This window comes from Sphingomonas sp. SFZ2018-12, assembly GCF_022496715.1.
GTDB lineage: Bacteria > Pseudomonadota > Alphaproteobacteria > Sphingomonadales > Sphingomonadaceae > Sphingomonas.
This window is the reverse complement of record NZ_WTFM01000001.1, coordinates 1-56,170: the sequence shown is the minus strand read 5'-3', so window position 1 is coordinate 56,170 and position 56,170 is coordinate 1. Positions and strand designations below refer to the sequence as shown.

Annotated in this window: 59 protein-coding genes (1 of these 59 cut by a window edge); 28 read left to right on the top strand and 31 right to left on the bottom strand. The window is 64.0% G+C overall.

Features of this window, described 5'->3' with window-relative positions:
• From sctT to GO308_RS00250, 10 genes are all read left to right on the top strand, one after another.
• Nucleotides 1-651: the 3' portion of a type III secretion system export apparatus subunit SctT gene (gene sctT / locus GO308_RS00295; RefSeq protein ID WP_066477018.1), read on the top strand. It extends 135 nt beyond the left edge of the window; only the last 651 of its 786 coding nucleotides appear in the window; its start codon lies beyond the left edge, outside the window; the stop codon is at nucleotides 649-651.
• Nucleotides 648-1,001, top strand: coding sequence for a helix-turn-helix transcriptional regulator (locus GO308_RS00290; protein WP_066477016.1), 354 nt, complete (start codon nucleotides 648-650; stop codon nucleotides 999-1,001). The genes sctT and GO308_RS00290 overlap by 4 nt, the downstream gene beginning before the upstream one ends.
• A gap of 175 nt (nucleotides 1,002-1,176) precedes the next feature.
• On the top strand, nucleotides 1,177-1,776 hold the full coding sequence (locus GO308_RS00285) for a hypothetical protein (protein WP_066477015.1): 600 nt from the start codon (nucleotides 1,177-1,179) through the stop codon (nucleotides 1,774-1,776).
• Nucleotides 1,777-1,851: 75 nt separating this feature from the next.
• Nucleotides 1,852-2,151, top strand: coding sequence for a hypothetical protein (locus GO308_RS00280; RefSeq protein ID WP_240883478.1), 300 nt, complete (start codon nucleotides 1,852-1,854; stop codon nucleotides 2,149-2,151).
• 68 nt (nucleotides 2,152-2,219) lie between these two features.
• On the top strand, nucleotides 2,220-2,915 hold the full coding sequence (locus GO308_RS00275; protein ID WP_240883477.1) for a DUF6683 family protein: 696 nt from the start codon (nucleotides 2,220-2,222) through the stop codon (nucleotides 2,913-2,915).
• A 120-nt stretch (nucleotides 2,916-3,035) separates the two neighbouring features.
• A complete protein-coding gene (locus tag GO308_RS00270) occupies nucleotides 3,036-3,452 on the top strand; it encodes a hypothetical protein (RefSeq protein ID WP_240883476.1) in 417 nt (138 codons plus the stop codon).
• 45 nt (nucleotides 3,453-3,497) lie between these two features.
• Complete coding sequence (locus GO308_RS00265) at nucleotides 3,498-4,364, top strand: DUF1521 domain-containing protein (protein ID WP_066477007.1); 867 nt, start codon at nucleotides 3,498-3,500, stop codon at nucleotides 4,362-4,364.
• 137 nt (nucleotides 4,365-4,501) lie between these two features.
• Entirely contained in the window at nucleotides 4,502-4,942 is a 441-nt protein-coding gene (locus GO308_RS00260) for a hypothetical protein (protein WP_240883475.1), read from the top strand.
• Between the two features lie 84 nt (nucleotides 4,943-5,026).
• Nucleotides 5,027-6,466 carry a hypothetical protein gene (locus GO308_RS00255; RefSeq protein ID WP_240883474.1) on the top strand — a complete coding sequence of 480 codons (1,440 nt, stop codon included), beginning with the start codon at nucleotides 5,027-5,029 and terminating at the stop codon, nucleotides 6,464-6,466.
• 4 nt (nucleotides 6,467-6,470) lie between these two features.
• Nucleotides 6,471-6,917: a hypothetical protein gene (locus tag GO308_RS00250; protein WP_240883473.1), complete on the top strand. Its 447-nt coding sequence runs from the start codon at nucleotides 6,471-6,473 to the stop codon at nucleotides 6,915-6,917.
• Between the two features lie 83 nt (nucleotides 6,918-7,000).
• Here the strand turns inward: GO308_RS00250 and GO308_RS00245 are convergent, their stop codons facing one another.
• The 5 genes from GO308_RS00245 to GO308_RS00225 all read right to left on the bottom strand — a co-directional run bounded on the left by GO308_RS00245 (nucleotide 7,001) and on the right by GO308_RS00225 (nucleotide 12,540).
• Nucleotides 7,001-8,614 carry a hypothetical protein gene (locus tag GO308_RS00245; RefSeq protein ID WP_240883472.1) on the bottom strand — a complete coding sequence of 538 codons (1,614 nt, stop codon included), beginning with the start codon at nucleotides 8,612-8,614 and terminating at the stop codon, nucleotides 7,001-7,003.
• Nucleotides 8,615-9,171: 557 nt separating this feature from the next.
• The gene (locus GO308_RS00240; protein WP_240883471.1) at nucleotides 9,172-9,345 is read right to left on the bottom strand and encodes a hypothetical protein; all 174 of its coding nucleotides are present in this window, start codon (nucleotides 9,343-9,345) and stop codon (nucleotides 9,172-9,174) included.
• A gap of 173 nt (nucleotides 9,346-9,518) precedes the next feature.
• Complete coding sequence (locus GO308_RS00235; RefSeq protein ID WP_240883470.1) at nucleotides 9,519-10,232, bottom strand: CPBP family intramembrane glutamic endopeptidase; 714 nt, start codon at nucleotides 10,230-10,232, stop codon at nucleotides 9,519-9,521.
• Nucleotides 10,233-10,314: 82 nt separating this feature from the next.
• Nucleotides 10,315-11,466, bottom strand: a complete 1,152-nt coding sequence (locus tag GO308_RS00230; protein ID WP_240883469.1) for an AraC family transcriptional regulator — start codon at nucleotides 11,464-11,466, stop codon at nucleotides 10,315-10,317.
• 621 nt (nucleotides 11,467-12,087) lie between these two features.
• On the bottom strand, nucleotides 12,088-12,540 hold the full coding sequence (locus GO308_RS00225) for a VOC family protein (RefSeq protein WP_240883468.1): 453 nt from the start codon (nucleotides 12,538-12,540) through the stop codon (nucleotides 12,088-12,090).
• Between the two features lie 125 nt (nucleotides 12,541-12,665).
• Here GO308_RS00225 and GO308_RS00220 point away from each other — a divergent pair, with 125 nt between their 5' ends.
• The 6 genes from GO308_RS00220 (at nucleotide 12,666) to GO308_RS00195 (ending at nucleotide 17,661) form a co-directional block, all read left to right on the top strand.
• Nucleotides 12,666-13,400 carry a YafY family protein gene (locus GO308_RS00220; RefSeq protein ID WP_240883467.1) on the top strand — a complete coding sequence of 245 codons (735 nt, stop codon included), beginning with the start codon at nucleotides 12,666-12,668 and terminating at the stop codon, nucleotides 13,398-13,400.
• Nucleotides 13,401-13,649: 249 nt separating this feature from the next.
• Entirely contained in the window at nucleotides 13,650-13,961 is a 312-nt protein-coding gene (locus GO308_RS00215; protein WP_066548919.1) for a PadR family transcriptional regulator, read from the top strand.
• Nucleotides 13,958-15,094, top strand: a complete 1,137-nt coding sequence (locus GO308_RS00210; protein WP_240883466.1) for a hypothetical protein — start codon at nucleotides 13,958-13,960, stop codon at nucleotides 15,092-15,094. The genes GO308_RS00215 and GO308_RS00210 overlap by 4 nt, the downstream gene beginning before the upstream one ends.
• The gene (locus tag GO308_RS00205) at nucleotides 15,085-15,984 is read left to right on the top strand and encodes an alpha/beta hydrolase-fold protein (RefSeq protein WP_066476982.1); all 900 of its coding nucleotides are present in this window, start codon (nucleotides 15,085-15,087) and stop codon (nucleotides 15,982-15,984) included. The genes GO308_RS00210 and GO308_RS00205 overlap by 10 nt, the downstream gene beginning before the upstream one ends.
• An 83-nt stretch (nucleotides 15,985-16,067) precedes the next feature.
• Entirely contained in the window at nucleotides 16,068-17,078 is a 1,011-nt protein-coding gene (locus GO308_RS00200) for an alpha/beta hydrolase (RefSeq protein ID WP_240883465.1), read from the top strand.
• Nucleotides 17,079-17,229: 151 nt separating this feature from the next.
• Nucleotides 17,230-17,661 (top strand): VOC family protein, encoded by a 432-nt coding sequence (locus GO308_RS00195; RefSeq protein WP_240883464.1) that lies wholly within the window; start codon nucleotides 17,230-17,232, stop codon nucleotides 17,659-17,661.
• 134 nt (nucleotides 17,662-17,795) lie between these two features.
• On the opposite strand, the gene GO308_RS00190 is transcribed toward GO308_RS00195, so the two are convergent.
• On the bottom strand, nucleotides 17,796-18,125 hold the full coding sequence (locus GO308_RS00190) for a hypothetical protein (protein WP_240885225.1): 330 nt from the start codon (nucleotides 18,123-18,125) through the stop codon (nucleotides 17,796-17,798).
• Between GO308_RS00190 and GO308_RS00185 the strand changes: the two genes are divergently transcribed.
• The 3 genes from GO308_RS00185 to GO308_RS00175 all read left to right on the top strand — a co-directional run bounded on the left by GO308_RS00185 (nucleotide 18,060) and on the right by GO308_RS00175 (nucleotide 19,658).
• Nucleotides 18,060-18,191 carry a helix-turn-helix domain-containing protein gene (locus tag GO308_RS00185; protein ID WP_231729698.1) on the top strand — a complete coding sequence of 44 codons (132 nt, stop codon included), beginning with the start codon at nucleotides 18,060-18,062 and terminating at the stop codon, nucleotides 18,189-18,191. The two genes, GO308_RS00190 and GO308_RS00185, sit on opposite strands and share 66 nt — an antisense overlap.
• Before the next feature lie 77 nt (nucleotides 18,192-18,268).
• Entirely contained in the window at nucleotides 18,269-18,829 is a 561-nt protein-coding gene (locus tag GO308_RS00180) for a GNAT family N-acetyltransferase (protein ID WP_231727473.1), read from the top strand.
• Nucleotides 18,830-18,941: 112 nt separating this feature from the next.
• On the top strand, nucleotides 18,942-19,658 hold the full coding sequence (locus tag GO308_RS00175; RefSeq protein WP_240883463.1) for an MOSC N-terminal beta barrel domain-containing protein: 717 nt from the start codon (nucleotides 18,942-18,944) through the stop codon (nucleotides 19,656-19,658).
• 150 nt (nucleotides 19,659-19,808) lie between these two features.
• On the opposite strand, the gene GO308_RS00170 is transcribed toward GO308_RS00175, so the two are convergent.
• Together GO308_RS00170 and GO308_RS00165 are read right to left on the bottom strand one after the other, a co-directional pair.
• Nucleotides 19,809-20,627, bottom strand: a complete 819-nt coding sequence (locus GO308_RS00170) for a sterol desaturase family protein (protein WP_240883462.1) — start codon at nucleotides 20,625-20,627, stop codon at nucleotides 19,809-19,811.
• Nucleotides 20,628-20,703: 76 nt separating this feature from the next.
• Nucleotides 20,704-21,750, bottom strand: coding sequence for a helix-turn-helix domain-containing protein (locus GO308_RS00165; RefSeq protein WP_240883461.1), 1,047 nt, complete (start codon nucleotides 21,748-21,750; stop codon nucleotides 20,704-20,706).
• Between the two features lie 209 nt (nucleotides 21,751-21,959).
• Between GO308_RS00165 and GO308_RS00160 the strand changes: the two genes are divergently transcribed.
• Nucleotides 21,960-22,271: a UrcA family protein gene (locus GO308_RS00160; RefSeq protein WP_240883460.1), complete on the top strand. Its 312-nt coding sequence runs from the start codon at nucleotides 21,960-21,962 to the stop codon at nucleotides 22,269-22,271.
• 639 nt (nucleotides 22,272-22,910) lie between these two features.
• On the opposite strand, the gene GO308_RS00155 is transcribed toward GO308_RS00160, so the two are convergent.
• From GO308_RS00155 to GO308_RS00135, 5 genes are all read right to left on the bottom strand, one after another.
• Nucleotides 22,911-23,507 carry an HAD-IA family hydrolase gene (locus GO308_RS00155; RefSeq protein ID WP_231727474.1) on the bottom strand — a complete coding sequence of 199 codons (597 nt, stop codon included), beginning with the start codon at nucleotides 23,505-23,507 and terminating at the stop codon, nucleotides 22,911-22,913.
• Nucleotides 23,508-23,610: 103 nt separating this feature from the next.
• Nucleotides 23,611-24,354: a class I SAM-dependent methyltransferase gene (locus tag GO308_RS00150; RefSeq protein ID WP_240883459.1), complete on the bottom strand. Its 744-nt coding sequence runs from the start codon at nucleotides 24,352-24,354 to the stop codon at nucleotides 23,611-23,613.
• Nucleotides 24,355-24,493: 139 nt separating this feature from the next.
• The gene (locus tag GO308_RS00145; protein WP_197417029.1) at nucleotides 24,494-24,979 is read right to left on the bottom strand and encodes an acyl-CoA thioester hydrolase/BAAT C-terminal domain-containing protein; all 486 of its coding nucleotides are present in this window, start codon (nucleotides 24,977-24,979) and stop codon (nucleotides 24,494-24,496) included.
• 81 nt (nucleotides 24,980-25,060) lie between these two features.
• Nucleotides 25,061-26,431 (bottom strand): HAMP domain-containing sensor histidine kinase, encoded by a 1,371-nt coding sequence (locus GO308_RS00140; RefSeq protein ID WP_240883458.1) that lies wholly within the window; start codon nucleotides 26,429-26,431, stop codon nucleotides 25,061-25,063.
• Nucleotides 26,428-27,153 carry a response regulator gene (locus tag GO308_RS00135; RefSeq protein WP_066476950.1) on the bottom strand — a complete coding sequence of 242 codons (726 nt, stop codon included), beginning with the start codon at nucleotides 27,151-27,153 and terminating at the stop codon, nucleotides 26,428-26,430. The genes GO308_RS00140 and GO308_RS00135 overlap by 4 nt, the downstream gene beginning before the upstream one ends.
• A gap of 159 nt (nucleotides 27,154-27,312) precedes the next feature.
• On the opposite strand from GO308_RS00135, the gene GO308_RS00130 reads away from it, so the two are divergent.
• The 4 genes from GO308_RS00130 (at nucleotide 27,313) to GO308_RS00115 (ending at nucleotide 33,663) form a co-directional block, all read left to right on the top strand.
• Entirely contained in the window at nucleotides 27,313-29,940 is a 2,628-nt protein-coding gene (locus GO308_RS00130; protein ID WP_240883457.1) for a TonB-dependent receptor, read from the top strand.
• Between the two features lie 57 nt (nucleotides 29,941-29,997).
• Entirely contained in the window at nucleotides 29,998-30,519 is a 522-nt protein-coding gene (locus GO308_RS00125) for an aspartyl protease family protein (protein WP_082731286.1), read from the top strand.
• Between the two features lie 906 nt (nucleotides 30,520-31,425).
• Nucleotides 31,426-32,736, top strand: coding sequence for a site-specific integrase (locus GO308_RS00120; protein ID WP_240883456.1), 1,311 nt, complete (start codon nucleotides 31,426-31,428; stop codon nucleotides 32,734-32,736).
• 105 nt (nucleotides 32,737-32,841) lie between these two features.
• Entirely contained in the window at nucleotides 32,842-33,663 is an 822-nt protein-coding gene (locus GO308_RS00115; protein ID WP_240883455.1) for a hypothetical protein, read from the top strand.
• Between the two features lie 25 nt (nucleotides 33,664-33,688).
• On the opposite strand, the gene GO308_RS00110 is transcribed toward GO308_RS00115, so the two are convergent.
• The 17 genes from GO308_RS00110 to GO308_RS00030 form a co-directional block, all read right to left on the bottom strand.
• A complete protein-coding gene (locus GO308_RS00110; RefSeq protein WP_240883454.1) occupies nucleotides 33,689-33,892 on the bottom strand; it encodes an AlpA family phage regulatory protein in 204 nt (67 codons plus the stop codon).
• Between the two features lie 2 nt (nucleotides 33,893-33,894).
• Nucleotides 33,895-34,119, bottom strand: a complete 225-nt coding sequence (locus GO308_RS00105) for a DUF2274 domain-containing protein (protein WP_240883453.1) — start codon at nucleotides 34,117-34,119, stop codon at nucleotides 33,895-33,897.
• Nucleotide 34,120: 1 nt separating this feature from the next.
• On the bottom strand, nucleotides 34,121-35,341 hold the full coding sequence (locus GO308_RS00100; RefSeq protein WP_240883452.1) for a TrbI/VirB10 family protein: 1,221 nt from the start codon (nucleotides 35,339-35,341) through the stop codon (nucleotides 34,121-34,123).
• Nucleotides 35,338-36,300 carry a P-type conjugative transfer protein TrbG gene (gene trbG, locus GO308_RS00095; protein ID WP_240883451.1) on the bottom strand — a complete coding sequence of 321 codons (963 nt, stop codon included), beginning with the start codon at nucleotides 36,298-36,300 and terminating at the stop codon, nucleotides 35,338-35,340. The genes GO308_RS00100 and trbG overlap by 4 nt, the downstream gene beginning before the upstream one ends.
• On the bottom strand, nucleotides 36,297-37,109 hold the full coding sequence (gene trbF, locus GO308_RS00090) for a conjugal transfer protein TrbF (RefSeq protein ID WP_240883450.1): 813 nt from the start codon (nucleotides 37,107-37,109) through the stop codon (nucleotides 36,297-36,299). The genes trbG and trbF overlap by 4 nt, the downstream gene beginning before the upstream one ends.
• Nucleotides 37,110-37,114: 5 nt before the next feature.
• Nucleotides 37,115-38,410 (bottom strand): P-type conjugative transfer protein TrbL, encoded by a 1,296-nt coding sequence (gene trbL / locus GO308_RS00085; protein ID WP_240883449.1) that lies wholly within the window; start codon nucleotides 38,408-38,410, stop codon nucleotides 37,115-37,117.
• A 126-nt stretch (nucleotides 38,411-38,536) separates the two neighbouring features.
• The gene (trbJ, locus tag GO308_RS00080) at nucleotides 38,537-39,283 is read right to left on the bottom strand and encodes a P-type conjugative transfer protein TrbJ (protein ID WP_240883448.1); all 747 of its coding nucleotides are present in this window, start codon (nucleotides 39,281-39,283) and stop codon (nucleotides 38,537-38,539) included.
• Nucleotides 39,283-41,742 carry a conjugal transfer protein TrbE gene (gene trbE / locus GO308_RS00075; protein ID WP_240883447.1) on the bottom strand — a complete coding sequence of 820 codons (2,460 nt, stop codon included), beginning with the start codon at nucleotides 41,740-41,742 and terminating at the stop codon, nucleotides 39,283-39,285. Before trbE ends, trbJ begins: the two co-directional genes overlap by 1 nt.
• Entirely contained in the window at nucleotides 41,736-42,008 is a 273-nt protein-coding gene (locus GO308_RS00070; RefSeq protein ID WP_240883446.1) for a VirB3 family type IV secretion system protein, read from the bottom strand. The genes trbE and GO308_RS00070 overlap by 7 nt, the downstream gene beginning before the upstream one ends.
• Nucleotides 42,005-42,349 (bottom strand): TrbC/VirB2 family protein, encoded by a 345-nt coding sequence (locus tag GO308_RS00065; RefSeq protein ID WP_240883445.1) that lies wholly within the window; start codon nucleotides 42,347-42,349, stop codon nucleotides 42,005-42,007. The genes GO308_RS00070 and GO308_RS00065 overlap by 4 nt, the downstream gene beginning before the upstream one ends.
• Nucleotides 42,346-43,335, bottom strand: coding sequence for a P-type conjugative transfer ATPase TrbB (gene trbB, locus GO308_RS00060; protein WP_240883444.1), 990 nt, complete (start codon nucleotides 43,333-43,335; stop codon nucleotides 42,346-42,348). The genes GO308_RS00065 and trbB overlap by 4 nt, the downstream gene beginning before the upstream one ends.
• Nucleotides 43,332-43,736 (bottom strand): CopG family transcriptional regulator, encoded by a 405-nt coding sequence (locus tag GO308_RS00055; RefSeq protein ID WP_240883443.1) that lies wholly within the window; start codon nucleotides 43,734-43,736, stop codon nucleotides 43,332-43,334. Before GO308_RS00055 ends, trbB begins: the two co-directional genes overlap by 4 nt.
• Before the next feature lie 3 nt (nucleotides 43,737-43,739).
• Nucleotides 43,740-45,770, bottom strand: coding sequence for a conjugal transfer protein TraG (locus tag GO308_RS00050; RefSeq protein ID WP_240883442.1), 2,031 nt, complete (start codon nucleotides 45,768-45,770; stop codon nucleotides 43,740-43,742).
• Nucleotides 45,771-46,080: 310 nt separating this feature from the next.
• On the bottom strand, nucleotides 46,081-46,734 hold the full coding sequence (locus tag GO308_RS00045; protein ID WP_240883441.1) for a hypothetical protein: 654 nt from the start codon (nucleotides 46,732-46,734) through the stop codon (nucleotides 46,081-46,083).
• Nucleotides 46,727-49,009 (bottom strand): Mov34/MPN/PAD-1 family protein, encoded by a 2,283-nt coding sequence (locus GO308_RS00040; protein ID WP_240883440.1) that lies wholly within the window; start codon nucleotides 49,007-49,009, stop codon nucleotides 46,727-46,729. The genes GO308_RS00045 and GO308_RS00040 overlap by 8 nt, the downstream gene beginning before the upstream one ends.
• 4 nt (nucleotides 49,010-49,013) lie before the next feature.
• Nucleotides 49,014-50,183, bottom strand: a complete 1,170-nt coding sequence (locus tag GO308_RS00035) for a hypothetical protein (protein ID WP_240883439.1) — start codon at nucleotides 50,181-50,183, stop codon at nucleotides 49,014-49,016.
• A 71-nt stretch (nucleotides 50,184-50,254) separates the two neighbouring features.
• On the bottom strand, nucleotides 50,255-50,443 hold the full coding sequence (locus tag GO308_RS00030; RefSeq protein WP_008600975.1) for a hypothetical protein: 189 nt from the start codon (nucleotides 50,441-50,443) through the stop codon (nucleotides 50,255-50,257).
• Nucleotides 50,444-50,573: 130 nt separating this feature from the next.
• On the opposite strand from GO308_RS00030, the gene GO308_RS00025 reads away from it, so the two are divergent.
• The 4 genes from GO308_RS00025 (at nucleotide 50,574) to GO308_RS00010 (ending at nucleotide 53,821) form a co-directional block, all read left to right on the top strand.
• Nucleotides 50,574-51,494 (top strand): WYL domain-containing protein, encoded by a 921-nt coding sequence (locus GO308_RS00025; RefSeq protein ID WP_240883438.1) that lies wholly within the window; start codon nucleotides 50,574-50,576, stop codon nucleotides 51,492-51,494.
• A gap of 2 nt (nucleotides 51,495-51,496) precedes the next feature.
• Nucleotides 51,497-52,198 (top strand): nucleotidyltransferase domain-containing protein, encoded by a 702-nt coding sequence (locus tag GO308_RS00020; protein WP_276616339.1) that lies wholly within the window; start codon nucleotides 51,497-51,499, stop codon nucleotides 52,196-52,198.
• Nucleotides 52,199-52,344: 146 nt separating this feature from the next.
• Complete coding sequence (locus GO308_RS00015) at nucleotides 52,345-52,965, top strand: AbiEi antitoxin N-terminal domain-containing protein (protein ID WP_240883436.1); 621 nt, start codon at nucleotides 52,345-52,347, stop codon at nucleotides 52,963-52,965.
• Nucleotides 52,958-53,821 carry a nucleotidyl transferase AbiEii/AbiGii toxin family protein gene (locus GO308_RS00010; RefSeq protein ID WP_240883435.1) on the top strand — a complete coding sequence of 288 codons (864 nt, stop codon included), beginning with the start codon at nucleotides 52,958-52,960 and terminating at the stop codon, nucleotides 53,819-53,821. The genes GO308_RS00015 and GO308_RS00010 overlap by 8 nt, the downstream gene beginning before the upstream one ends.
• A 10-nt stretch (nucleotides 53,822-53,831) precedes the next feature.
• Here the strand turns inward: GO308_RS00010 and rlxS are convergent, their stop codons facing one another.
• Nucleotides 53,832-55,814, bottom strand: coding sequence for a relaxase/mobilization nuclease RlxS (gene rlxS / locus GO308_RS00005; RefSeq protein ID WP_240883434.1), 1,983 nt, complete (start codon nucleotides 55,812-55,814; stop codon nucleotides 53,832-53,834).
• Between the last annotated feature and the right edge of the window lie 356 nt (nucleotides 55,815-56,170).

Genomic DNA, 56,170 nt, shown 5'->3' with positions numbered 1-56,170 from the left:
CTGACGCTGGGCGGCGTCGCCTACTGGATGACGACGGGTATCGACCCGGCCGCGCTGGGCATTTTTGCCTGGGCGCGGCTACTGCTCAAGGAAGCGGTGGCGGGGGTCGTCATCGGCTTTTTCTTCGGCACGCTGCTCTGGGCGATGGAGGCGGCGGGCGAAATCATCGATGCCAAGGTCGGCGCGACGATCGGCCAGGTGCTCGAGCCCCTGGGCGGCAATCAGGTTTCGCTCAACGGCGCGTTGCTCGCCCGGCTCGCCAACGTGCTCTTCGCCTCCGTCGGCGGGCTGATGCTCCTGGTCGCGACGATCCTGGAGAGCTTCGCGATCTGGCCGATGACCGCCGACTGGCAGTCGCTGGACATGCGGGGGCTTGTCCTGTTCGAGGGCGAGTTCGGCCGGCTGATGACCCTGGCGGTGGTGCTGGCGGCACCGGTGATCGTGTTCCTCTACGTCGTCGACGCTTCGCTGGGCCTGCTCAACCGCTTTGCCCAGCAGCTCAACGTCTTCCAGCTGTCGATGTCGATCAAGGCGTGGGCGGCGACCGCGCTCGTCCTGATGCTGGTTCCGCTGTTCGCGCAGCTGCTGGTGGGCGAGATCGCGTCGCGCAACGACGTCGTCCGCGCACTGATCGGAGCATTGGCGCGATGAGCCCCGGCGAAGCACAGGACGAGGAGGCACGGCTGCGCGAGCTGATGCGGCTGCTGCGCAAGGCGGACGCGCAGGCCGAAACCGAGGCGCAGCTGGTCGGCGAATATCGCATCCCGCGCTCGCGCATTCCCGACCGGCACGTGACCGGCATCCAGACGCTGACCAAGACCGAGGTGGCGGTGCTGCGCTTTCTGGGCTGGGGAAGGGCCAATGCCGACATCGCCACGCTGCTGGCGATCAGCGAGAATACGGTGCGCGTCCACCTGAACAACATGTGCCGCAAGCTCGAGCTTGATGGCGTGCGCGAGCTCAATGCGCTGGCCGGCCTGCTCTTTCACCCGCTCAACTAAACGGCAGCCAGCTAAGCGATTCGACTAGCCGCGCTAGTCGGATCGGTGAGTGAGGTGCAGGCGAAACTGGAGGACAAGAGTGTCGACGACGGCGGCCAGCGATCCCCGCCACGCCGCCGTCCCGCCCCGGCTCCGGCGGCATGGGAGCGCGACGCATCTTTTGAGGAGAAGGCATATGTTCGGCATCGGCGGTTTCAATCCCGTTTCCCTGCTCGCCACCGCGGCCATGGGCCCGATGGGCGGTATCATCGCGCAGCTGGCGACGCAGGTCGTCTCGCAGATCGGCCAGCAGTTCATCCAGCAGCTCGGCCAGCAGATGGGCCTGCCCCAGTCGGCCATCGAAATGGCGCAGGGCGCGTTCTCCAGCTCGTTCGGCGATGTGCAGGGCACCGCGCGCAACCTCGACGAAGCGATCGAGGCGCTGGGCAACGAGGCCGGCGATACGGCGGCCCAGATCGGCCAGGCGCAGCGCGACACCTTTGACCAGATCCTCGATCTGGCGCGCGAATCGGCCGAAAGCGAGGATGCTCGCTCGGCACGCGCCGGCGGCAAGGCGCCGGGCTGGCTGATGGCGATGGCGCGCTCGCTGGGCAGCACCCTCAACAAGCTCGGCGACGAGATGGAACAGGTGTCCAACCAGATCAAGGACGGCAAGGCGAGCCTGTCCACCGAATTCACCGTGCTCGGCCAGCAGTTCAGCATGGTTTCCAACGCGTCGGGCACCACGCTGAAGGCGGTCGGCGAAGGCATGGCGAACATGGCCCGCAAGGGGTAATTCGTCCTGATTTCAAAACGCTTGGGGGGCTCGTGCATTGCGCGGGCCCCCTTCCCGACTTACCAAGGGAGCGAGGTGAAGCGTATGCCCCAGATCAAGTATCTCGCCGTCGTCGCGGCAGCTTTCGCCGGTATCGGAACCGCCGCCGCCCAGGACATGCCGACATGGGACCCCTCGGTCGAGGGGCTTGGTCGGGTGATGCAGCATGGCGTCACCGAGGCCAATCGCCAGCGTCGGTCCGACAACAAGCAGTCCGCGCCACTAGCGTCGCGGGACGCACGTTCGATCTGTGCGAACAAGCAGAGCTACCAGGCGAATCTTTCGCCCGCCAAGGCGCAACAGCTCGCGGCGCTCTGCGCCAGGGCAGGCTATTGAAGCACGCGCAGGCGATCGCGCGTGATGCGGGATCCGGGCTTCCGGCGCTCATTGGGAGCCGGGCGGCGATGATCGCGAGGCGGGTTGCCGGCGGCGCCGCGTGGACCGTTGCGGTCACACTGGCGCTCCCCGCCGTCGCACAGGACCTGTCGCCCGCGATCGACCCCTGGCAGGTCGGTCATGGCATATTGGTCAGCAACATTCCGTTGACCGCCGAAGCCGCGCAGCCGGCATCGCCCGTTCAAACGCGTTACCGACCAAGCGCCGCGGTCAGCGCCCGGGTCGCCCAGACGCTGGCCACCGAGTCCGAGAAGCTCGCCCGGGGCTCCGGGGCCGAGATGCGCGCCATGGTCACGTCGGGCAAGCCGATGCGCGAATTCGCCCGGCTGGCGCCCGGGCTGGGGCTGGCGCGCAACGACGCGGCGGATGCCCTTGCCTTCTATCTCGTCGCGCAATGGGGCGTCGCGACCGACTATCGCGGGCGCGTGACCCGCGCGCAGATGACCGCAGTCCGCGATCAGGTTCGCGCGGCGTTTCCGACGATCAGCGGCAAGTTGCCGACCGACGCCAAGCGCCAGGAATTCGCCGAAACGCTGATCAACCAGGGCGTCATCACCGCCGGCATTCATGAAGCGGCGGTCGCCGCCGGCATGGAGTCGCGCGTGGCCGAATTGAGCCGGATGGCGCGCCGGGGCGGCACCCGAGTCTTCGGCGGCGATCCGGGCGATTTCGAGTTGACCGATCGTGGCCTGATCAAGCGTTGATAGCGCAAGAGACGGGTCGGATAGTCGATCCGATTACCGCGCCTAATCGGATCGCGGAGCGCATTCGTCGCCCGGCTGTGCTGATATGGCGGTGAAAGCACAGAAGAAAGCGAACACGACATGACGATCGATCGCATCGGATCCGGCCCGGTTGCCCCGATTGGCGGCGGCGCATCGCCTGCGGTGCCGCTGGCGGCCGAAGCGCGAGCACTGGCAACTTCGGTGGTCGCCGGTGTCACGGGCGCGCTCGGGCTGGATGCGCGCGGCACGATGGCGGCGCGCGCCTATCCGGTGCGCGAGACGGCGGATGCGATCGCGACCCGGTTCGGTGCCACTCCGGCGCAGGCCGGCGAGATCGAACGCACCGTCGAGCGGCTTGCCGGCGCGATCGCGGCTGACATGGCGGCGCGCGCGGACGGCCGGACGCTCGATCGCATCGACGATGCGCTGGTGGGCAGCGACGCCCCGGCCAGCGCCGACGCGGTCATCGCTTTCCTCGAGCGCGCGGCGGAACACATCGAAACGGCCGGGCGCTAGCACGCGACCTCCGGCTGCCTGCAATTCACAACAAGGGGCAAGGGCATGACCAACACCGTCTTCAACCTGTCGGCGATGATCAACAATCTCAATCTCGCCCCGACCGCGCCACGTGCTGACGCAGGCTTCATGATCGCGCCGGGCATCCTCGCCCAGGCATGGAATCCGCTGGGCGCATCCCCCTTCGCCTCCGCGATGATGAACGCCCTGTTCGTGCTGCAGGCCGGACATATGGGGCGCATGGCGGCGGCAGCGGGTCAGCCGCCGGTGCAATCCTTCACGCCCGTGCCGGGCGGGGAATGGACCGCCGCGCTCGACAGCGCGCACACCGGGACGATCGACCTGGGCGACGGCTATCGGCTGAAGCTCGACGAGCGGAATTCGGAGATCACCGTCATCAACACGGCGACCGGTGAAACCACCCGCATCTGGGGTGACCCCCATGTCGACATCGACGGGAAGCATGCCTTCGACTTCTGGGGCACGACGACCTTCACGCTGGCCAACGGTACCAAGATCACGATCGATACCGAACAGTGGAACAACAATCCCAATGCCTATGTCGCGTCGAAGCTGACGATCACACGTCAGGATCGCGCGATCGTGGTCACGGGGATCAGCCAGAACCAGCTGGGCGATCTGTCGGTGTCGATGTCGCAGAACGGCCGCGCGCTCGATGCCGCGACCCGCGACGGCTTCGTGCTCAACGAGAATGCGACGGGATCGGGCTGGCGGTCGGGCCTGACCGGCGAGGTCGCGACGCAGGCAGACCTGGACGTCACGCGCGTCGGCGAGGCCTATGGACCGGGCAGCACCCTGCCCAGCTTTGACGAACTCCAGCAGAGCCTGGCCAATTTCCTGCTGCTCGGCTTCGCGCTCATCCTGAGCGGCCGTGAGGTCGAGGCCGCCTGACCGCGATGACCGTTGACGGCATCGCCGGGGCGGGCGCGACACCATCGCGTTCATGGGCAACCACCGACCGCGCGCACGCATGGGTCGATCAATGGCGCGATGGCGCCGGCTTCGATGTCGCGGCGTTGGCGCGGGCGATGATCTGGGATGGCGTGGACGAGGTCGCGCTTGCGTCGATTGAAGCGGCCATGACCCCCGTCGAGCGGGGCGAGCTGGCGGCGGCGATGGATGCCGCCGCCGACCGTCCTCGTGCGACGGGGACTCGCGCAGGTCCCGCCGATGGCGACGCATCGGGCGCTGGTGATGCGGGTTTCGACGCTTTCGCCACCTCGTTGACCACGACAGACCAGCGCATCGTCGTTCGCCGCGTCGAAGCAATGCCGGGCACCCTGGATCCCTCTCGTCCACCGGCAGCCGGGGCGCATGCCGATGCCGCCGCGGCCGATACGGCTCCGCCTGCCACGGACGGGGATACCGCATCGGCGACGCCCGCCGTGGCCCCACGTGCGATCGAGATTCTGCCGCCGCTGCCCCCCGGCGCGGATTTGCCCGCGCCGGTCGCTAGTCGATCCGACTAGGCCGGATAATCGGATCGTCGAGCGCCCCGCTTCGGCGGCACCCCTATGGTGGCGGGCGATACGAACCGAACGCGGAGTAAGCCAATGTCCGTTGCTGTCCAGAATGCCACCGCCAACATCGACCGGCGGCTGGAAACCGGCGTGTTGAACCCCGTCACCAATGGCGAGATCAAGGCCGTCGTCGCCGAGATCACCGGCCTGAAGGCCGCCGATGCCGATCGCCTGATCGACGATCTCGCCAAGTCGGGGAAGCTCGGCCGCGTCGCGGGCGAGATCATGGACGGATCGCCGCTCGGTCTCGGCGGACTGAGCGCAAACGAGCGCAAGGCCTTCTTTGCCGACATGGCGCGCAAGCTTGACGGACAAAGCCTCGCCACGCTCAGCGACGCTTTTGCCGGTACCGACAAGCGCACAGGCGGCTTCGAGCCGGTGTCGGAACTTGGCCAGGCGATCGCCACGCATGGGTCGCCCCAGGCAAAGCTCGCCTACATCGCCGCCCAGAAGTCTGATGTAGCGCGTGGCACGATCGTCGACTCCGGGGTCGGCGCATCGACGCTGCGGCGTGAGGACGCAGAAGCCAACGCGGTCGGGCTCGTCATCGGATCAATGCGCGGGGCCAACGCGGAGGCGGCCTTTCGCGCCATTGGCGACAAGCTGCCCGACGTGCTCGCCTCATCGATCGACGCGCGAGTCACCACCAACGCGACCGCTGGCGTCGCTGTCAACGTCGCGAGCTGGGACGCCAAGGCCTATGGCGGGATCATGGAGGCAGCCGCCAGCACCTCGAACGCCGATCTGAAGGCGCAGATCTTTGACGCCGGGGTCGGCACCTTGCGCAGCGTGCGCGATGTCAATGATGTCATCGGCGGCTTGACAACGGTCGGCAAGACTCAAGCGACCCGCACGATGGTCGACGGCTTGACCCAGGTGATCAACAGCAACACGACCGGCGTGATGCGGGAACTCACCTATAATGCCGAAACGCGCGACGGCAGCGATTTCGCGGCCTATGCCAAGGAAATGCTGAACCAGGGCCGTGCCGCCGAACTGGGCGAGCAGATGGGCCGCCTTCAGGTCGGGAACGCCGGAAACGAGAACGCGGTCGAACGGCTTTATCGCAGTGAAATCGTCGCCAATACCGATCAGGAGCGCCTGCCCAATGCCGGGACGCTCGGCTATTTCGTGGGGTCGGTTCATGCGGCGGTGAAATCCATCGATGCCGATGTCGCGGCGGAGCGCGCGATGACCACCGCCGTCCTCAAATCGGCACTGACCGTGGTCGACAAAGCCAAGGTCGGCGGGCCTGCCGCCAGTGCGGTCGGCACCACCGCCAGCGTCGCCAAGGAATGGGTGCAGTTCGCGGTCAGCGGTGCCATCCGCAACGAAAGCGCCGATGCCGGCATCCGGCTGGAAAACGCAGCATTGCCGGTGGACAAGCGCACGCGCGAGCTGGGCGTGGGCGACGCCGTCGTGAGCGCGTTCGAGGACACGCTGGCGACCGTCGCGCGCCTCGCCAAGCCATAGGCGCGTGACGGGCGTGCGCGCGGGACTGATGCTGATGATGGCGATCGCGGCCTGTTCGCCGGCCGCGACGCCCAAGGCGCCTCCGGCGCGTCCATCCGCATTCGTCGCGCACGCCGAGCCGCCCATCGGCGACGCGCTGAACCGGCGGCTGGTGCGGGCGATGACCGGGGCGCTCGACCGGCTGGAGCCCGAATGGGGCAAGTTGCAGGGCCGGCTTTACACCGTCGCGCCCGATGCCGGCGCGCTCGCCCCGCTGGTCGCGCGCGACCTGCCGCCGGGCTGGACGCGGCTCGACCTGGGCGATGTCCAGCTCCGCGACGCCGAACTGGTGGCCTGGCATTCGGGCGACGCCCTGTACGCGGTGCTGCGGGTCGATCCGAAAGGGGGCGCGATCGTGCCGGCGATGGTGCTCCGCAACGACGCGACACTGGCGCTGTCGTCACCGCAATAGCCGGGGTCCCCAGGGCGAAAACGCGCGGGATGCGCAAGCTCCCCGCAGCTCACCCGCTGCGGGGACGTGTCGGCTTGGCGGCGCTATCGCCCCTGGCGATCGTTCGGCGACAACAGGATGTTGTCAGGCAACGCCTTGCCCGCATACCATTCGTGCAGCTTCACCGCCACCTGCGCATTGTACTGGCTCCCCGGATCGGTCGTGGCATAGCTTTCGAAATACGACAGATGCGGCAGGATTCCGGTCGGCGAAGCGAGCCGGACCGCGGCCTGCAGCGCACGCCCGATATTGGTCGTCGCCGGCGACGACCCATCCGGATTGCTGACGTTGAGCAGGGCCGGGATCGGATCGTTGCGATCCGACAGCGTATGGTAATTGACCGCCCGCAGTTCGGGAATGTCGCGCACGCCCGGATTCTGGGACGAGCCGGCAAAGCTGCGCGCGATATGACGCTCGCCCGCTGCGGGGCCGATCCCCAGAAACTCGACGCGGCTTAGCATCTGCGCGCGCGCGCTCTCGCTCATGCCCTGGCTGTTGCGCAAATAGTCGTTGACCATCCGCAGCGCCTCGTTGCCGATCGCGGCACCCTGGCTGTAGCCGATCAACTTCACCTTTCCGTCGCCGTTCAGGAGCTGGTCGAGGATCGCGTTTGCCGCAGTTGCGGCCGCCTGGCGATTGCCCGACATCAGCTGCTGAAGCCGCTGATCGGTGACGTTGAGGTCGGGCAGGCGGTTGGATGGATTGTCCTCGAGCACGTTGCGGCCGACCGAGATCATCTTGTCCATCGACGACACGTTGACCACGTGATCCACCGGCGCGCGGAACAGCGCCGAAAGCTCCATCGCCTGCATCGCCGACCGATTGACGTCGGTGTTCACCCCGTTGATGAAAATGACCGGCGGCCGTCCGGCTTCCGCCCCGCCCGCAAGCGCGCGATACATGTTCGCATTTTCGGGCCGGCTCGCCTGCAACCGGGCGTCGTTCACCGCCTTGTTCCGCTCGAGCGACAGCGAGACGTTGTCGACGACCAGCTCGGCGATCCGGTTGGTATTGGCATCGCGCCGCTGCTCGAGTTCGCGGTTGTTGCCGACGATGTTGATGCCGATCCGCGCGGACAGGCCGATATTCTCGGCGGTCAGGCGCTGCAGTTCGGCGTCGTTCGCGCCGATGCGCCGGGTCAGGTCGCGGATGGTCAGTTCGGCATTGCGCTGGGAAATCGCGTCGACGGCCAGCGGGTTGCCGCTTTCGGTCGACACGCGCTCACGCGGGACGGCCTGGCGATAATCGCTCCGGCCAAAGCCGCTGACAAGCTCGTCGACATCACCCGCAGAGGTTGCAAGGTCCCGCGAGTAATCGGCGTTCACGCCGCGCTGAAGCTGGGACTCGCGCTGCAATTGCGCTTCCATGCCGGCGACGCGCGTGCCCCAGATCGGGTTGCCGAGCCGCGTTTCGGGTGCATGCCGGTTTGGTGAATCGGTGCGCGCGGCGACGAGGGTGGTCGAAACCTGGTCCCGGCCCGCCAGCGCGCGGGCCAGTTCACCCTGCTCGACGGGCGTCAGTACCGCCTGAAGCGCGTTCGCCTCCGCCCGGATGCGCTGGGGATCACCGCCGAACCGCAGCGCGATCTCGGCACCCAGCGTGCCGACGTCGATGCCCAACCCATCGCGCGGCAGGGAATTGACCGCTTGCGCCGACAAACGCGCGTCATCCGATGGGGGCGCGGAAAATAGGTTGGCGGTTACGCCTGCGAGCTGCCCGGTCATCACGCGAACTCCGGTTATGGTGGGAGCGAAGTGTCCGACTGGTGCCGTCACCACGCAATAATCGGAACGACTAGCGCCGGAGGGCAACATCCCGTCGGCGCGGACACCCATGCGCGCGGATTCCAGATCCGGCCCGGCGGACCCTCTCGACGTTCCGCGACGAGGCGGACCGGATAGCCATGTGGCGGAGACGGAGGCACCCCTTATTGCGCTCTAAGGTCCTATATTAATCACGTTTTTCTGAACCCAGACTTCGTCTACCCCACACTTTTCCCCACATCGGGTCAGAGATGTGATCGATCACGCTGACATCGGGTGGCCGCTTAGCGCCCCAAAGTCGGACGCTCAGCCGTAGATCGGCGCCACCCGAAAGCGGACGAAGCTCATTTAGGTAGCCTCACGACCAGCGAATAGTTCGAATCTTTCCCGGCGCGCCATTCACCGCCGTTAGTCGCCGTGAAATGCGCTTAGGTCGCATTCACTGCGATCGATCACAAAGCAGCGATCTCATAGTCGTAAACGCGACGATGATAGGCTGCGACATAGTTCGAATCCTGAGGGGGTGAAACGTCAGTGAGGTGTCGCCGCGAGTTGGCGCTCTTAACTTCGGCACGAGCGACGTGGGTGCCAACCTCGCCCGCGCCGATGATGCCGATCGTCGTCATCGTTGCGTCAAGTGCCAAACGCCCCGTCTATCGTTTGCATGGCTCCCCGAGCTGATCTGCTGTCTTAGCCATTGGATCATTCGATTCGTAGCGCAAGATCGCCTCGACACTCGGAATCATGGAAAGCGCTAGCGCAACGCCTACTACTTCGAGATCGAAAGGCGCGTGGTGGTTCATACAAGAAATGAAAAAGAGTTGCCGAAATTGTGAAGCACAATGGGGACCACCAAGCTTCCAGTCCGTAGGCGCAGCCATACCGCGATAAAGGATGGAATACCGGTCAGTGCCATGGTGACCGGATCGAACGAGAAGCCACCATCGGCATAACCGAACGCGTGCGTCATGCCGAACAGGAATGACGACAACACGGCCCCCCAGCCCCAATCAACGCCAAACAGCCGCTTGCGTCCGCGGAAAGCCTGATCGAGCGCGAAAAGCAGGACGCCGCGATAGAACGGCTCTTCCTCCAGGCCAGGCATTGTCATCTGGAATGCGACGTCTTCTGCGCTGGGTTGGTCGGCAGGGAAGACCATGGCGATGACAACGAAGAAGGCGCAATAGGCAACAGCAACGGGGACCGCAGCCTTCAGACTGCCCGGTTCGTGCGACAAGGTTAATCCGACCTGGCGGAACCCAAAGGCCGGGCGGGCCGCAATAGCGATGGTGACTGCCAAAGCCATAAACTTGCCTTGCCAGTTCCACGCCCCTCCAATCAGATCTGGCAGCAAGCCATAGCAGCGCGTCAGAAGGACATCGTTGATCGCCACCAGCAAGGCAGCAATGGCGAGCCAGCGCACCGAGAAATTGCGCCGGTCGGCGAGGCCCAAAACTGCTCCCAGAAAAAGCAGAATAGCCAAGGTCCCCGCTAGTCCGATCAGTCCGTTCACGCAGCCGCCCTTCCGTTTCGGTGAGCACGGTGGCTAGCGCATGACCGCCGGTCACGCTCCTCAGAAGACGGAATTTCTTTCCTCAGAACCCGGCTTCGGGGCTACTGAGAGCAGTTCCGGCGTTGTGAAGGGCGGCAGCCCGATATTCGCTCGGCGTGCAACCTACAATGGCTCGGAAGGCGCGGTTGAAGCTGGCCAGAGAGGCAAAGCCGCTGTCCAACGCGATCGTGATCAGCTTTTCGTTGCGATCCCGTTCCTGGAGCAAACGGCGCGCCTCCAAGATCCGGTGGGTATTCAGGAAGGCGCGGAAATGATCGTGGCTCAACTGCTGGTTTATCAGCGTCCTGACGGCGCGCTCCGGCGCCGCCATAAGCTCGACAAACTTCGGAAATGTCAGCTCGGGATCGAGATGCACCCTATTGTCCTCGATCAGGGTGCACAGCCGGGCGTGCAGTGGGTCAGTTCGGTCAGAGGTCCCGTCAGGAATGGGCTCGGGAGCAACTGCACGGGCTTCAACCACGCCAAAGAATAAAGCATCGCCCCGAACTGTGAGAACCCGACCTGCCAGCCATACGCCGAACCCGAGGATCATGGCGTTCTGGGCCATGGAGAAAGCAAGCGGCCGCCAATCAAAACCGAATAACACATCCGCAGCAAGATCGATGAACAGCATCCCGCCCAGCAGCACCGCCACCAGAACGCGCGCGTTGTAGCGCTGCTCGATCAGGTCGCCCTGCCGCTCATCCAGAAGGCGCCAGACAAGATGGGCGACGATCCCGAAGCCCATCATCACAAGCGCATGCGATAACCCGGCATCGGCGAGCCTGTTTCCCAGCAGCCCCCGGCCGGCTGCCGCAATACCCGCCCAAGCAAGCCCGACCATCAAAACGCCACCCTGCAACCGGAACCGGCTGTCAAAGCAAGACAGGGCAAACCACCACAGAAAAATGACTGTGAACCCGCTTGCTGCGCTCGCAAGATTTCCCACCAGCCCTGCAGGCTGGAACGATACGAGCGGCGTATTGCCAAGGAGGAAGCCAGCCAGGCACACAGCCAAAGGCGCAAACAGCAGAGCCGGCAACCCAACCCGGCGTTTCTGGCCGAACAAAAGCCATGCAAGCAGAAACAGAATGCTCAGAGACCCAATACGTAAGACTAGGTCCAGTTGTCCGATGATCATGTCCAGATAATAGCGCCAAATCCGATGGTTCAATACGGGATTTGCCCCGTGCATCCCCCCCGTGAACAGCCATCGCCGGCAACGCGGGGCGATCCCGAAACCTGCCCGGCTGCTTAGGTCATTTTTTCCTCTGAAGCCGAAACCCTCAAACCGACAAGCTTTCAGTCGTTCAGAATCGAAGTCTCACTCCACGACGCCTGCCGTTTGTCAGCGTCAAAAAGCAGCCCCCTCAGAAGGGTTGAACCTCTCGCTCTGACCAAGACCGTTATCAGGCTAATTGGGTGATGTGCCAACGCCCCTCGCCACCGACGCCATACAGGCATCGCTATCAGTTGCGACTTCATTTGGTTTTCCTCCAATCCTTGAGGGCAGCCGACGTCGAGATACAGAATTTCGTCTTCCCGAGGAATCCCGAGGATCACGATCGAAGAAGCTTGACGCGTGACCGATGCATTCGTCCGCGTTGCCTGAAATGGGGTGCGAATAGCCCAGAACGAAGGTTCATCGAGCCGACGACCGGGCGCTCGGGTGCTTCCCGAAGTTGTCGCCCGCTGCCTGCAAAAGAGGGCCGGAGACACACTCCGGCCCAGTTTTTGGATTGGGGACGGCCAAAGCTGAAGCTCTGTTCGCCACCCTATCGCCCAATAAGCCACTGGGAGCTCCCGTCGGACATGCTCAGCCAGCGCTCGGCTTGAACTCGAAGAACTCGAGGACGTTGCCGTCAGGATCAGTCATGCGGAAGAACCTGAAAGGTCCCTCGCTCACGATGCCGGGCGCCTCAATGCTGTCGGGCGCAATTGAAGAGGCATGCGCGAAGGCCTGCTCGATATCGGCGACCTTGATGTACGGCCGGACGCTTCCGGCTCGCGGCTCATTGGCGGCATAGGCTTTGCGCGAGACGATGCCGAACAAACCGCCCGCCATGTTGAAACCGATCAATGCAGGGGTTCGCACTTCGGGCGACGTCTCCAGAAGCACCTCATAGAAGCGCGCGGACCGTTCGACATCGTCCGCAAGGACGTAGAGGCCGAACCGCTCCACGGAGATCGACGGCGCCATCGCAGGGGTGGCTTGCGTGGTCGGCGCTCCAGCAACCAAGGTCGCAATCAGGGCTTGCCGCAGTTTCATAGCTTCATCCCTCCTTCTTGAAGTGTGACACCATGTGCCACGGCTCTGCTGCCAACATGCTGTCAGCATGCTACGACTATGCATGTCAGCCGATAGAGGAGTGCTCGGTGCGGCGTGCGGAGCGATTGTTTGAGATCCTGCAGATCCTGCGACGTGTGCGTACGCCCCTCACGGCCGAGACCATTGCCAGTGAACTGGAGGTGTCGAAAAGATCCGTTTATCGCGACATAGCTGCCCTGCTGGCGTTGCGGGTGCCGATCCGGGGCGAGGCAGGTGTCGGATATGTCCTTGAGCGGGGGTTCGATCTTCCGCCGCTGATGCTTACCCCTGACGAGCTCGATGCAGCCATTCTCGGCGCGAACTGGGTCCTGACCCGTGGCGAACCGGAGATGGCGCTTGCCGCGCGCAACCTCATTGCCAAGCTCGAGGCCGTCGTGCCGGAGGAGCTGCGTGGTCAGATCGCGGTTCCGACCACCTCGGTCGCACCCGTCCCACCATCCGCCGACCTGATCAGCAGTGCTTCCTTGCGGCGCGCTATCCGTGACCGGCGCAAGGTTCACATCGTCTACCGCGATTCTTTGGAAAGCAGCAGCGAGCGGACAATCTGGCCAGTCATGCTGGGCTACCGCGACGCCGGTAGAATTCTGGCCGCCTGGTGCGAACTGCGCGGCGACTTCCGTTTTTTCCGAACCGACCGGATGCTCTCAATGGACGTTCTGGAGCAGGTCATTCCTGAGCGCGCTCAGGTTCTACGCACCAGATGGCGCGACGCCATGGACAAGGAGCGGGAACGATATGTCCGTGCCGAAGACGACAAGCGTCAGGAGCAAAATCCCGCGGCTGCGCCCAAAGATTGCTGAAGCTGGTGCTGGCTAGAACCTGTCAAGAACGCAGGCGCAGCTCAGGGCACGAATTGCAGCATGTCGTGCTCTACATCGCGCCCCGCCTCGACAGACCTCTGCCATGCGTTGAGAAGCGGTTCGATGTTTTCCTCGGCAAGCCCGCTCGTCGACCAGCACGTTGCCTGACCAGTGAGTGCCGCCCTTCTTCCCAGAGTCTGATCGACAAACAACTTGACGCCAACTCTACATAGGTAGAGTTATTGCCACATGACTCGCACACGCTCCTTTTCGCCAGCTGCCAGGCGGGTACTCGCCGCTCTGCTCGATAAAGCCGGATCCTGGTCCTATGGCTATGATCTGGCCAAAATCACCGGGATCAAATCGGGCACGCTCTACCCCTTGCTGATCCGCCTGGAAGAGAGAGGCCTGCTTGAAACCGAATGGCAGCCGCCCGCCGAAACCGGTCGTCCGCCCCGCCACATTTACAGGCTGACGGCAGCGGGGATCGAGGTGGCGCGAGCCAACCCCATCGTGCCGGCGGGCGCGGATCGCTCCTCGCTGCGGGAGGTGCGCATATGAGCCGCAGGGCCCTGCGCCAATTGTCCAACTGGATCCTTGGCCGACTGGTCGGGCTGACACCCGCTCATATGCAGAACTGGGCTGAGGCGGTGCGGGCCGAAGCTGCGGCCATTGCCGACGACGGTGAGGCACTGCGCTTTGCCGCCGGGGCAGGCTCGGGTCTCGCGCTCACCTTCATCAAGACCCGGCTGAGCGATGGTCTTGGCCTTGCCAGCGACCGCCTCGGGCCGCGCCGTCTTGCCGCTCTGGCTGCCACGGCGGCCGTGATGATCGGCGTGATCCATCTCCACGTTGCCGACGCATCGTCATCCATGATCCTCGTGAACCTTGCCTCGCTTGGCGTCGGTCTGGCGCTGCTGGCGAGCGCGGCAGTCTGGCAAGGCGCTTCTGACCGTGGACGCGCCATCGCAGCGCTCAGCATGGCCGGATTGCTGGTGCTGACGAGCCTGTTCGGAGTTGCCTCACATGGCGTTGTGCGTTGGGTCGCGGCCGGGCCGCTGCTGGTGCAATCGAGCCTGATCCTGCTGCCCGCCCTGTTGACGATGTTCGCGCGCAAGACCACGGCTGCGGGCGCGGCGGCGCTGGTGGTTGCTGCGGTGGCCATGGCGATGCAACCCGACCGGGCGATGGCAGGCGCGATGGTAGCAGGGATCGCGATGCTCTGGCTGCTGCACCGCAACCGGCAGGTGGCTATTGTGCTCGCGGCAAGCGCGTCAGGCTTTGGGGCCACGCTGGTGCGAGCCGACAACCTTCCCCCGGTGCGCTTTACCGAGGGCGTGTTCACGCAGACCTGGCAGGTGCACCCGCTGCTCGGCTTTGCTGTAGCGAGCGCAGGCGCGCTGCTGTTGTTGCCAGCTGCAGCCTTCGGCCCCCGTGACAGCGATTGCGCGCGGCAATGCGCGGTATTCGGCGCAATCTGGCTCGCGATCATTCTGGCTGCTGTGATCGGCAGTTATCCGACGCCGCTGGTGGGATACGGCGGCAGCGCGATCATCGGATACCTGCTCAGCGCCTGCATGCTTCCGCCAACGCCGCTGGCCCGCCAAGGGCTTCATTCCGCCGTCAAGCAGTCCGCACGCTCGCAGCCCGACAACTTGGCCCGCCTGTTCCCGAGGAGAACGTCATGCGCCTGACCCTGCGCCATCCCCGCCGTGCGATCACCCTAGGTTTGGTCGCCGTCCTGTTGGCTTGCGGCTATTGGGCCTGGCGCACGCTGACGACACCGCAGGGCGCGCAGACCGTAGCCTTCACCCCCGCGTCAGAGGAATGCGCCAGCGACGGGCCCATGAAGTACTGCGTCTACCGCGCGCGCGGAGGGACCAATGGCGATATTGTCTATCACCTGCATGGCCGCAATCTCGACGAGCGCATCTGGAACGACGCGACCTATTACACGGGCCTGCTCCAGGCGCAGTGGCAGGCAAAGGGCGTTCGCCCGCCGACGGTGGTGACGCTGTCCTATGGCGGAAGCTGGCTGCTGTCCCCCAAGGGCGCTGCCCCCGACAGCGGTTTGCTGGAGGACATGATCGAGCGGTTTCCTGCCATCGAGAAAAAGCTGGGCACGCCGCGGCGGCGTATCCTGTTGGGGGAATCGATGGGCGGGCTCAATGTGCTGATCGCGGGGCTGGCCTATCCTGATCGCTTTGCCCGCATCGCCGCGCTGTGCCCCGGCGTCTACAAGGTCTCTCCCTTTGCGCCGATCAGTGAAATCAGGGCCGGCTTGGTTCGTACTGGCGCTGATCCGAAGGTCGCCTTCGGCATCTGGATGCTGGCCCGCCGTCACTACAGCAATGACCGCGAGTGGCGCGCCACCTCACCGCTGACCTTGATCGAGCAGGCAGGGCCCCAGTCCCCGGCGCTCTATCTGTCGAACGGACTGTATGACGCCTTCGGCAATTTCGAGGGAACACAGGCACTGGCCGAGCGGGCCCGCGCCCGCGCCGTCCAGACCGAGTGGCATCCGCTTTACGGGGGGCACTGCGCATTGGACGCGCCCTCGGTTGCCGCGTTTCTGGTCGCGTGACGGCCACAAAAGGGGAACATGATGATGAGGCTTGGGAAGCGAGCATCGCAAAACATTGCTGATTAAAAACAAGGGCTTGAAACGTGCCGCGACATCTCATTTTAGTGACCTCCTTACTCTTGTGTCTGGGCATTTCTGGTTCTGCCTGCGGCCAAGCCAACGAGCAGGAATCATCGCCCGAAAGGATCGAGGTTCCGAAGGTGGAGAAGGAAGGGGTCTGGGAACCGGACGATGGAGGAACGCAGCTGCCTCTCTGGCCTGCGAACGTTCCCTTGGCGCAGCCGGACAGCGGCGCTCATCCTGAATATACCGGCAATGGCTCGCCGCTGGTGGGCGGGCGCAAATGGCATTGGGCGACCTATGTCACCCGGCCGACCATGACGATCTATCGTCCGAAGGGTCGCAACACCGGCGCCGCCATGCTCGTCATTCCCGGAGGTGGATTCTACGCTGTGGCAACCGACCTCGAAGGCACCGAAGTGTGCGACTGGGTCACCCGGCAAGGCATGACCTGCGCCATGCTCAAATACCGTACGCCGCAAGTCTGGCCGCGAGTTGATGGGAAACAGCAGCGACCAAAGGTCTTGCTGGGCCTGGAAGATGCGCAGCGCGCCATCAGTCTGCTGCGCGAACGGGCCTCGACCTATGGCATCGATCCGCACAGGATCGGAGCGATCGGGTTTTCGGCAGGCGCCTATCTCGTCATCAACATGAGCAACACGGTCGAACGGACCTACCCCTTGACCGACGCGGCGGATCAGCAATCACCGCGGCCGGACTTCGCCGTTGTTGCTTATAACGCTCGCGTGCTGGACAACAGCAAGGGCAGGAACAGTCTGGAACTGCAGCCCTGGGTCGAGATCAGCCCGGACGCGCCGCCCACGCTCATCATTCATGCGATGAACGATTCCGTCGACGATGTGCGCGAGCCGATGGCTTACGCCCTTGCACTCAATGACGCTGGCGTACCGGTCGACATGCGGCTTTATGCAAAGGGAGGACATGCCTTCGGCATGCGGCCGACTGCGGATCCGATCACCCGCCGCTGGCCGCAGCATCTTGAAGAGTGGCTGCGCGACATGAAGATGTTGTGAGTGATCGCAGGACGAGCGAGGTAGGCGGTGATCGAAGCCCGACCATCAACACGCCGGCGGGGAGCTGTTCTCGCCGATTGGGGCCAAAAGCGATGGGACTGAATAACTTCGAACAAGGCGAAATTTCGTTTCTTCAAGCCCGGGCTTCCAAATGAACGAGCACAAAAGTGCAGGCGTATGCGGGCTGAACCACATCACACTGGCCGTGGCCGACGTACAGCGGTCCGTAACGTTTTACCGAGACGTCCTCGGTTGTTCTGTCCGGGCATTGTGGAATGATGGTGCCTACTTGGAGGCTGGCACACTCTGGCTATGCCTATCGCGTGACGATCTTGTGAGAACGTCACCGCATCCAGACTACACGCATTTCGCATTCAGCGTCCCTGACGGCGAATTCGCTGAGATCAGTGCGAGACTGCGAGAAGCCTGCAAAGTCTGGAAGAACAATATAAGCGAAGGGGCGTCGATCTACTTCCTGGATCCGGATGGACACAAGCTGGAGGTTCACGTCGGCGATATCGAAACAAGATTAGCTCACTACCGAAGCGATTCGTCGAAGGGCGTACAGGTTTTCGACGATTGATCGTGCAGTGCCTTCTAGGGAGGTTGTTTTGAAGACATCTATAAGGATTCCACGCCGCTCCTGATCGCGGCGGGATGGATAACGGATGTACGGTTTTCCTGTCGAGAGCAACTGACGAACAGGCGACGGGCACATTATCTGCATGAGACAAAGCCATCGGGCGTGAGCGTCATCTTGGCCAGGTCGAGCCCGCTCGCCAGCGCCCCTTGACGTGCGGCCTTGGCAAGCCGTTCAAGCATCTCAGGTTCGCGCGCCCATTGATCAAGGCCCGATCCCAGCATGGCTGCTTGCAGCAGCAGAGCCTCGGCAAACTCTTGGCGCTCGGCATCGCTGGCCTCGGCACGGGTCTGACCCCGCATGCCTACATCATCCAGCGGCGGCTCGAACTGGGCAAATCGCTGATCCGCAGCGGCGTTGGCCTCGCCGACGCTGGCTGCGAGGCAGGCTTTGCTGACCAGAGCCATTTCCACCGCGCATTCGTTCGGCGCTTCGGCATGACCCCGGGTGCCTATGCTGCGGCCATGCGCTGAGCGGCTGCAATTTCATTCAAGATCGTAACGTGCCGCTCGGATAGGTCCCGTGCACCGCAGCTGTCGGGGGGAAGTCAGTGGACCGGAATGCAAAAGATGCCCGCCCCCATGCCATCAAGCTGTGTTCCAAGCGCGAAAACCAGCAAATCAATGCCATCATCAATGATGCCGCAGTCGCATACAAAGGCGTGATCCCCGACGATCGCTGGCATGAGCCTTGTATGCCATCGGATGAGCTGGAAGCCGAGGTCGCTGCCGGGGTCCGGTTCACGGGCTACACCATCAACGGTCACTTGGTCGGCGTGATGGGCATACAGCATGTTCGCAACGTCCGCCTGATCAGGCATGCCTACGTGCTATCGGATCACCAAGGCCTCGGGATCGGCTCGGCTTTGATCCACCACCTGCGTGGCACTGGGACTTCTCCCATCCTGATCGGAACTTGGGCCGCTGCTTACTGGGCCATAGGTTTCTATCGGAGACATGGTTTCGGGCTCGTCCCCGAACCGGTAATGGCGCAACTCCCGAAGACATATTGGGATGTGCCCGAACGGCAGATCGAGACATCCGTGGTGTTAGCGGCACCTGCATTGACGGTTGACAGCGCTCAGCAGCTGATCGCTGCCGCCTGCACATGATCCGGAGCAGGCGAACGGTCTGCAACGTGGTCCGGGGTGGTCAGCGCTGATCCGTCGCTACCCGGGAAATCGCGGAGAGGCTTTTTAGCCATCACAACGAGGCTATATTTCAATGAACGAAATTCTCGGGCGCGTTCTGGAGATCGTGCGATATCCGGTAAAGTCGATGGCGGGGGAGCGGATGCCTGTCGCCGAGATGGACTGGCAAGGGCTCGAGGGCGATCGGCAATACGGGTTCGTGCGTCGTAGCAATACAACACGCTTCCCGTGGTTAACGGCCCGCGAATTGTCGGACTTGGTGCTTTACCGAGCGGCTTATGACGATCCTGGAAGTCCCCGTAACTCGAAAGTAACGGTGGTTGCTCCCGACGGCAGGGAGCTTTCGCTCAGCGATCCGGGGCTAATTGCAGCGCTGGAAGCAGAGGCGGGAGAACCGCTAAATCTGATGCAACTCGGTATCGGCGCTTATGATCTGATGCCCGTTTCGATCGTGACCACCGCGAGCTTGAAGAAACTAGACGCGGTTCATGGTGCATCGCTCGATCGACGCCGGTTCCGAACGAACATAATCGTTGAGAGCGATTGCCTGGACGAGGCCTGGCAAGGGCAGCGGATCGGTTTCGGCGAGGCCGGCGGCGCTGAACTCCTGATCGCTTATGGGGCGCCGCGCTGCGCCATGATCACGATCGACCCTGACACGGCCAAGCGCGACGCGCAGGTTTTACGCACCGTTGCGCAGCGTTTTGGAAACGCCTTCACAATGTATGCCTCGATTGCCCGGCCTGGCGTCCTGCGCGAAGGCGACGAAGTGAGGTTCGTCGGGCCTTGAAACTCAAATTGCCGGAGCCGACCGTTCGAATGAAATCCGAATGGATCAAGGGGATCGGGGAGACGTTTTGATGGGCCGAGCGCAGTTGGCGCATCTTCAATCAATGGGCCGGCCCCTTTTTATTTGGAAGCAATTGCGAGGAAGGTACGCTTACGCGGTCACTTCGTCGCAGCTTTCCGCCTTGATCTGCTGTGTGCGCCCCGTCACTTCGCGAAACTTCTCGTGGTAACCCGGATGCTCGGTCCCCATCCACTTGTCCCACCAAGTGAAATAGAGGCCGTAATTGGTGGCAAAGCCGCCATTGTGATGCAGGTCGTGGTGGACCGTGGTGTTGATCCAGCGCGTCAGCGGCGAATCCAGCCACCAGCGGGGGAAGAACTCGAACCCGGCATGCCCCATCGCGTTGCGGATGATCTGGAAGTTCAGCCAGGTGAACATCACCCAGCCGGGCGTCGGCACGAAAAATTGCCACAGCGGCACGAACGCGAACGCCACTGCCGCCTCGGGGATCGCAAAGCTGTAGGCGGCCCATGGCGTCGGCGTGATCGACCTGTGATGCGCGCGGTGGAAGAACCGGAACAGGCGCGGGTGGTGCATCATCCGGTGTGTCCAGTAGAAATAGGCATCATGGGCGATGGTGATCGCAGCCAGGATCAGCACATCCACACCCAACCCAACACTGACGCCGAGGACATCGTGGAACACCCCGACTTCGCGCCCCCAGAGCAGAAGGCAAATGCCGATGGTGTAGACGAACACCGATTGCAGAGACTGCGCAACTTCGCGCCGCATGTCGGCGAGGCTTGCCTCCCGCTTCTGGATTTTGCGCGCGTTCAGCCCCGTTCGCCGCAGCTGCCACACGATCGCGAATGTCACCGAGGCGGCGATCAGGTAGCGGTTGAGATCGAAGGTGAAGATGTAAAGCCCCCGTTCCAGCAGGATATCGAGCGGCGGAATTCCGGTCGGCATGGTGCGATCCTCAAGGCAGACTCTCGGGGTCTTTTCCGGAGACCGCCCCGCCATGCGCTCATCTGCTCGAAACCGGCTAGCCGATTTCGGAAACGGCCAGCGCGCGGGCGCGGAATTCACTCGGGGTCATGCCCTCGGCCTCTCGGAAGGCGCGGTTGAACGGGCCGAGCGAGCCGAAACCGGCATCAAGCGCGATGGTGATGATGGGCACCCCCCTCTGCGCGGGATCGGCCAGCGCAGACTTCACCTCGGCGATGCGGTAACCATTAAGGAAGGCGGAGAAATTGCGGTGCCCGAGCTGTCCGTTGATGGTGCGGCGCAGGCGATATTCCTGCTCGCCCAGCTGGGCGGCGAGCTTTGCAATGGTCAGCCCTTCATCCCGCCACACCTTGTGCCCCTCCATGTGGCTGCGCAGCTTGTCAGCGAGCGGGCCATCAACCGCTGGCCGTGCCGAGCCAGGGCATACGGTGGCCACTGGTCCGAACAGGTCGGCCTGCCGCATCCCGAACATCGCGGCGCAAAAGCCGAGCGAGATCGCAACAATGCTGCCGTTGACGACGCCGAGCAACCAACCGGGCATGCCCAGATTATGCACCGCGATCTGCGTGAGCGCGATAACGACGACGTAGAACGCGACCGCTGCGACCAACCGGAGCCGCAGGCGGCGCCTGCTCTCGATCAAGTCGCCCTCACGCCCGCGCCAGACCTCCCACAGGGCGGCTGATGCGAACAAAAGCATACCGCCCCGGAACAGCGCGCCCGCGATCTGATTGATGATCCCGCCATCAGCACGGCTAACGAACATCACAAGGCTGTTGAGCGCGGCCAATCCCACCAAGGCCAGATCGCGGACCCGGATATGCGTTTCGTCGTTGAACCAGGCCTTGGCAAACAGCCAGAATATCCCCGCCGTAGAAGCGCCGAATATTGAAAGGGCAAGGCTCCCGATCGCAGGAATCGAGAGACTCTTTGAGGTCTGAAGCAGGTAGCAGATGATCGCCAGCGCCATGGCGATCGCGAGCTTAGCGGCAAGCTGATCACGGTGATCGCGAATCAGGATCCAGCCCCACAAGGCAAGCAAAGCGATCGACCCGCCACGCGCCATCAGATCGAGCTGTTCCAAGCCTGTCATCGGGGCTCGGCTGCCAGAGCCCGGCAAGAGCGACAAGCCGATTTCGGAATCAACCAGCGGTTACAAACACGACCAGCCCGCCCGGATCCGAAAACAATCAGCCCGTTTTGATACGCAGCAAGCGTCAGGCGAGCCCGGCGACCAATCCCGATACATCACCGCTCAGATGAGTGGGCGGCGAGGTATCGAAGGAAATGATCATGAAGCGTTTACACGCCCTGCTTGCCGCCACCAGCCTCGTGGCCTCGGCCAACGCAGCCGCTGCCTCCGTTCCGCAGAGCATTACGGTCAAGGTCGGCACCCTCGATCTCCGTTCGGACAAAGGGCAACGCATTTTGGCGATGCGCATTCAGCGCGCAGCAATCGCGTTGTGCAGAAGCCAAGTGGTGCCGAGCCTGCCGTCCAACTTCCGGCAGGAACGGGAGTGCATCCGGGAAGCGAAAGCCAGCGCCGAAGCCGCTGTGAAAACCTTGACTGCGGCGGCCTCGTTAACGTCGAGCAAGGACAGTTGACGCTGCAGACCTGATCGAGCTGGCGGGGAGGACGGCGCTAGGCTGCCATCGGGTGGAGAGCGGAATCGCGGCTTCAACTTCCGCGCGTCGGCTGACGTTCAGGACCGCTCGTTCGGGACGGGGATCGAGTTAGCCAGGCATGAAACCCGCTTCGCGAGACACCGAGCGCCCCGCACATCCATGCCACCGGTCAGCCTCCGACCAAACCGAACAGGCAGAAAAAAGCGAATATCAGCGGGGCAACACCGAAGGTGCCAAACTCTCGAAGAAACTTGCGCATCGCCTGAGACGATAGCGCGAGCAGACCCTCACGCCAATGTTCGCTACGGGGTCGGTGTCCGAATGTCGGCTGCTGGCAGAAACAGGCCGAAGCAGCCGGACAGATTTCGAGATCGCGGGCTGGCCTCAGCTATGACCGGTGATGGGCGGATTCCGAAGTGGCAGCTAAAGAGAATTCAGCATCGCGACGGTTTGATCTTCAAAGCACTTATCGTTCATAAGAATATCTCACCGAACCGCGCCCCCTCACGCAACAACGTGGTCGTTTTCAGAATGGTGGCTTGCGCTGAGAAACCCGTTGACGCTGCATGGCGGATATAGTGCTTGTGAACACTGCCGCCGAGGTTGGCTCCGGGTTGTTCAACGGTATTCCCACTGCATCACTTGCATCAGTTCCCGGACAGTGCTGCTCCCAGTCCACAGTGCGGCAGTCCAACCGCATTCTCTTGCCGCTTCCACGTTTTCGATCTTGTCGTCGATGAAAAAGATCGCTGCGGGAGGGATCTGCACAGCGGCTTCAACCGCCCGGTAGAAGGCATGATCGGGCTTGGAACAGCCGAGCGAGGCAGCGTAGTGCATCCCGTCGAAGCTATCGCGCAGCGCCAGCCGATCCCAAAGGTATGCGGCACGCTCATGCTCCTGGACTGTGGCCAAATGGAGCGCGAAGCCTTCGTTTCGCAGGTGCTGAAGCTCTGCCAGCAAACGCTCGTCGATATGCGCGTCACTCTCGAACCAGTATTCGATCAGCGCTGCCGGAGAGACCGAGGGCGCAATTTCGGCGAGAGCGAGTGCCAGTCGATCCCGCAGTGCAGCACGTCCGTGCACGACATCAGTCCAATGGCGACGGAAAAATCGGTCATGCAGCACGGAAGGCGGGATGCCGAGGTCGTTTTCGAGATTGGCAGACCATGCACCTCCATTCGGGTGCGTAATGAGGACGCCGTCGACATCCACCATGATTGCCTTTCGCCGCATACTTCCCCTTCCGCCTTCTTCCCCGAAGGCACGCGAGGGCTGCCACGATCGCGGTGGCTCCCCGCTGATGGCCGGCGCCGGGTGGCTAGCCGTCCTGCTGCGGGTTGCCGATCACCAGCCGGTATCCTGCATCATATTCCTGCTGATCGCGAAGATGGCCGTGCTTGCTGTCCCACTGCCCGGTTTCCAGATCACGCGACAAACGCGCAAGGCCCTGCTCCAGCCCTTGGATCGACCAGAAAGAAGAGCTTCCCGACCTGATCCGCGCGTCCAGATAGGCCTCCGGCCGCCGCCAATAGGCGTAGAGGAAACCGTCCGTACAATCATGCGGAACCAGGACCGGCGCAATCGACACCGAGCCGAGCCATTCTTCATATTGCTTCATTTGCGGCATTTGGCCTTCGTCGAGCGAAACGAGTTCGGGCAGGTAGTCGGTCAACCATGGCTGGTGCGCCGGGTCGAAAGTCAGCAGCACGATGGGCCCACGCGTCACCCTCCGGATTTCGCGCAGGCCTGCAGCTTTGTCGGGCCAATGGTGGATGGTCAGAATTGCCATCGCGGCATCGAAGGACTGATCTTCGAAGGGAAGGTGCTCGGCGCTCGCCTGAATTACGGGATAGGCCGACGACCTTCGCTTGCGGATCATTTCAATCGACGGCTCGACAGCTGTGACTTGTCTATCGACAGGCTCATAGGACCCGGTTCCCGCTCCGACGTTCAAGACGCTCGCGGCCGTTCCCAGAGCATGGTTGATCTGCCTGGCGATCCGGGGATCCGGCAATCGCAGCTGGTCGTAATTGATCCCGATCATGTCGTAGCGTGCCGTCATCGGTCCAGGTTCCCATCTGCAAAACCTCGGCAATGGCACCGGGAACCCCAGCGGGTCATCCCCTGCGAGGCGGCGAGCCGGCTGGCCGGGACCACCTCAAGCGCACTCGCGCCCAGCCGCAATGCCCGGAGACTGATCGTCATGGAGCGGCCTTGCCAGCAGGGGGCTCGTTCAGAGCAGTTGCAAGGAAGGCGATGGTGCGCGGCCAGCCATCCTTGCGCGCGGCGAGATTGCCCTGTCCGGTGCCGCCGAACACCGTCAGCATGAAGGGCACCGGCTTGCCTTCGGGAAGCGGCGGGCCGACCCCGAAGTGCCCGGCATCCTTGTAGGCGAGCAGCGTGGTTGCCAGGCCCGCGCCGCTGCCATCACGCCGCGCCTCGACCGCGCGCGCCATCGGGCACGACGGCCACAGGCTGTCTTCCTCGCCGCACAGCAGCAGCACCGGCCCGGCGATCCGTTCCACCGGTATTACCGCTTCGGGATGCCGCGGCAGCGCGGCGAGCGCCGGGGTATAGACATCGCTGCTGAACCCGCCCGGTGTAAGTGGCAGGAAGGGCACAGGCTTGCCGCCCTCGCTCCAGCCCCGCAACTCAATTACATAAGGGGAATTGCCAGAAGCGGCCATTACACTTCCGGAGTGACGACGGTGGCTGGTCTCGATCGTCTTGCGTGGGCATGGCATGACGTATCGATCCGCGATTAGAATTCACGCCGCCGGCAAGCGCAGTATCGCTGTGATTCCGCCGCCCGGTGTATCGCGTAGCGCGAAGGCGCCTGCATGCTGTGCTGCGAAATTGTGAACTATGCTCAGCCCCAAACCTGCCCCGCCTGTGTCGCGATTCCGCGAGCTTTCACCGCGTTCAAAGGGACGCAGCAGGCGCTCTCGATCCGTCTTGGGAATGCCCGGACCCTCGTCGCGCACCGAGATGGCAACCTCACCCTGCGAATTCGCGATACTGACCGTGCCGCCACCGGCGTAGGTCACGGCATTGCTGAGCAGGTTCTCGATCGCCCGGCGGAAAGCGGATTCCGGGACCCGGATCTGCGCATCCTCGCCCGATTCGAGAACGATCGTTTCGCGCCCGGCATGCATCTCGTCGATGATCAGCTCGAGTGCAGCGCGCACGTCGATCAGCGCGGCCGGTGCCGCTGCGTCGCGGGCGAAATTGAGCACCTCGCCTATCATCGCCTGCATCCGCTCGACGTCATGTACCATGCGCGCACGTTGCGGTTCGAGCACGCCTTCGATCCGCAGGCGCAGGCCGGTGAGCGGTGTGCGCAGGTCATGGGCGATGGCCGTAAGCATACGAGCACGCTCTGTTGCCTCTTCGGCCAAGCGGTTCTGCATAGCAACGATCGCAGCTGCCGCCTCGCGCAGTTCGCGCGGCCCCTCCTGCCGGATCAACGCGGCATCGCTACCGAGCGCCCCGGCGAGCGCGCGGAACGGGCGCGTCAGCCGCCGCGCGAAGAACCAAGCGAGCGGCGCCAGCAGCAGCAGGCTGACGGCCAGTGCAATGAGGATGCTGCGCTGCCATCCACCAAGGAACGGCTCGGCAGGCTTGACGACCAGCCAGCGGCCGTCTGGCTGTCTCAGGCTGGCGGCGTAAGCCGGCAGCGGCAGATCGAGCAGCACCTGACGCAAGGCCTTTGTTGCAGCACCAGCTTCAACCACCTTGAGCTTCGCTGCGTCGCGCTCGCGCAGGACAATTGTAGCGGGCAGGTCTTTGCCGAAGACACGTATCACCTCGTCTTTCGGCATCGCACGAACACTTATCGCGACTGCCGGTGCCGCATCAAGCCGGGTCACCCGCAGATCCTCGACAGACCTGCCGAGTTCGGCAGCAATCAGGCCTTCGACCACGGGGATACGCGGGCCGGCGGGCGGCGCGGCGGCAATGCGCCGGTCGAACCCAAGGGTCTGCGTGCGTAGCGCCATGATCGCTTCTGACGCCACGATCCGCGCGGCCGGGGGCGGTGGCGCGGCGAGCACGATGGCTGCGGTGGTGGTCACGCTCAGCACCGCCACCGCGACCCCGAAGCCTCCGATCGACACAAGGGCGCTGGGCGCGCGCTTCACGCCCGCTGCACCGCCGGAAGGAACCGGTAACCCGCGCCGCGCACGGTCTCGATCAGCGGGGCCGGGTCCGCTTCGGCGAGCTTGCGGCGCAACCGGCTGACGGCGATGTCGATGGCGCGGTCGTAGGGCGCGGCATCGACCCCGCGGGCAAGGTCGAGCAGGACATCGCGCGACAGGATGCGCCCGGGCCGCCTGACAAAGGCGGCGAGCAACGCGTGTTCGCCTTCGGTCAGCATCATGGGAATGCCTGAAGGAGCGCGCAGGCGTCTCTGCTCGACATCGAACCACCACCCCGCGAACATCAATGCCTCACCTGACGCGTCCCGGAGTTCGCCCCGGTCGGCCGCCGGACGTCGCAGCAGCGCCCGCACCCGCGCCAGCAACTCGCGCGGTTCGAAGGGCTTGGTCATGTAATCCCAGGCGCCGACCTCAAGCCCCACGATCCGGTCGGTCACGGCGTCGAGCGCACTGAGCATGAGGATAGGTGTCCCGCCCGCGCCCAGTCGCCGGCACAGCGACAGCCCGTCCTCGCCGGGCATCATGACGTCGAGCACGATCAGGTCGGCGGGCGCTGCCGTCAGTGCGCGGTCGCAGGCCACCGCATTCTCCGCCGCGCGCACCGCATAGCCGTGCATCCCCAGAAAATCGGCGATTGCGTCGCGAATGCTCGCATCGTCGTCGACGACGAGGATCGCGCTCGGGAAATCGGACAGGGGTGTCATGGCGGACGGGATAACAGGGCTTTGTAGCATTCGCGTATCACGACTCGTTACACCCGCGCCATCCGGTCGATACGCAAGGCTGCTCTTGTCCCCGCCAGGTTCACGAACTTGGAGATTTGTGTGACAGGGAGATGGTGCGGAATTGCAGCGGGGCTTCTTGTGGGCGCGGCGCCGAGCACGGTGCTGGCGCAGGCGGCCGACGGGGCGAAAGCGCCCCCAGTTGCGGCCGATGCACAAGGCGCTCAGGAGAGCGAGGCCGCAGCCCCGCCGAAGCGGGTCTTCTACGGCCCCGATGGCAAGCCGCTTCCCCCGGAACTCGCGCGGCAGATCGAGGAACGACTGAAGGACCCGCTGCCTCCGCCCAGCGCCTCAGCCGGGCAGCCGTCAGTGCGGGTCCAGACACTCGACGGCAAACCGCTGCCGCCCGAGCTCGCCCGGAAACTGCTCGAGCAATATGGCGATCAGCTTCCCCCCGAAGCGCGCGAGGCCGCACGCGCGGCTGCGGGCACGGCGGAAGCCGGCGAAGGTGCGGCTGCTGCGAGCGATGCGCCGCCGAAGTCCGATGAAATCGTCGTGTCCGGCGAGCGGCCGCGCGGCTCGGTGAACAGCGATATCCCGCCCGAACGCAGCTTCAGCCAGCTCGACATCCGCGCCTTTGGGGCCGAGAACATCGGCGCGCTCCTCGATACCATCGCCCCCCAGACCGCCAGCAACCGCGGAAGGGGTGACGCCCCGCCGGTGACGTTGCTCAACGGGCGGCGTGTCTCCGATTTCGCGGAGATCGCCCGAATCCCCTCCGAAGCGATCGAGCGGATGGAGATTTTTCCGGAGGAGCTGGCACTGCAATATGGCTACCGGGCCGACCAGAAGGTGGTGAACATCGTCACCTTCGCGCGCTACCGGTCGCGGGCGGGGCAGGCGAGCTTTCTGACCCCGGGTGAAGGCGGGCGGGAGACCGGCATCGGCAACGCCGACTATCTGCGGATCGCTGGCGACACCCGCATCGCGCTCGGCGCGAACTATTCGCGCGCAGGCAACCTGCTCGAGAGCGAGCGCGACGTGCAACAGTTCGCGGCAACCCCCGAGCTGGGCGAGGTCCGCACGCTGCTCCCCGAAAACGAGCGCTTCGGGGTCAACGGTGTGCTCAGCGGGCATGTGTTGAAGGACATCTCGGCAACCCTCAACGGGCGGGTCGATGTCAGCCGCAACGACAGCCTGCTCGGGCGCGGCCAGGGGCGGATCCTGCAGCGCGACAGTGACCAGACGCTGGTGCATGTCGGCACCACCATCGGCGGCCGCCTTGGTCGGTGGCAATGGACTGCGCTCGGCAATTTCGACCGGACCGAGGGCGAGGTGCTGACCGATGCGGCGGATACGCCGTTACGGCGCGACACCGCGCTCTTGACCGATACGCTGTTCAACGCCGATTTCCTCGCTTCGGGCCCGCTTGCCACGCTGCCTGCGGGTCCGCTGTCGGCAAGCCTGCGGGTCGGGGGAGAATTCCGCGACTTCACGGGCCGGGCGAGCTTCGGCGGTGCGGCCACTGTCGCCGATCTTTCCCGCGACCGTGGGGGCGTGCAGGCGGATGTCTCCATCCCCGTTTTGAGCCGCACCGAAGAGAAGGCATCGCCATTCGGAAACCTGACCCTCAACGCCAATGTCGCCTACGACCGTCTGTCAGACGCGGGAACGCTTTGGACCTATGGCTTTGGCCTCAACTGGTCGCCGGCCAAGGCCATCGACCTCGTCGCCTCGTTCACGCGCGAAGAGGGCGCGCCCACGCTCGAGCAGCTGGGCGGGCCGACGCTGATCACGCCGAACCTTCGCACCTTCGACTTCGTCCGTCGCGAAGTGGTCGACATTGACCGCGTCACCGGCGGCAATCCTGCACTTGCCAATGACGACCGCAGCCTGTTCCGGCTCGGCATGACGCTGCGGCCGCTGGCCAGGACCGACTTCAGCATCAGCGCCGATTACGTGCGCAGCCGGACCGACAATCCGGTTGCCACCTTTCCGATCCTCACCTCGCTGATCGAGACAGCCTTTCCCGAGCGCTTTTCCCGCGACGCGACGGGCCGCCTTCAGCAGATCGATGCTCGCGCGGTCAACTTCGCCGAGGCGCGCCAGCAGCAGCTGCGCTGGGGGATCAACTTCACCCGCCCGCTCGGCAAGGTGCCGGAATATCTGCGCGATGCGCGGGTAAAGGTGGTAACCAGCGAGGCCGAGGTGAAGCGGCTGTTCCCGAACGCTCAACTGATCCGCCCCGAACCCGGCAGCGCGACCGCGCAAGGGGCGGCCAACCTGACGAGCCGCCTTTATCTCAGCCTCTACCATAACTGGTATTTCAAGGACGAGATCACCTTGCGCCGCGGTGGACCGCGGCTGGATCTGCTGGATGGCGGCGCGGTCGATTTCCTCGGCGGCCGGCGGCGGCACGAGGTTGATCTCCAGGCGGGCGCGTTCAAGGGCGGGTGGGGGGCGCGGGTCTCTGCCAACTGGCGCAGCGCGACTGCGGTGCGCGATCCGGGCCAGCCCGCGAGCGACCTGCGCTTCGACGACTATGCGATCGTCAACCTCAACCTGTTTGCCAATCTCTCCGAAGCGCTCGGCGGCAAGAAGCCTCCTGCATGGCTGAAGGGCACCCGCGTATCGCTGGGAGTCACCAACCTGTTCAACACCCGCCCACAGGTGCGCGACGCCGTCGGTTCGGTGCCGCTGAGCTACCAGCCGGCTTATCTCGACCCGCTCGGCAGGGTGATCAGCCTCAGCCTGCGCAAGCTCATCTGACCGCCCGGTGCCGCCGGGTCGGCCATCCATTCAACCGCCACTTGTGAGGTATTCTTCATGCGTCCCATTGCCCCAATCATCGTCGCCCTTGCCATGATCCTTCCTGCACCTGCACCGGCTGCACCGCCCAAACCCGGCGAAGTCAGCCGCTTCCTCGCGAGCAAGGGCTTTACGGTCTTGAAGCTCACCAAGCTTCCCACTGGTCACGAGATCGTCGACGTTGAGATAAATGGGCAGGCGGGCACCTTCGTGCTCGACTCCGGCGCGGGTGCGACCGTGGTGCGGCATGACCGGCTTGGGAAGTTCGGGCTCGGCGCAGCATCCGGCGAGGCGCAGGGAGCCGGCGCCGGGGGCAGCATCGCGATTACCAGCCATCCGATCGAGAGCATCGCGCTCGGCGGCAGGGCCGTGCCCTTGAAGCGGGTCTACAGCACCAATCTCGACAGCGTTGTCGCGCGGCTGAAGACGGCCACGGGCACGGAGATCGACGGGGTCGTCGGCCAGGACATCCTCAGCGGTTTTTCCGGCATCATCAACATCGGATCGAGCGAGCTCTACCTCAAGCTTCCCGCAGACTAAACTGACACAGAAAGGCTCATTGGCACGGTCGCTGCGCGATAAGGAAGACGGTCCGGCAGCTTCTGCAAAGAAGCAGACGTTCCAACCATCGGCGGTGGGCAGCTGAAACTGGGTCGGAAGCCGACAACCGTGTCTTCCCACCGGTCGGGCCGAACCTGCCCGGCTGGCAGTCGAACGACACCCATCGAATTATCAGCGGTGGCAGGGCTCGGCGCGCGTCGGCAGCCAGCGCCCATCGCCCGCGCTATGGTAGTACAGACGGAGAAGTGCATTCGTTATGTTTATTTGGCACGGGGCGAAAGTGTACCGCTGTCAGTTCCAATCAAGTTTGAATTGGAACCAGAAGGGTTGCCCATCTCAACGATGCGCGCCTTTTCAACCTCTTGCATTCATTCAATTTGGATCTGACTTGCCCTGACCTGGCCAGTCAGATTTGGCGGAGAAGCTTCCATTCCCGGAAAGGCCGGGATTTCCGCCATTTCAAGACGTGATGTTTCGCGTAGGGGGTGTACTGGTTTCCAGCTTCCACGGTCGCACCGGCATGGCTGCTCGAATGGCATTGCGGTCGACGGCCGCGTCCCTGCTGAGAAATGTTGAGGTGCGCGCCGATTGAACGAATTCGGCCGCACGCGTTCGCCCCAAGCGCAACGCCTATCGGGGAGCGGTTATGGGAACCGGCAGCCTAACTTGAATTTAATCGCCGAAAATCGGTGGATAGTGGCGGAGACGGAGGGATTCGTATCCACCCCCATCAACGCTTTGTCCACCCTCGACTTTTTTGCATAAATCACCTATTAAAACAACGGTTTGAGCGGTGGCCGCGCAGGTGATCGGGCCGCACCGGTCCATTTTAATCCGCGCTAATCCACGACTCAAACCGGGTTGGAAACCGGGTCGCTAACCGGGTTGCTGATCCTGCTCTCGTTATTGGAGATTGGCGTGTCACGTTCGATCCACAGGCTCAACGCCCGGCGTGTCGAAACCGAAAAGCGAGTTGGCAAACATGCTGACGGTGGCGGGCTTTGGCTCTTCATCAAGAAGGACGGTTCGCGGCGTTGGGTGTTCGCGTATGAGCGGAACAAGAAGTGTCATGAAATGGGGCTCGGACCCGCGAGCGATCTCGGACTTAGCAAAGCGCGCGACCTGGCGGCGGCGGCGAGACAGCTCCTTGCCGAAGGTACCGACCCGCTCGAAGCGCGCCGTGCCGCCGAGGCGGAGGCGGCTGAGGAAGCACGGCTTGCCGAGTTGGAGCGCACAGGTCCGGTCCTCTTCGGCACGTTCGCCGACGATTATATCTTTACGCATGAAGAGGGGTGGAAAAACCCAAAGCATCGGCAACAGTGGCGCAACACGATCAAGACCCATGCAATCGCACTGCTTCAAATGCCGGTCCAAGACATCCGTACCGAAGACGTTGTGGGCGTCCTCAAGCCAATCTGGCGGACCGTCCCGGAAACGGCGAGCAGGCTTCGCGGCCGCATCGAGAATGTCCTCGACGCGGCAAAGGCATCGAAGCACATCCAGAGCCCCTGGGAGAACCCGGCGCGGTGGCGCGGCAACCTCAGCCACTTGCTGCCGAAGCGGAAAACCAAGAAGCAGGTCCGTCACCACCCGGCCATGCCGTTCGAGGATCTGCCGGGCTTTTGGAAACGGCTGAACATCCGCCCGGCGCTGGCAGCGCGGGCGCTGGAGCTGACCATTCTTTGCGGGACGCGAACGAACGAGACGTTGCGCATGACGTGGTCGGAGGTCGACCTGGACGCCGCGATATGGACGGTGCCGGCCGACCGGATGAAGATGGGCGTCGAGCATCGCATCCCGCTCTGCGAAGCGGCGGTGACCATATTGCGCGGGATCGCCAAGCGTTCGAACCGGGCGCCGGACGACTTCGTATTCGAAGGCCAGAAGATGGGAAAGCCGCTTTCGCAAATGGCGATGACCATGGTGTTGCGGCGCATGAAGCTTGGCCATTTCACCGTCCACGGTATGCGCAGCACATTTCGGGATTACATGGGCGAAATGACCGACCATCCCGAGTCCGTCGTCGAACAGGCGCTCGCGCACCAAATCGGCGACGAAACCTCACGAGCGTATCGGCGCGGCGATGCTTTTCTCAAGCGCCGCGTCCTCATGAACGACTGGGAAGCCTTCGTCCTGGGCTCAAGGAAACGCCAGACACGGGTCACGAAATTACCGCGTCGTGCGCAGGCCGCCTGATCCCATTTCGTAAATCTCGTGCCGCTCGGCAGGCATTTCGATAGAAGGCGAGTTCGAGCCGCTCCTGTGTCAGCCGACGGTTGAGCAATAAGAGACGAAAGCACATTGACGAAACGGAAGCATCTTTCGGAAGCAACTGTCGAGACGGTGCTGGTGGCATGTCGGCGTCGATGCTGCCTGTGTTACTTCCTCAAGGGCAATCAGGAAGAGCGTAGAGGTCAGATCGCGCACCTGAACAAGCGGTCCGACGATGATCGGCTCGAAAACCTGGTGTGGCTTTGCCTCGAACACCACGACAGCTTCGACGGTAACACGAGCCAATCCAAAGGCTACACCCTGGGCGAGGTTCGCCATTGGCGGGACAAGTTGATCGAGACCTTGAGCGAGGCCGTGCTGCCCGCGGGCCAACCTATGGCTCGGATCGCAAGGGAGGTCGTCGCCGAGGCAGAAACCGACCCCGCGCATCGCTGGCGTTTTCCGCTCTGGCTCATAGCCAACCGCCCTGAATTCTTCGCCTATTCCGCGCCCGGGGCCGATGGAATCTGCACAATCGAACGGATTGACCTGCCCGATGGACGGATCGTTATCGCCTGCGTCGAAATGCCAGGTAATCCCGGCAAAAGCATCACGAACGCAGCGGAGTATATTTTCAGGCAGGTGTGTGAGCGTTTCGAGCTTTCTACGACCAGAGTCGTATGGCTCGAAAACTACGAGTTTTTCGATCGGGACGAGTGGCGGCAGGTCACATTCGGTGTCGATGGCTCGGCCGAGCCGGAGTGGACGACGATGACACCGGATATGTGGCGCGGGTTGCTGCTCAGCCCGAAGAGGCGAGTCACTGCCTCGTCCGCAGGTGAACTGCGCTCGAAGGTCCGGAAGCACTTTCCATGGCCGCCCGTGGAGATGGCGCTTGGGCTGGATTCGTGAGTGGCGACCGATTTTGTCGGTAGCCTTATCGACCGGGCAGCCGAACGCTCTCAATCCACGCAACGATCTCGCGCTCGCTCCAGCGCGCCGCCTTGGGCGATAGTTTATACGGCTTGGGAAAGGCACCTTCCGCAACCAGCGCGTAGATCTTGGATTTGCCCAATCCGACCAGGCTCTTCACATCAACGATGCGCAGCAGCCGGTCAGCCTTGTCCGTGCCTTCGCTCATGTTCAAACTCCTTCGAGCGTCTCACGAGCTTTCGCGAAAGCTCGGTCGCTGGCCAGAAATGCCGAGAGCATATGGGGTATGAGTTCGGTGATCGGCTCGGACTGGGCATAGGTCCTATTGTAGAGCGCCGCATAATCCGTGAGCGCCTTGTGCAGCTCGGGCGTTACGGTGATCGCCAGCTTGACCGGGGTCCGATCGGGCAGCCTTGCCAGTTTGATCTCGGGCATATCACCTCTCCGCCGTCTGCCAGGGGCGCATGACGATGTCCTTGTGCACGACGACGCGCAGCGGCCAGCCGGGCCGAACCCGGATCGTCGGCTGGATGTTGAGATTGCGGGTGACGAGCTGGTCGCCGGCGCGTGAACCGCTTTGCTGGGCGGATTCCCGGATCGCACGAACCAGGTCGCTCTCATTACTGCCGAAGCTCAATTGGGTGCCAACCCCGAGCAACGTCGACAGCGCGACACCCTTGAGCAGTTGCCAGGTGTGGACATCGACCTTGTCCGACAGTCCCGAATAACCGGCCGTGTCTGTCGCCGGCACGTTGTCGATCCGGACCGACGCGCCGTCGGGCAGGATGATGCGCTGCCAGACTACGAGGGCGCGTTTCTGGCCGAACGCCACGACACTGTCATAGCTACCGATCAGCCGCGAGCCCTGCGGGACCAGCAGAATCCGGCCGGTCACGCTGTCATAGGCGTTCTCGGTGACCTGCGCGGTAACGAGTCCTGGCAGATCGGAATCCAGCCCAGTGATGAGGCTGGCGCTGATGACGCTCCCCGCCATGAGCGTGTATGGCGACGGCGATGGCACCAGAGCATGCGGGTTGATGTCGCTGGTCCTATCCGTCGCCCCGACGAAATCGGCCTTGCGCTGCTGACCGTTGGGATCGCGATCAGGATCGAGGGCCATCCGCGCGGTGCTGGCGTCGGCCGATGGTGTGGCAGACGCCACTGTCGCTGGCTCCGCGGCAGCCGGTCGGTTCGCGCCCGATATCTGCATCATTACGGCGGACTCGCGGGCGGCCTTCTGCTCGGCGGCGAGGCGCTGGCGTTCCGCTTCGGCAGCCTGCGCCCGCTGATTGGCACCGACGGGCGGAATCGCAGCGCCGACCGACTGCTGATGCTCGAGGATTGGCTTCCCCAGGTCGCCCGGAAGCGGCGGACCCAGCTGGGGCACGTCACCATAACTCTTCGGCGCATTGGCGAGCGCATCGGCCGGGGCCTTCGTCGCGATGTCCGGGCGATCCTCATTTGCAGCGATGACATGGAATGTCGTCGGCTTCAGTGCGAACCAGGCGGCGCCCACGATCGCGGTCGAACCTAGTGCGGCGATGGCCACCACCGCCCCACGCCGGAAGCGCACGACCCGGCCGGGCGAGCCGCGCAGGACGAGCGTTTCGGGATCTGCCTTCGCCGGCGCTGGCTGTTCTGCGGCTTCCTTGCTCATGACGCCCTCCGGCGATCGTGGCGGCGCCCGTCGCCGCCCCGCGTGATCCGCACGACGGCTTGTTTCTTCTCGCCGAGCCGGAGTTCGGCGACATCGAACAGCCGGTCGACCACATAGAAGCGCCCGGAAACGCGATAGTTGACGAGTTGCGCATCGCCCTTCGGACCCACGACGAACAGTGGCGGCGCCTCTCCGACGGCCAGGCTCGGCGGAAATTCGATGAAGGTCTGACGACCGTCGTCGAATGCGCGAAGCGGACGCCAGTTCGGCCTGTCTCCCGTGATCGCATAGCCGAAGTTCAGTTGCTCGACGGCGAGTCCGCTGGCGACCGGCGTAGCGGCGCGCTGCTGGTCTGCCGCCCGTTTGATCGCCAGCAATTCGTCCTGCGGATAGGTCCAGGACAGGGCTGACATCGCCGTCGTGGCGGTGCTCTCTAGTTGGAGGTGGTAGGTGCGGCGATCGGTCGTGATGACAAGGTTGGTCGTCAGTCCCGCGATGAACGGCTTCACCAGGATATGGACACGCTTGGCGTCGCCGGTGCCGCTGGTGGTGTCGCCAACAACCCAGCGTGCGGTGTCGCCCGCCGCCACCGAGATGATGGTTTCGCCGGTCTGCAGTGCAATGTCGGTCACGAGTTCGGGTGCGGCGTAGAGCCGATAGAGCGCGCCGTCGCTGAACGGATAGATCTGCGCGGCATTTATGAACGCGCGGGCCTGCGGCTCCAGCGTCGCTTCGTGGTTAGCTGTACGGACGCGCCTCGCGGCGGGCGATAGCGGCTTCAGTCGATGACGAACCGCGGGCAGTGCGAGCGGAGGAGCGTCCGCGGCAGTCGGTGGTGTTGGAGCGACCGCGGGTGCTGGCTGGCTCGGCGCCGGGATGGTCGGCGTTGGGGCTGCGGTCTGGGCGTGCGCGGAGGAAGCGGCGACCAGCATGGTGGCAGCGAGCAGGGCGCGTTTCATTGACGGTTCTCCTGTGGGGACGGCGCCAGGGGCGCGAGGTTGGGATCGAGAGGCGAGCCGAGCGGGAGATTCGCCGGTGCCGCGGCCGGCGCTGGCCGTGGCGAAGGCGTCGCTATTGGTGCAGGCGCATCAAGTTCGCGGCTCCAGTCAATTGCATCGACGTAGAGCCCGAGGGGATTCTTCCTCAGCGTATCGGCGTTTTTCGGCGGCTTGACCGTGACCGTCAGGATCGCGGTCCAGCGCGAGGTGTCCGCAAGGCTTCCCCGATCGAACGCGGTCTCGGCCCACTTTACCTGGAACGATGTATCTGACGCGCGGACGACGCTGGTGACCTGCACCGACACGGTCTTGTCGCCGACATCCGCAAACGGGTTTGCGGAGCGGGCATATTCGCCGAGGAAGATGGCACCGCGCGGAGATACGAAGGCGTAAGCCGCCAGCCAGTTGTCGCGCATCAACACCGGGTCGAGCGATTTGGCCCGGATGTCGGTGATGAAACGGCCCAGGAACCACGCGATCTGCGGGTCGGTCGGGCGATAAGCGGTCGCGGCGGGCGCGATTGCCCGTGCTTCACCGAGCGCATCGACCTCGACGACATAGGGGACGACGCGGCTCTGCATTGATTGCCAGACCAGGCCGGCGGACAGTCCGGTCGTCAGGAACAATCCGCCGAATGCCATCAACCGCCAGTTGCGGGCCTGGACGCGGGCGGAACCGATCCGCTCGTCCCAGAGCTGCCCCGCACGCTGATAGGGTGTTTCGGGTTCGGGCGTTCGCCCGTAGCGCTGCACGGCGCGCTTGAATCGCATGGGGGCTACTCCTTTTCCTTGATGTCTGGGGTTGCGGACGCGCCGCCGCGATCACCCTGCTGGAGGGTGTGCAATGCGAGCTGACGATGGTGGCGGGCAGTCTGTTGGGCACGCAAATTGCGCGCCCAAGCCGGTGCGCCGTCGCCGGCACCTCCGCCTGCCGCGTTGCTTTCAGTCGACGCGCCGGAGGTCTGGTTGAGAGCGTTCCACGCGGCGGTACGACCACGCTCGGCCGCTGCGCTGAGTCCGAATGTGCTGCTGACCTTCTGTGCCGCAGCACCCTTGGCGGCGGCGGCCATGCCGCCGATCGCTGAGCCGCCGGTCTCTTTGCCGAGTTGCGCCGCTGTCGATGCGGCCGATCCCATCGTGGTGCCTGCGCGGATAGCGCCCAGGGCGCCGCCAGCCACTCCACGCGCCGCTGCGACGGCTGCCCCGCCGCCCATCGCGAACGCAGCACCTGCGCCGAGTGCGGTACCAACCGCCGCGCCCGCGCCGAGCTGCGGGGCGCCGGCGACGAGGCCGGACGCGATGCCGGGGCCGAAGATGCCGAGACCGAACAGCGAGATGCTGGCGAGCACGAGGCTCATGGCCTGGCCAATATCGGGCTCCTGGCCCTGCAGCGCCGCGATGAACTCGGAGAAAAAGCCCGAACCGATGCCCACAATAACGGCGAGCACCATCACCTTGATACCCGACGACACCACGTTGCCCAGCACGCGCTCAGCGAGGAAGCTGGTGCGATTCCAGAGAGAGAAGGGAACTAGCACGAAGCCGGCGAGCGTCGTCAATTTGAACTCGATGATCGTGATGAAGAGCTGCACCGCGAGGATGAAGAAGGCGAGGATCACGATCACCCAGGCAATCAGCAGCACCATGATCGTGATGAAATTGTCGAAGAAGGTCGTGAAGCCGAGCATTTGCGAAGCCTGATTCAGCAGCGGCCATGCGGCGGTGAAGCCGGTGCCAGCGAGCTTGCCGGGCTTCAGAAGATCGTCCGCGGTCATGCCACCGCCGCCGGCGGTCAGCCCGGCTTGCGCGAACGACTTGAAGATGATATCGGCCAGCGTCGAGAAGCTGTTCAGGATCAGCGCGAAGGCACCGACATAGAGAATCTTCTTGAGGAAGCGGCCGAGGATATTGTCCTCGCCGCCCATCGCCCAGAAAAGGCCGGCGAGCGTGATATCGATGCCGACCAGCACGGTGGTCAGAAAGTGGACGTCGCCGCCAAGCAACCCGAACCCGCTATCGATGTAGCGGATGAAGGCCTGCATGAAGCGGTCAATGACATTGAGGTCGCCCAAGGTCGGCAGCTTTCATTTTTGGTGTTGAAGGGTGTCGCGGGGTCCGGCGGCCATGAGGGGGGAAAGCCCATCGGACCCCGCGACGAGACGGCGCGCTCGGGGAGCAAGGGAGCGCGCCGCCTCAGCTCATTGCGGCGTGTAGGCTTGCCCGCTTCCGAGGAATTTCTGGGTCGCGGTGCGCGCTTCCTGCTCGGCCTGAACGCGGCGCGCGGCCTCGGTCGCGTCGGCACGGTATTGCGCTGCCATCAGGTTCTGGATCTGGAATTGCTGCTTGGCGGTGAGCGCCAGCAGCTGATTGGTGGCCTGCTGCGCTTGCAGCGCTCCTTCGGCACCCTGGCTACGCGCTATGATACCGCTCAACGTCGTCGCATCGGTCTGGACATTCTCGACCACCTGCGCCTGCACCGTCATCGCCTGCTGGAAGCTTGCCTTCGAGGCGTCCAGCCTGGTCTTGGCGGCGGCGACCTGCGCGTTGGTCGTGAGCGCGGCGCTGAAGCTGGTCGGATACAGCGAACGGAACTGCTGATCGAGATTGGCGACGCGGAACTGGATGCCCTGCGCCTGTCCCATCAGCTGATCGATCTGCTGAAGCGTCTGCGTGATCGCTTGCAGTTCGGGAAAGTTGATCGTCGTCAGGTTCTTCGCCTGATTGATGAGCGACTGGGCCTGGTTCTGGAGCGACCGGATCTGGTTGTTGACCTGCTGTAGCGTTCGCGCGGCGGTCAGCAGGTTCTGGCTATAGTTGCTCGGGTCGAACACCGTGAACTGCGCCTGGGCCGGCGTCGCCGTCATGGTGATGCCCATGACGAGCGATCCGGCGGCACCGAGGCCGATCGCGGACGCGACGAGATATTTGCGGAATCGGATACGCATTACACTTCTCCTGCTTGGGGGGCTTGGGGATCGGGAAAATCGGCGAGCAGGCTGACAGCCCAGTCGAGGCCGGCTTCACTCAGGAAGCCGGCAGCAAAATCATGCGCGCCATGCTCGGCGAGCTGCGCGTCGATGCGCGCCTGGGTCGCGGGATCGGACGCGCCGCACAGCGCCAGCGCGATCGGACCGAGACCGAGCTCGAATAGCCGGTTGCCGCGCGCCGATTGCAGATAATATTGCCGCTTCGGCGTCGCGCGGCTGATCAGTTCGATCTGGCGGTCGTTGAGACCGAACCGCTCATAGGCAGTTCGGCTCTGCGGCTCGATGGCACGGTCGTTCGGCAGCAAGATGCGCTGCGGACAACTTTCGATGATGGCCGGTGCGATCGAGCTGTTCGCGACATCGGCGAGGCTTTGCGTCGCGAACACGACCGCGACGTTCTTCTTGCGCAGTGTCTTCAGCCACTCGCGGATGCGCGCGGCGAACAGCGGGTGATCGAGGAAGATCCAGGCCTCGTCGAGTACGAGCAAGGTCGGCCGCCCGTCGAACCGCTCCTCGAGCCGGTGGAACAGATAGGTGAGCACGGGTGCTACGACGCCGGCCTGGCCCATCAGCGCCTCGGTCTCGAAGCACTGGACGTCGGCGATGGCGAGATCATCTTCGGCCGCGTCGAGCAGCCGGCCGAACGGTCCCTCCAAGGTATAGGGCGACAGCGCCGAGCGTAGCGCGGTCGACTGAAGCAGCAGCGACAGGCCGGTGAGCGTCCGTTCCTCGATCGGCGCGGTCGCGAGACTGTTCAGCGCCGACCAGAGCGATTCCTTGATCTCGGGCGTGACGGCGACATGCTCGTGGGTGAGCAGCGCCGCGATCCACTCGGCCGCCCAGGCACGTTCGTCGCCGCGGTCGATATGGCGCAGCGGCTGGAATGCGATTGCGCGCGCTTCGCCATCACGTTCGCCGCCGAGTCCCAGCGCATGATGCGCGCCGCCCATCGCCAGCACGGCGGCCCGTGCCGAAAAGCCCTTGTCGAAGACATAGACCTGCGGGCCCGGATAGCGCCGGAACTGTAACGTCAGCAGCGCGAGCAGGACCGACTTGCCGGCCCCGGTCGGACCGACGATCAGCATGTGGCCGACATCGCCGATATGGGTGCTCAGCCGGAACGGCGTCGAGCCGCTGGTCTCCGCATAGAGCAAAGGCGGTCCGTCGAGATGCGTGTTGCGGACCGGTCCCGCCCACACCGACGACAGCGGCATCAGATGCGCGAGGTTGAGCGTGTGAACCAGCGGCTGCCGGACATTCGCGTAAATCTGGCCGGGCAACGATCCGAGCCAGGCTTCGACCGCGTTGATGCTCTCGCGGATCGTCGTGAAGCCGAGCCCGTTGACGATCCGCTCGACGGCGCGAACCTTGCGCCCGGCCGCAGCGCGGTCGATGTCCGTGACCGTGATCGTCGTGGTGAGATAGCCGAAAGCGACATGATCGCCGCCGAGTGCCTGGAGCGCGAGATCGGCATCGACCATCTTGTTGTCGGCATCGCTGTCGAGCAGCTGGACGGGCTGGTTGTAGATCACCTCGCGCAGCAGCGCGGTCACCGACTTGCGTTTGTTGAACCATTGCCGGCGCAGCCTGGTCAGCGCCTTGGTCGCATCGGTCTTGTCGAGCGCGATGAATCTCGTGACCCAGCGATAGGCGAAATCCTGATGGTTGAGCGCGTCCAGGATTCCGGGCCGACTGACATTCGGAAAGCCGAGGATCGTCAGCGTGCGCAGATGCTGGTCGCCCAGCTTTGGTTCGAGCCCGCCGGTCAGCGCCGTGTCCACCAGCACGCTGTCGAGATACATCGGCGTCTCGGGGACAGTGACATCGTGACGCCGCTCAGAGATCGTGCCGTGCAGGAAGGTCAGCGTTTCCGCATCGTCGAGTGCTCGGACATCAGGCATGAAGCCGGACATCAGGTCGAGCGCGCGATCGGTCTCTGTGATGAAAACACCGAGCGCCTGTCGCCAATCTCGCCCTTTCACGTCATCACCGCGCTCGACCAGCGCGCGGCCTGCCGTGTCGGCCTGATCGGCCGGCGGCATATAGGTGAGCGTCAAATGGTAATGGCTCTCGAAATGCGCAGCCGCGCTCTCGAAGCCGGCACGACGTTCCTCGTCGACCAGCCACGATGCCGCGTCGGGAAAATTGCTGGCAGGATAACCGAGCGCCTCGCGCCGTTCGGCTTCGAAGTGTAACGCCCATCCGGTGCCGAAACGCCGCAGGACATTGTTCGCGCGGGCGCAGGCGGACACTAGTTCGGCCTCGGTCGCGGATTCGAGGTCGGGACCGCGGAACCGCGCGACGCGGGAGAAGCTGCCGTCCTTGTTGAGTACGACGCCGGGCGCGATCAGCGCCGCCCAGGGGAGATGGTCGGCGAGCCGGTCGGCACGGCTGCGATATTCACGCAGGCTCAGCATGCGAAATGTCCCTTTTGACGAAGGTGCCGGGCAATGACGGGCGCGAAATCGGGATCACGCTTGGCGGCGAGCACCGCGAGCGTGTGTCCAAACGCCCACACCACGAGCCCGGCAATCCATTGCTGGAGACCGATCCCGAGTGCGGCTGCGAGCGTGCCGTTGACGATCGCGATCGTCCGCGGCGCGCCGCCGAGCAGAATGGGCTCGGCGAGCGACCGGTGCAGCGGGGCCTCGAAGCCCTCGATATGGGCGCCGGTCCCGATCACGCGATCAGCGCCCCGCCGCCGAATGAGAAGAACGACAGGAAGAAGCTCGACGCAGCGAACGCGATGCTGAGGCCGAAGATGATCTGGATGAGCTTGCGAAATCCGCCCGCCGTCTCGCCGAACGCCAAGGTCAGGCCGGTGACGATGATGATGATCACCGCAACGATCTTGGCGACTGGACCCTGGACCGAATCCAACACCTGTTGCAGCGGCTGTTCCCACGGCATGCCGGTGCCGGCCGCGTGCGCGCGACTGGCGATGGTGAGCCCGAGGCCGAACACTGCACCGATAAGGAAGGTCGAGCGGCGATCGGGCAGTTTTTGAATAAGGCGCATGGTCATTCTCCTGGCTTGGGGATTGTGGGATCGGGGGTGAGGTCGAGGACAGCGTAACCGCCGTCGGGATCGACGCCGGCGACACGCGCGATCGTCTCGACGCGGCGTGCGAGACCGCGGCCGGCGATGAACACGATCACGTCGATGGCTTCGGCAATCAGCCGGCGCGGGACGGTGACGACCGTTTCCTGCACGAGCTGTTCGAGCCGGTAGAGCGCGGAGACCGCGCTATTGGCATGGACCGTGGCGATGCCGCCGGGGTGGCCGGTATTCCAGGCCTTGAGCATGTCGAGCGCTTCGGCGCCGCGCACCTCGCCGACGATGATGCGGTCGGGGCGAAGACGCAGCGTCGAGCGGACCAGATCGGCCATGCCGACTACGCCGGGCCGAGTACGCAGCGCCACAACATCGGATGCCGCGCATTGCAGTTCGCGCGTGTCCTCGATCAGGATCACGCGCTCGTCGAGGTGCGCCATCTCGGCGAGCAGCGCGTTGGCGAGCGTGGTCTTGCCCGACGACGTGCCGCCCGCGACCAGGATATTCTTTCGCTCGACGACGGCGAGCGACAGCAGCCGGGCAGTATCGGCCGGCATGATGCCGTCCATCACATAGTCGAGCAGAGTGTAGATCTTGGCGGCGGGCTTGCGAATCGAGAAGCACGGCGCGAGGCTGACCGGCGGAAGCACGCCTTCGAACCTTTCGCCGGCGCCCTCGCCATGCGGCGGCAGCTCGGCCGACACGATCGGCGACGCCGCATGAACCTCGGTGCGGGCGTGGCTGGCAACCAAGCGGATGATCCGCTCGACTTGCGCGGGATCATAGCGCGTGCCGGTATCGGTGCGGCCTTCGCCAAGCCGGTCGAGCCGCAGCGCGCCGTCAGGATTGACCATGATCTCGATAACGGCGGGATCGGCGAGTGCAGTCGCGATCGTCGGCCCCATCGCGGTGCGGAGCATCGCGCGGCGGCGATCGGATGAGAGTGTCTCGCTCATCGCCCCGCCTCCGCCTCGTCGGCTGCACCGATCGAGCGCTTGCCCGATCCGATCTGCCGACCGACCTGGCTGACAAAGGCCTCGAACCGTTCGCGCCCGACAGCGCGCGCGGCGGTATCGGCCTCTGGTAGCGGCGCCGTCACCGTCAACTGGTAGCGGACGAACAGCGACAGGCTTTCCAGCAGCACCTCGATGTCGCGGCGGGCATGACCGATCTCACGCGAGATGCGGTCAAGCCGGCCTTTGAGAAGATCGTCGATCTCCTTGGTGCCGCGCCGCGCGAGATAGGCGCCCAGCGCATCGCTGACGATCTGCGACTTGTTCGTGCCCGGCTTACGCGCCAGGTCATCGAGTGCGTCGCTCAGCGCCTGATCGATATAAAGGTTCTGGCGGAACTTCATCGCTCAGAGCCCCGGCAGCAGGTCGCGCCCGCCGGCTTCGTCGATGCCATAGCCCCGCGCGACGGCGCTCAACCCGCGGGCGCGGTCCATCGTCCTTTGATCGGCGGCGAGATCGCCTTCGTCCTGGTCGGCGGCAAGCAGGTCGAGCTGTTTCGGCTGCTCGGGTTTCGAGGGCGCTTCCTCGGCAAGGCCCGGATGGCGCTGCTGCTCGAGCCCACCATCTTCGCCCTCGGTCTCGGCAGCATCCTCGGTTCGGGCGAGCCGGGCATCGGGCCGGCGGGCGAGACTGCCCCAATCGTTCGATCGAGCCTGCGGCCGATCAGCATAGCGGCCGTCGGTCAGTTCGGGAGGCGCGGCAACGCGCACTCGGAAATTGCGGTCCTCATAGTAGCGCAGCTTCTGGGCGCGGATCGGGGCGAGTCCGGACACGAGCACCAGCTCGTCGGAAGGCGGAAGTTGCATCACCTCACCGGGCGTCAGCAGCGGCCGCGCGGTCTCCTGCCGGCTGACCATGACGTGCGCGAGCCAGGGCGCGAGCCGGTGGCCGGCATAGTTGCGCATCGATCGCTGTTCGGTGGCGGTGCCGAGTGCGTCGGAGATGCGCCGCGCCGTTCGCTCGTCGTTGGTCGCGAACGCGACGCGCACATGGCAATTGTCGAGGATACTGTTGTGCTCGCCATAGGCCTTCTCGATCTGGTTGAGGCTCTGAGCGATAAGGAAGGCACGCACGCCGTAACCGGCCATGAAGGCAAGGCTGGTTTCGAAGAAATCGAGGCGGCCGAGCGCCGGGAACTCGTCCAGCATCATCAGCAGCTTGTGGTTACGTTTCGCTGCGCCGACGCCATCGAGGCGTTCGGTCAGCCGGCGGCCGATCTGATTGAGGATCAGGCGGACCAGCGGCTTGGTGCGGCTGATATCGGACGGCGGAATGACGAGGTAGAGCGAGACGGGCTGTGCCGCCTCGACAAGATCGGCGATCCGCCAGTCGCAGCGCGATGTCACCTCGGCGACGGTCGGATCGCGGTAGAGACCGAGAAACGACATCGCAGTTGAGAGCACACCGCTGCGTTCATTGTCGGATTTGTTCAGCACCTCGCGGGCCGCCGAAGCCACGACGGGATGGACCTGCGGATTCTCCGTCGTGCCGAGATGATTAGTGGTCATCATCCGCTTGAGCGTGGCCACGAACGGACGCTGCGGATCGGACAGGAAGGTCGCTACGCGTGCGAGAGTCTTTTCTTCCTCGGCATAGAGGATGTGGAGGATCGCGCCGACCAGCAGCGAATGGCTGGTTTTTTCCCAGTGATTGCGACGCTCTAGCGCCCCCTCGGGGTCGACCAGAATGTCAGCGATGTTCTGAACGTCGCGGACTTCGTTGTCGCCACGGCGGACCTCCAGCAATGGATTGTACCGCGCCGATCGCGCATCGGTCGGGTTGAACATCAACGCATGGCTGAAGCGCGACCGCCAGCCGGCGGTCAGCTGCCAGTTCTCGCCCTTGATGTCGTGGATGACCGCCGAGCCGGTCCAACTCAGCAGCGTCGGAACGACCAGACCTACGCCCTTGCCACTGCGGGTCGGCGCGAACGCCATGACGTGCTCAGGGCCGTCATGGCGCAGATACCGACCGTGATGACGGCCGAGGAAGGCGCCGGCATCGCCGAGCAGTCCGGCGCTCTCCATCTCGCGAGCCTCGGCCCAGCGCGCGGAACCGTAGGTGGTGACGTGGCGCTGCTGGCGCGCGCGCCACAGCGAGCCGAAGATCGCGGCGGCGCAGCCGGCGAACCCGCTGGCGCCGGCAATCATACCCGCCCTGTCGAAGACGTGGGGCGCGTAGGCATCAAAGTGATACCACCAAGGGAAGATCGCCCAGGGCCGATAGACTGGCGTGTGGAACAGGGTGAACCAGGGAAGGCCAAGCTGCGGCTGATAGGCGAGCATCGCCGCCGCCCACTGCGTCGCCGTCCACAGGCCAGCGATCACGATCGCGAACACCACGATAATCTGGCCGATGAGCAGCTTGGTCGGGGTCATACGGGCGCTCCGCCCGAAGGGCGAAACAGCCGCTCGGGTTCATGCCCGCAAGGATCGGTTCAAATCGTCGATTGGAAAATTACGGTCTCGACGCGCCTCGACGCAGCCCGAGGCAGTTGGGTTGGGTCCGGTTTACCCACACGCGCTTGAGTAGGTGCGCGACGGGCAAAACTCGTGCCTTATAAACTCTGACTTGCGCGTGGTTTGATGCCCAGTGAGCGCGATGAGAATATTGGGCGGGCGTGGAAGCGCCTTGGCCCCCGCGGTAACCCAGAACGCTTCACCGCAACGAGCGGACAAGTGGCCTTGGTCAGGACTTCGATGATGCTAATGCCAGAACATGCTGGACCATGCGCCAGCTATAGTTCTTTGCCGCAATGACGCAGAACACGTAGACCAGAAACAGCGCCACGCCATAGACCAAGGCGCGCTCGCCATTGCCCGAGGCCCACCAGGCGAGCCATGGCAAGGGTATCATCACCAGGGCCGTAATCGTCCCAATATCACGTGCGGCGAGATAGCGTCCATGGGCGTCCAGCACGCCGACATCCTCTCTGAACTCGCGATAGATTCGATAGAAAAGCTGGTTCTGTTCCCTGCCCGCCGAAGGCAGCGGCCCATATTGAGCTTCGAGCGCTGCCATGTTGACATGACTGCTGAGCGGCCCGACGCGGGTGAAGGCCCGGCAGCCGGGAAGCGGATCACGCCAGCGCCAATGCATGATCCGATCGCGCCAGTCTGGATTGATCAAGCCGAGCAGCAAGAGTGACGCGACCACGATGAGCCCGAATGCAGCTGTGCCCGGCGCGGCTGCCGCCTCGAGTCGCGCCGCGAGCATGCGGCCGTTCATCGAAAGGAGGCGCAGCGGCTCGGCCGCGATCCAAGCGAAGGCCACGATATGTCCAATCATCGCGGCCCGGATCAGCCCCGCATTCTGCTCTTTGAGCGATTTGCCGTCAGCCATCGCTGTCCTTCCGGGGTGAAACCAGCGCATGAAAGCGCGCAGGCGTCGCTATCAGCAGAATCGATGGCGGCGCGCGTTCGGCGGCAAGATCGGCCGCGGTCTTCCAGTCGGTCGAAGACGGACCCTCGTCCCGCAGATGGCTGTGCCAGGTTCCCACGTCGAACAGGGTTCGCCCGCTTTGCTCATGCCGATTGCGGATGGCCGATTGCAGGCCGTCGGTCCCGAGCACGAACAATGTCGACGTTCGGCGGCTGTCGGCGGGCGCTTCGAGCAGATCGACGACGGTCACGGTCTTGAGCCGGGCGCTGGTCAAGCCGATCATGGCCCCGCCGGTTTCAACCGACGGACAGGCTTTGGCTTCGGCCCTGATCCTGTCCGCCACTCGCCGGGACAGTCGCAATTGCCACCCGTCGCTGCCGGCGATGGTGACCGTTTCGAACGCGGGAACGATATACCGAGTCCAACATGTCGAGGGACTGTCCTCATCTGCTGTGCCGATGACGATCAGCCCTTGCTGGATCGGCGTATCGAGCGCTCTGGAAATCTCCTGCGAGAGCGACGCCGTCATGGCCGACAGGCGCGCATCGTCCATCGTCATCGTCAACGAACCGCAACCCTGTCCGATCTGGATCTCGGTCAGGCCGCCCGCAGGGTCGAAAAGCAGCTCGGCGGCGCGACCACCGTCGTGGTTTGCGTAGAGTTCGGCGATCAGGTCGCAATGGCTCGGATTATGGCCCTTGCCATCGGCGAGCAGAAACGCGCCGCGACCGCGGCCGAAGAGCGCTGCCTCGAACAACTGTGCACGGAGGCGAGGCGTTGCAGCAGACACCAATGCCTCGCGAACCGACAGCGAAGCGGTCGAATTGATCGCTGCGCCTGCGGCTTTCGGTATGATCTGCTTGACGTGCTCGGGGTCGCGGAGATCGTGGCTGAGATCGCCTTTGTGTACTGTCGGCGCTGTGCCGAAGCCGACGAGTTCCTTTGCGAGTGCTTCGGCCTTGTTGTTGGAGACATGCTCCGCGCCAAGAGCATGTCGCGCCAAATTGTGCGGCCTCAGCGACGACTCGTCGCTCACCGCCACGATGTCTTGGCCCCCGCGCACCGCGTGCATGGCGAGCTTCGATCCGACGCTGCCGCAGCCTAGCACGGCAAGTCCGGCGCGTGCCGGAGCGCCGGACAACCCTTGCAGCAGCGCGGCGGTAAGCGCCTGGTAGTGCATCGCCGGCGCGACCGGCTCGTCGTCACCCAGCGCGAACAGCGAGGTGCGGTTCTGGTTGGCGCGTATCTCGACGACATAGGGTAGCAACTCGATGTCGGAAGTGCTGTCGATCAGATGGATCGGGCGCCGTACGCACAGAACGATGCCGATCGGGATCGGCGCGAGCAATGACATACCCGTAAAGCTGCGTTCGACATTGGCGAGGAAAGCTTGCAGGCCGCGCCCGCATCCGAGTTCGGCGGCCCGTGCACGCAGGTCGCGCAATGTTGCGACGCTCTCCGGCAAATAGGTCGCGCTGATACGCGGTGTACCGTCGGGATTTTTGTCAGGCCAGACCACGCCGACCACCGTATTGCCCAGGCTCGCGACGGGATCCGCCCGGCGCGAGGTGAATGTCTTGTCGTCCGCTTTCTGCGTAAGCGGCGTCTGCACGCCCTTGCTCGAGATCCACGTCTCGGTGGCGTCGTTGAGGCAAGCCTCGGGCGTGCCGCGACGGAAGAACCTGCCCTGCCATACGACCCACCCGCCGTTCTTGGTGACGGCATTGCGCGCGGCATCGGCGTCGATTTCGAGAATATCGCGAAAATCGCGGCGGAGCATGGGCTCCCAACCCTGTTCGGGATTGATCAGGTCGCTGATTGCAGCCTTGCGAAGCCAGATCGCGAGCTGCTCGACCAGATGGAAGATTCCATATTCGACCAGGCCGAACTGTAGGAAATATTCGTCCTGATCCCCCTCGACCAGGCACGGCCGAGGCGTCGCGGCGAATGGCATGAGATGGGGAAAGTTGCGCGGAAAATCTTCGCGCAGGTAGAAGCGCGGGGATTGCCAAGGATATGCTGCTGGAAGCTTGAGCACGACTGGCTCGCAGGTTCTGACGCCGCTCGAGCTGATGCCGTCGGCCTTCATGTCGAGCGGCATCTCGACATTCATGTCGATCCGGATGCGCGACCTGCCGCCTTCCGGGTCAAGCACCGCGCCGCCGACACATTCGGGATGGGTCAACGCGACGCGCAGAAGATGCTCCGCGGGATCGGTTCCCGCCTCGGTTGCCACTGGTTCAGCCGTGCGGACGCGCCTGGGCGGCAGTGGCACCGATTCCCAGAGCGGCAACCGCCGCCTTGGCGGCGCTCTTCACAACCTTCGTGATGCCGCTGGAAGTGATCTCATATTGGAGCGCGCGCTCCTCGTCCTCCCAGACGTCGGCGACGCAGATGAACCGATCGCTCTTGCCATCGACGATCGAGATATATTCGCGCTTGGCGCGATCGCTGGGCGGGTCGGCCTCGTCAGGGTCGATCGCTTTCGAGCTGGCGACGATGATCGCGCCTTTCCGAATTTGCGCCAGCGCGCTGCGCGCATCGTCGCAGACCTCCGCATCCTCGCCATAGGTCGAATAACTATCGTAGCTGAGGCTGTGCCACGAGCAGTGATGCGGCGCCTGGAGAATGTCGTAGCTGAGCCGGTCAGCCTGATAGGTCCCGTGCTTGCCCCACAGGCGCTCCCAGATGGCGACCTCGGCGTCACCGCCCGTTAGGAACCGACATTTGTCGAGGATGCCGCCGCCGCGGATCGAGAAGCGCAAGACGACCGAGGAATGATTCTTGCCGAGAAGCTCGTCCAGCTCTTCATCGTCGCTATGCGGGATCGGCGCGAGCAACCGTCCCTCGAAAGTGCCGGAAGCGACCCGGTTGAGCTTGGTGACAACGCCGTCGGCCTTAACGACGATCGCGAGGATATCGTCGGTCTTGCCGTCCTCGTCCTCGCCCATGATCTGGATGCGATCTCCCTCGACCGTGGCGGTGCCCTTCTCGCGGTAGAGAGCGACACGCCGCCGTGCCTCCTTCGCCCATGCCTTGGCATCGTCGCACAGCACGTGATCCTTGGAGGCACGGCGAAAAACGACCGGCGACGACCACATTTCCCGGATCAGGATCTTGTCGTCATCCTTCTTCCATTCGTCGGGCGGGCCGAGGTGGAAATGGGTTTCTAGGCCGCAGATATGATCCTTATCCGGATGGCTGAGCAGAAAGCCATCGACAAACAGCCGACCTTTTTCGTCGCGGGTCAGCCGGCCGCGCAAATCGGCCATGACATCAGGCGTATCGTCGTCATCGTTGTCTGCCGCCTTGCGCACATGCAGGTCGACGAGAAGTTTCTGGTCGTTGTCGAACGTGATCAGCGTCATATCGCCGTTGCCGACGGGGAAAAATGTGATTGAGGCAGTCATCGTAATCCCTTTTGGTCAAACGGCGTCAGCCGGGCAGCGCACAGCAATCTGACGGCGCCCGGCATCGACACTCATGCGTTGGGAGTGTCGCGGCCGTCCGGCTCGCGGGCGACGCCCTTGAACGGCTTGCCGTCGTCCTTGACACTCATCAGGTGGCCGGTGCGCTCATCGCGCTTCTGCCAGTGGCCATCAGGCCGCTGAAACTGGGTGCGACCCGTCACCGCACCGCGCCGAAACCCATCACCAGTATTTTTCGCCATATTTTCTGCCCTTTGCGTCTGCTCGCCGTCCTTCGTCGTTGATCCCTGTGATCATCGCGTCCATTGAATATGGGAATCACGCTTGAGACCGTCAAGAAACACGACGGGATATTTTTTTCGAATCGAGTTGTTGGAGGGTTTGGTGACGGAAGAGATAGGCGAAACGGTGCGCTGGGGCGTGCAACGGCGCCTCGAATTCATCGATTTCCGGCTCTTCTGGGACGGGCGCTTCAATCGTCGCGATCTGGCGGAGACCTTCGGAATCTCGGCGCAGCAAGCCTCATCCGACATTGCCCAATACACCGGCCTAGCGCCCGGGAACCTCGTCTACGACCAGACCCTGAAGGCCTATTTGCGCGCGCCGACCTACGAGCCCAAGCTGATGCACGCCTCGGCCGAACGCTACCTGCTGCAACTCGTCGCGATCGAGAATCGGTGGATGCGCCAGGAGGACACCTGGTTCGACAACACGCCGCCCATCGAGAATGTCTCGCTATTGCGTAAGCGCACGGATGCGCGAATCTTGCTGCACCTCCTCGACGCCATCAACCAGCGCGGCCAGTTGGAAATCCAGTACAAGTCGATCACGGGTTCGCCCGAACCGCGCCGCGTCATCGCGCCTCATGCGCTCTTTCATGCCGTGGGCCGGTGGTATGTCCGGGCTTGGTCGACCGAACATTCGGATTTTCGTGACTATAATCTGTTTCGGATCGATCAGGCCGGCGACATCACCGCGACCGCGATCGACCACACGCTCGATTTCGAGTGGATGCATGAGATCGACCTCATTCTCGCACCCAACCCGGCTCTATCCGAAAGCCAGCAGGCAGCGCTTCACGCCGAGTACGACATGACCGAGGGGAGGCTCGTTGTAACCAAGCGCCTGAGCCAGACATTCTACCTGATGACCGAGCACAATTTCGACGTCGCGCCCGATACACTGCCGCCGGGTAAGCAGCAGCTTGTGCTCCTCAATCGCGACGAGGTGGTCAATGCCCGAACCACGGCACGCAAACTGTCGATCGACGCGATCGAGCGAGCCTCTCGTTGAACATGGGCGTCGGCGATGAAGGGGTTTCTGCGATCCTGCTCTTCGGCAGTCGTGCGCGCGAGGATAATAGCCGGGGTTCGGACACCGATCTCCTGCTCGTTAGTCCGCCCGGCACGCCACAGCACAAGTCGATCGGCCACCTCTCGATGTTCTTCTATCCGTGGGAGAAGCTCGCGGCCGATGCGCGCGACGGAGATCTTTTCGTCTGTCACATCGTACACGAAGCCAAGCCGGTATTCGATCCGCTGGGCCAGCTTGATCAGCTACGGTCCGAGTTCAGGCTGCGGACGAGCTATGCTCGCGAAATCGCGCACGCCCGTGACCTTGGTTGGTTCCTCGATCGCCACGCTGGCGCGCTCAACTCCGATGTGGTCGTGCGACGCATGGTCTGGTGTATCCGCACGATCCTCATCGCGCGGCTTGCCGAGCGTGGCACGCCGGCTTTCGCGCCTGCCGCGCTGGCGATGGCGGCGCCTTCGGCCGCTGATCTGCTTGCCAATCGCCATCAACGCAGGCTGGATGTGACGATGCGGCAGCGGTTCCGGCAGTATCTGATGCGGGAGGGCGGGCCTCCGGCCTTGCCGGGCGAGGCGACGTTCGAGGACTATCGCGCCTTTTTCGTCCAGACCGGCAACAAGGTAGGATTGCAGACAATCGAACGCGGCGTCCGGTTGTCAGAAGACGATGACGACTACTACCGCTGATCGGCATCGAACACCGGTGCGATCGGTTTCATAGGTCAACCAGGAGGATGCCTTAGACCCGTCGTCGATTTTTGCCTCTTCAGGTTGGGGAGATCGCGCGTTACAAAACCTCTGAGAGATTTTGATTCTATCTGAGGATTTGTCACATGGCCTCGGCGCCAGCAACCCAGCGCGACCGCCTGCGCAACCTGCTCGTCCAACACCCCGTCGCGCGCGCGCAGGAACTCCGCAACGAAGGAATCGCCGCCGCGACGATCGCGCGCGCTGTAAAGGATGGCGAGATCGAACGTATCGGCCGTGGACTCTACCAGCGACCCGAAGCGCCGATCGACGTCGCCCACGCGCTCGCCGAAACCGCGAAACGGATCCCCAAGGGCGTGATCGCAATGATCTCGGCGCTGGCCTTCCACGGGCTCACCGATCAGATGCCGCGCAAGGTCTGGGTCGCGATCGGGCCGGGCGACTGGTCACCTGTCCCTTCCTATCCGCCGACCCGGATTGTCCGCTTCAGTGAAAAATATCTGCAGGAGGGAATCGAGCATCACATGATCTCGGGCATCAGCGTTCCGATCTACTCGGTCCCAAAGACGCTCGCCGACCTGTTCCGTAATTCCAAGCTGGTCGATCGCTCGGTAGCGATGGAAGGGCTGCGCGCCGCACTTGAACAACGCAAGGCCACACCGGGGGCGATCGCCGAAGCAGCAAAGGCCGGCGGCGCCTGGCGCATCATGCGGCCTTATCTCGAGGCGCTCACGTTCAATGGCTAGGGAGTCGGTCAACCGGGCGGCGTCGGTCAAGGATCGACTGCTCAACCTTGCTCGGCGCGATGGCCGTGTCTTCGACGTCGTGCTTGTGCGCTACGCATTGGAACGCCTGCTCTATCGGCTGTCGGTCTCCGAGCACCGCGATCGCTTCGTGCTGAAGGGCGGCATGCTGGTCATGATCTGGCTGGCCGGGGACAATCGCGAAACCCGCGACGCGGATTTCCTCGGCCATGGCGATGCCAGTGAAGCGACAATCCGGGCGACGTTCGCCGAGATCATGGCAATCGCGAGCGATGATGGTCTGCGGTTTGACATCGACAACATGACCGCCACGACCATCCGTGACGACATGGAATATGGCGGCATCCGCCTGCGCGTGCCGGCCTATCTGGAACGGACCCGGATACCGATGGTGATCGACATCGGCTTTGGCGACGCGCTGCCCGCGCCGCCCGACGAACTGGACTATCCGACCCTTCTCGACATGGAGGTGCCACGGATTCGTTCCTATCCGCCGGTCACCGTCATCGCCGAGAAGTTTCAGGCGATGGTCGCGCTCGGCATCGGCAATGGCCGGATGAAGGACTATTATGATCTTTGGGCGCTGCCGCAGGTCATGCCGATCACCGACGACGACCTGGATGCAGCGATCCAGGCGACGTTCGAACGGCGCCGGACCGATATCCCCCGCTCGCGGCCGCCCGGCTTGTCGCGCGAGCTGGTCGATGACGAGACTAAGCAGCGCCAATGGCGCGCCTACGCCGCGTCGATCGAACTCGAAGGCGTATCGTTGGCCGAAGTCGTTGAGGCGATCTGGGCGTTCGTCGGATCGTCCTGCCAGCGGCTGACGGAACGCTGATCCACCGACCTCATGAAATGCTCGGCCCGCTCCGCCCACGCCCGAAGCTCCAGCTGATCCCGTCGCCGCGCATGATACCGGACACACTCTTGCCGACATGGCGGTCGAGCACCGGCCGCCACGGTACGAGCGTGAACTCGCGAGACTTCTCGACCAGCGCGAACCGCCCGCTCATTGTGTCGACCGGTCGGCGATAGACGCCGCTCACGCGCGCGTCGGTCTCGCTCTCGACGAACGGTATCCCAATTTCGCGCGATAGCTGCGCACCAACACGGAGCAACTCGCGGCGCTGCAGCGCCGCGATCATGCCAGCGCGGTAGGCGACACGCCCGTCTATTTCTTCGGCAAACCCCTGCGCGATCAGCCATTGCCGCCGCTGCACCTGAGCATTGCGGGCATCATGCCCGAACCCCGCATCGCGCAGCGGCGCCGGATCGGCGGCGACCAGCTCACGGTCGAGCCAGGTAGCAGCCTCGGCGCCGATCAGCTTTTCCAGCGGCTGCGGAGAAAGCGTTTCGACCGCCACCGGCCGCTCTTTCGATCGTGCCGCTTCATAAGCAGCGGCACGATCGAGATGATCGGCCGCAACGATCCATGTCCCGTCGGCCTCGCGCGTGACGCCGCCGGTCAGTCGCCGCATCGCCTCGAGCCGTCGGACATGGGTTTCGGCGAACGCTTCGGTCGCGGACGGGTCATGACGAAGATGCGCATCGACATCGTAGCGCCCGCCATTGGCGGCAGCGACGGTCGCGACGGTTCGGTCGGCCTCCCGGACACCGACCGAAACCGGCTCGATCCGCACGATCGCACCGCTCCCTTGCGGCTCGACATTCTCGCCTTTGCCGATCTCGACATAATGCATCCGGCCATCGGTCGCCTCGACCAGCAGATAGTGGCGATCGTTCAGCTCGTCGGACAGACCGCGTTCGATCACGCGACCAACCAGCGGCCGGACATTCGCCGCGGCGGGGTCGTAGATCGCCTGATCAGCAAGCGCCGGCGTTGCCCCACGCGCGGTGAAAGCGCGCTGCATCGTGCGGATGATATCGCCACGTTCGCCCATGCGCCTCAGTGTGTCGGTGAGATCGGGAGCAAGCCGCCAGGTCGAAGTGCCCATCTGCGTGGCGAGACCGAGGCGTTCGAGCTTGCGCAGCCGACCCATCCGCATGGTCTGGTCGAAGGCATCGCTTGCACCCGAGCTGACGAGCCGGCCGGCATCGGCGTCGCGCAGCAAGGTGCGGTCGATGCTGGTCAGGCGTTCCTGATCGACCTCGCCGCGCAGCTTGTCCTTGATCGCGTCGGTCGTGCGCGGACCGAGATCGAGATCGACCAGCTCGGCGGCGCGTTCACGCATGCCCTGGGTGATATATTCGCGGGCGATGATCAGGTCCTTGCCGCGATCATCCTTGCCGCGCAGGATGATGTGGGTGTGGGGGTGGCCAGTGTTGAAGTGATCGACCGCCACCCAATCGAGTTTCGTGCCGAGATCCTCTTCCATGCGCGCCATCAGCCGCCGGGTCAGGTCTTTCAGATCGTCATACTCGGCGCCGTCCTCCGGCGAGACGATGAACCGGAACTGATGACGGTCACCCTGCGCCTGGTCGAGCCAGGCCTTGCCATCGACCTTGTCGGCATCGGCGCCGTAGAGCTGGCCGCGCCCGCCGTCGCGGGTCGTGCCGTCGCGTTCGATATAGCGCATATGGGCGCGTGCCGCTGCGAAGCCCTTGCCAGCGAGTTTCACGATCCGCGATTTGATGATGACGCGGCGCGCCCGGAACGCAGCATAGCGATCGCGGCTGCCGAGCACGCGCCCAACCCCCGAGCCGCGCCCGATCCGGCTGCCATCGAAGCGACTGCGCCGGCCCGGCGCCGCACTGCCGCCGCGAGCGAGATTGGCGACCGCGAGAACCTTGGACAGGAACTTGCGCCCCTGCTTGCTGCCCTTGGCGCGCATGCGCCCTATGCGGGGTTCGAAATCGTCGTCGCTGAACATGCCGGACACCGGAAATGCGGAAGTAAATGCCGATCATGACTCCGCGCCGCACGGCTGAAAACCGGTGCCAAATTTGACGAGGATTTCTGCGGTGTTGGGCATGCGATGGCACCACAATCCGCCGCTTGGTGCCAACTGCCTCTAGAAAAACGATGTGCAGACAATAGCTTATGGCGTCCGGTCGCAGACCGGCACCATTGCTTCATCTTGCCTTACGCCGAATTGCCCCGTAACCGTCCGAAGTTCGCACATTGTTCTGCGTTTTTGTGGATGACCATATCGCCTCCGATCTGATGACGAGGTGGGTGAATGGGACGGCGACTTTTCGACAACCCGGCCAAGCGGTCGTGGTGGCA

Bases quoted from the DNA above. Each gene is read 5' to 3' on its own strand.
- GO308_RS00290 (WP_066477016.1), top strand. From the start codon at position 648: ATGAGCCCCGGCGAAGCACAGGACGAGGAGGCACGGCTGCGCGAGCTG.
- GO308_RS00285 (WP_066477015.1), top strand. From the start codon at position 1,177: ATGTTCGGCATCGGCGGTTTCAATCCCGTTTCCCTGCTCGCCACCGCG.
- GO308_RS00275 (WP_240883477.1), top strand. From the start codon at position 2,220: ATGATCGCGAGGCGGGTTGCCGGCGGCGCCGCGTGGACCGTTGCGGTC.
- GO308_RS00270 (WP_240883476.1), top strand. From the start codon at position 3,036: ATGACGATCGATCGCATCGGATCCGGCCCGGTTGCCCCGATTGGCGGC.
- GO308_RS00265 (WP_066477007.1), top strand. From the start codon at position 3,498: ATGACCAACACCGTCTTCAACCTGTCGGCGATGATCAACAATCTCAAT.
- GO308_RS00260 (WP_240883475.1), top strand. From the start codon at position 4,502: ATGATCTGGGATGGCGTGGACGAGGTCGCGCTTGCGTCGATTGAAGCG.
- GO308_RS00255 (WP_240883474.1), top strand. From the start codon at position 5,027: ATGTCCGTTGCTGTCCAGAATGCCACCGCCAACATCGACCGGCGGCTG.
- GO308_RS00240 (WP_240883471.1), bottom strand. From the start codon at position 9,345: ATGACGACGATCGGCATCATCGGCGCGGGCGAGGTTGGCACCCACGTC.
- GO308_RS00230 (WP_240883469.1), bottom strand. From the start codon at position 11,466: ATGCACGGGGCAAATCCCGTATTGAACCATCGGATTTGGCGCTATTAT.
- GO308_RS00225 (WP_240883468.1), bottom strand. From the start codon at position 12,540: ATGAAACTGCGGCAAGCCCTGATTGCGACCTTGGTTGCTGGAGCGCCG.
- GO308_RS00215 (WP_066548919.1), top strand. From the start codon at position 13,650: ATGACTCGCACACGCTCCTTTTCGCCAGCTGCCAGGCGGGTACTCGCC.
- GO308_RS00210 (WP_240883466.1), top strand. From the start codon at position 13,958: ATGAGCCGCAGGGCCCTGCGCCAATTGTCCAACTGGATCCTTGGCCGA.
- GO308_RS00205 (WP_066476982.1), top strand. From the start codon at position 15,085: ATGCGCCTGACCCTGCGCCATCCCCGCCGTGCGATCACCCTAGGTTTG.
- GO308_RS00195 (WP_240883464.1), top strand. From the start codon at position 17,230: ATGAACGAGCACAAAAGTGCAGGCGTATGCGGGCTGAACCACATCACA.
- GO308_RS00190 (WP_240885225.1), bottom strand. From the start codon at position 18,125: ATGGCTCTGGTCAGCAAAGCCTGCCTCGCAGCCAGCGTCGGCGAGGCC.
- GO308_RS00175 (WP_240883463.1), top strand. From the start codon at position 18,942: ATGAACGAAATTCTCGGGCGCGTTCTGGAGATCGTGCGATATCCGGTA.
- GO308_RS00170 (WP_240883462.1), bottom strand. From the start codon at position 20,627: ATGCCGACCGGAATTCCGCCGCTCGATATCCTGCTGGAACGGGGGCTT.
- GO308_RS00160 (WP_240883460.1), top strand. From the start codon at position 21,960: ATGAAGCGTTTACACGCCCTGCTTGCCGCCACCAGCCTCGTGGCCTCG.
- GO308_RS00155 (WP_231727474.1), bottom strand. From the start codon at position 23,507: ATGGTGGATGTCGACGGCGTCCTCATTACGCACCCGAATGGAGGTGCA.
- GO308_RS00150 (WP_240883459.1), bottom strand. From the start codon at position 24,354: ATGACGGCACGCTACGACATGATCGGGATCAATTACGACCAGCTGCGA.
- GO308_RS00145 (WP_197417029.1), bottom strand. From the start codon at position 24,979: ATGGCCGCTTCTGGCAATTCCCCTTATGTAATTGAGTTGCGGGGCTGG.
- GO308_RS00135 (WP_066476950.1), bottom strand. From the start codon at position 27,153: ATGACACCCCTGTCCGATTTCCCGAGCGCGATCCTCGTCGTCGACGAC.
- GO308_RS00125 (WP_082731286.1), top strand. From the start codon at position 29,998: ATGCGTCCCATTGCCCCAATCATCGTCGCCCTTGCCATGATCCTTCCT.
- GO308_RS00110 (WP_240883454.1), bottom strand. From the start codon at position 33,892: ATGAGCGAAGGCACGGACAAGGCTGACCGGCTGCTGCGCATCGTTGAT.
- GO308_RS00105 (WP_240883453.1), bottom strand. From the start codon at position 34,119: ATGCCCGAGATCAAACTGGCAAGGCTGCCCGATCGGACCCCGGTCAAG.
- GO308_RS00100 (WP_240883452.1), bottom strand. From the start codon at position 35,341: ATGAGCAAGGAAGCCGCAGAACAGCCAGCGCCGGCGAAGGCAGATCCC.
- trbG (WP_240883451.1), bottom strand. From the start codon at position 36,300: ATGAAACGCGCCCTGCTCGCTGCCACCATGCTGGTCGCCGCTTCCTCC.
- trbF (WP_240883450.1), bottom strand. From the start codon at position 37,109: ATGCGATTCAAGCGCGCCGTGCAGCGCTACGGGCGAACGCCCGAACCC.
- trbJ (WP_240883448.1), bottom strand. From the start codon at position 39,283: ATGCGTATCCGATTCCGCAAATATCTCGTCGCGTCCGCGATCGGCCTC.
- trbE (WP_240883447.1), bottom strand. From the start codon at position 41,742: ATGCTGAGCCTGCGTGAATATCGCAGCCGTGCCGACCGGCTCGCCGAC.
- GO308_RS00065 (WP_240883445.1), bottom strand. From the start codon at position 42,349: ATGACCATGCGCCTTATTCAAAAACTGCCCGATCGCCGCTCGACCTTC.
- trbB (WP_240883444.1), bottom strand. From the start codon at position 43,335: ATGAGCGAGACACTCTCATCCGATCGCCGCCGCGCGATGCTCCGCACC.
- GO308_RS00055 (WP_240883443.1), bottom strand. From the start codon at position 43,736: ATGAAGTTCCGCCAGAACCTTTATATCGATCAGGCGCTGAGCGACGCA.
- GO308_RS00050 (WP_240883442.1), bottom strand. From the start codon at position 45,770: ATGACCCCGACCAAGCTGCTCATCGGCCAGATTATCGTGGTGTTCGCG.
- GO308_RS00045 (WP_240883441.1), bottom strand. From the start codon at position 46,734: ATGGCTGACGGCAAATCGCTCAAAGAGCAGAATGCGGGGCTGATCCGG.
- GO308_RS00035 (WP_240883439.1), bottom strand. From the start codon at position 50,183: ATGACTGCCTCAATCACATTTTTCCCCGTCGGCAACGGCGATATGACG.
- GO308_RS00030 (WP_008600975.1), bottom strand. From the start codon at position 50,443: ATGGCGAAAAATACTGGTGATGGGTTTCGGCGCGGTGCGGTGACGGGT.
- GO308_RS00020 (WP_276616339.1), top strand. From the start codon at position 51,497: ATGGGCGTCGGCGATGAAGGGGTTTCTGCGATCCTGCTCTTCGGCAGT.
- GO308_RS00015 (WP_240883436.1), top strand. From the start codon at position 52,345: ATGGCCTCGGCGCCAGCAACCCAGCGCGACCGCCTGCGCAACCTGCTC.
- GO308_RS00010 (WP_240883435.1), top strand. From the start codon at position 52,958: ATGGCTAGGGAGTCGGTCAACCGGGCGGCGTCGGTCAAGGATCGACTG.
- rlxS (WP_240883434.1), bottom strand. From the start codon at position 55,814: ATGTTCAGCGACGACGATTTCGAACCCCGCATAGGGCGCATGCGCGCC.